The sequence below is a fragment of the Pandoraea pneumonica genome, from assembly GCF_902459645.1.
Lineage (GTDB): Bacteria > Pseudomonadota > Gammaproteobacteria > Burkholderiales > Burkholderiaceae > Pandoraea > Pandoraea pneumonica.
The window spans coordinates 1-56,913 of record NZ_CABPSK010000001.1 but is presented as its reverse complement, the minus strand read 5'-3'; the positions used below and the strand labels follow the sequence as shown (position 1 = coordinate 56,913).

The following is a 56,913-nucleotide window of genomic DNA, read 5'->3' as shown; positions in this document are numbered from 1 at the left end:
CTGCAACGCGGCAGGCACGTCCTTGTAATACACGTTGGCACGCGGCCCCGGCGGCAACTCCGCCTGCAAATCTTTCGGGAACGCCACGCGCGGCGTCTGGTGCCCGGTAAGCAAGCGAAAGGCTTTGATGTTGAATAGGAATGACGGCGGCGTGCGTTCCGTCCACAACTGCGCATTGGATCCCGAAGGCATCGCGTAGTAGCTGCTATCGACTTCCACCATCGGAAAACGACTCGCGTAGTAGCGCAGACGCGCTTCGGCCGATGAATGCCCCGGCGGATAAAAACGCTTGCACGCGATGAGCGACTTATCCGTCCACGATGCCGTGCCTACGTATACGTTGCCGCTCATACACGCCCCTTTCTCAGAACGTCACATTGCCGACCGGGTGTCGCGTTTCATGCACCGCGTAGCCGTCGATTTCACGCGCTTCGTGGGGACTGGACTAGGACGATGCTATTAGATACTAGGGTCTGTTCACATGACTTTCGGGCTCGTGTTGCCCGGCCAAAGGGGCGAGCGCAAGGAATGAGCCGAAGCGAATATCGGAAATATTCGCGAGGGTCATGACGCGGCGATCGCCCCTTTGGGTGGGCAACCCGGAGGGAACGTGCCCTACCGGCCGTCTGGCGGCGTTGCCCGTAACTTACTTGGAGCGACCAAGCGGCGCTACGGGCGCCTTGCCAGCCAGCCGGTAGAACACGTTCACGAGCCCGAAAGTCATGTGAACAGACCCTACACATCTGATCCGGCACGCGCTCCCCGCACCGTGCCGTTTATCGGCCCGCAGCTCACCCTGCGGGCCGTTTTTTCGGATGCCGCTATAACCGTTATTGCAAGCGTCGCCGCGGCACGTGCCGCGCTATCATGACCCGCTCTACCGAAGCCAAGCTGTCGAGTGCCCGCCATGACCGAAATCATCGAACGCCTGCCCGTTGAATTACCGAAAGCTTATCGCCTGCTCAATCACGGCCCGACCGTGCTTGTGGGCAGCGCCCATGGCGAACGCCGTAACGTGATGGCCGCCGCATGGTCCATGCCGCTCGACTTCTCGCCACCCAAAGTGGCCGTCGTCATCGATCGCAATACGCTCACGCGTGAGTTGGTGGAAGCCTCGGGCGAGTTCTCGCTCAACGTCCCCGCCCGCGCCATCGCTCGAGAAACGTTGGCCGTCGGCTCGGTCTCGGGACGCGATGTCGACAAATTCAGCGACGAGTCTGGTGAAGGAAACCGCGTTGAGGCGTTCGACGGCACACACATTCGGGCCCCGCTCATCGGCGGCTGCCTGGCTTGGCTCGAATGCCGTGTGATTCCCGAGCCGCACAATCAGGATCGCTACGATCTGTTTCTCGGCGAGGTCGTTGCGGCCTGGGCCGATCCGCGTGCGTTTCGCGACGGGCATTGGCAGTTCGCGCCCGGCGTGTCGCGCAGTATTCACTACATCGCCGGCGGCAACTTCTTCGAGACCGGTGAAGCCTTCGAAGTCAAGACATGACCCACAGCGCTGCCACGCCCGCCACCGACGATCCCATTCGCGCCGCCCAAGACCTCTGGCGCGAAGCCTTGCTGCTGCCGCCGAATTTGCCAAGCGACGACATGCGCGGCAGAATGAGCGCCACACCCTTCATGCAGTTGCCGTCATCCATGCTGCCGGTGACGGAGCTGTTGTCATCCACTCGCCACGCCTCACCAGCCCGTCGCGACATGACTACACCCGGAGCTCCCTCACCGCACGCCGTGCCGCAAGAGTCTCTGCAAAGCCTGCGACCGACGTCGTTCTCGCCCAACACCGGCGCGACCATCGACGAAGCGGCCCGCCTGGCGGCCCTGCGTCGTTACGATATTCTCGACACCTCACCAGAACCCGCGTTCGATCGCATCGTGCGCATCGCCTCGTACATCGTGGGCGCGCCCATCTCGCTCGTGTCGCTCATCGACGAGACGCGCCAATGGTTCAAAGCGAAACAAGGGATCGATGCCACGCAAACGCCGCGCTCGATGGCGTTCTGCGCGCATGCCATTCTGGGCGACGACGTGCTCGTGGTGCCCGACGCCCATGCCGACCGGCGCTTCGCCGACAACCCGCTCGTCACCGGCGACCCGCACATCCGCTTCTATGCCGGTGCGCCGCTGCGCACGCCTGAAGGCCATCGGCTCGGCACGCTGTGCGTTATCGACCGCCGCCCGCGCACGCTCGATCCGGAAATGCGCGCGCTACTTGCCGACCTCTCGGCGCTCGTGGTCGACGAACTCGAACTGCGCCGCGTCAATCAAGTGCTTGGCGACATGGCCATGCGCGACGGCCTGACCGGCGCGCTCAACCGCCGGGCGTTTCTCATGCAGGCCGAACAAGCGTTCGCCAACGCGCGCGCGCAGCGCCGCCGGCTCTCGGTGCTGATGATCGACATCGATCACTTCAAGGCAGTGAACGACACCTGGGGACATGCGATCGGCGATCGCGTCATTGTGGAATTGACGCTGGTCGCGCGTGCTACGTTGCGCAAGGGCACGGTCATGGGACGGCTCGGCGGCGAAGAGTTCGCCGTGCTGCTGCCCGAAGCCGATGCACAACGCGCCATGCAGGCCGCCGACCGGTTGCTCTCGGCCATCGGCAATACGAGCGTGCCGGGTGCCACTGGGCCAGTGCGCTTTACAGCGAGCATCGGCGTGGGTAGCCTTAGCGCCGACGACGCCGATTTCGGGGCCGTTTTGCAACGTGCCGATCGCGCGCTGTACACGGCAAAGCAGTCTGGCCGGAATCGCGTTGCCATCGCCTGAATCGGCGTGGCGCCTAGTTTTTCAGGAACGCCGTTGACATTGCAACGGCGTTTCGCTGTCCCCCCCCCCTCAAACCAAGAGCCAACGCCATGGGCAAAAGCCGACTGGAAGCCTTTAGCGATGGCGTGATCGCCATCATCATCACGATCATGGTGCTCGAGATGAAAGCCCCGCACGGCACCGATCTCGATGAGTTGCTGCCGATACTGCCGACCTTCCTGACGTACATCATGAGCTACATCTACGTCGGCATTTACTGGAACAACCACCACCATCTGTTTCACGTTGTGCAGCGCGTCTCGGGCGGCGTGCTCTGGGCCAACTTGCACCTGTTGTTCTGGCTCTCGCTCATTCCCTTCGTCACGCATTGGCTGGGCGAGAATCACCTCACCGCCTGGCCGACCGCCCTGTATGGCGCCGTGCTTTTCATGGCGGCCGTCGCTTACTACATTCTCACGCGCGCCCTGTTGGCCGTGCACGGCGAAGGCGCCAACGTCAAGCTGGCGACGGCGATCGGGCGAGATGCCAAGGGAAAGCTCTCCGTCGTCGGCTATGCACTGGCCATTGCATTCGCGTTCGTGATGCCGGCCGTATCGCTCGGTCTCTACGCGCTGGTGGCCATCGTCTGGCTGATTCCCGACCGGCGTATCGAACACGTCATCGAAGGCTGACGGACCCGCCCGATCACGTGTCGCACGGGCATCCCAGCCGTCAGCGCGCAACAGTCGACGCGCATCGGGTTTTTACGTAGTATCCGGTCCATCATGCAAAACGTTACTTTTGAACTCACCGGCGAATTCATCGCCTTGAACGACCTGCTCAAAGTGGCAGGTGTGGCCGACTCCGGCGGCGCCGGCAAGGCGCTTGTGGCAAGCGGCCTGGTCAGCGTCGACGGCAAGCTGGAATCGCGCAAGACCGCCAAAATCCGCGCCGGACAGACGGTTTCGCTCGACGGCATACGTATTCGCGTCGTAGCGGGCTGACGTCTTGGCAGAAGTTCGGGCTGAACACCGTCCGAAGCCCGGCGTAAGCCCGACAAACCCGGCGGCGCACGCGCACCGAACGCCCCTCCCCCAAGCGCGCACTTTTGGGTGCGCTCTCCCGGTTTCTCCCATGTCGGCCTGCCCTCGCAGGTCGCTATACTTGAAAGCGTTTTTGGTGTGTCAGCCCGCGTAACACCCAACCCAGTCCGCAGGTCGTCTGAGGAGGCCCTTGCGATGGCCGTGCCCGGTTCACCGTCCACCGCCGGCGCTTTGCCGGCGCCGGGGCCCGACGCGCTGCTTGCAGCGCTCGACCGCTCGCTCGGCATGCTCACGCTCACCCCCGAGGGTGTGATCGTCGACGTCAACGACAAACTGCTCGGCGTGGTCGGCTACACCCGCGACGAACTCGTCGGCCAACCTCAAACCACGCTTTGCGACCCAGGCGACACCGCCTGCGGCGACGCCCTGGCACACGTGGTCAGCACCGGACGCGCCCACACGGCGCAGGTCCGCCGCCGCCGTCGCGATGGCGGCACGGTCTGGTTCGAGGCCACTTACAACCCCGTTTTCGATGACGCAGGCAAACTCGCCTACGTGATCAAGCTCGCCGCCGACGTGACGCATCGCGTCGAGCGCGAGGCTCAAGACAATGCCCGCCTGCATCTGCTCTCGCTGGGCGTGGACGAGACCGATAACGCGGTGCTGATCACCGATGCGCAAGGCGTCGTCTGCTATGTGAACGCAGGCTTCACCCGCATGCTGGGCTATCGCGCCGACGAGGTGGTCGGCAAGCCGGGGCATAGCCCGTTCGGTGACGCGCCGGTCGACGAATTCGCCAGCGGCTCGGCCGCCGTCGACGTGCAGCAAGCCCTGACGGGCTGTCTCGTGTCGGCCCGCGACGGGCGCAGTTGTCACTGCGAAGTGCTCGTGCGCACGGCACAGGGGCAGCCGCTCTGGGCGTCGATCGTCACCAACCCGATTCTCGATGCGAACGGCAAACTCGTGAATGCCGTCGCGCTCTTCACCGACATCACCCAATCGAAGATTCAGGAAGTGCTGCAACACAAGGCACTGGCCGCGATGGTGCGCGACGCGCCGCTCGTGGAAGTGCTGATGCTGATTTGCCGCGAACTGGAACAGATTGCCCCGGAGGTTATGGCCTCGGTGGTGCGCGTGGATGCCGAGGGCCGGTTACGCCCGCAGGCCGGTCCGAGCTTGCCTGCGCAGTATCACCAGTTCATCGATGGCATTGCCATCGGGCCCAATGTCGGCACTTGCGGCACGGCTGCGTTTCAGGCGCGCCCGGTCATCGTCACCGACATTGCTCACGACCCGCGCTGGGCCGATTTTCGCGACATGGCCGCCACCTACGGGCTGGCCGCCTCGTGGGCCATGCCCATCATCGCCAACGACGGCCGGGTGCTGGGCGTGCTCGCGTTCTATTACCGTACCGTGCGCGGCCCCGACGCCTTGCACGAGCGGCTGGTCGACGTGTGCGTACATCTGTGCAAACTGGCGTTCGAGCGCGATGAGTCGCGCACGCGCATTCGCCAGTTGGCGTTCTCCGATAGCCTGACCGGCCTGCCCAATCGCAGCATGCTCGGGGTGCTTGCCGCGCAGGCGATTGCCAGCGCGCATGAGCTCAATACGCGCATGGCGGTGATCTTCCTCGATCTCGACCGCTTCAAGCAGGTCAACGACTCGCTCGGCCATCAGGCGGGCGACGTGCTGTTGCGCACGATTGCGCAACGTCTGCGCCGGTCGCTGCGCGGTGCGGATATCGTGGCGCGACTGTCCGGCGACGAGTTCGTGGCCGTACTCACCGAGTGCGACCCCGACCGGCTGGACGCCGCCATCGAGCGCATGCGCAGCGCGCTCACGGCGCCGTGTCAGGTCGACGGCGTGACGTTGACGCCTTCGGGCAGCTTCGGTATCAGCCTCTATCCGAATCACGGGCAAGCGTTCGACATTCTGCTCCAACGCGCCGATATGGCGATGTATCAGGCCAAGATGGCCAGCCCGGGCAGCGTGCGGTTCTATCACGAGGACATGAATATCCACGCGCAGGAGCGGCTCGAATTGGAGACCGCGATGCGTGACGCGCTACGACGCGACGCCTTGCGCCTGCACTACCAGCCGCAGATCAATCTGCTCGACGAGTCGGTATGCGGCGTGGAAGCGCTCACCCGCTGGGTGCATCCGCAATACGGCGACGTATCGCCCACGCGGTTTATCGCACTGGCCGAGGAATGCGGGCTCATCGGGGAATTGGGGGCGTGGACGCTGCGCGAATCGTGTCGGCAGCTAGCGGAGTGGCGTCGGCGCGGGGTGGCGATCGGCAGCATCTCGGTCAACCTGTCGCCGACCAATTTCCACGATCACGATCTGCCGCAAATGATCGCCGAGACGCTCGCTGCCAACGATTTGCCGCCGACGTGTCTGGCCATCGAAATTACCGAAAACGTGCTGATGGACCACAACCCGAGCACGCTGCGCATCATCGAAGCCGTGCACGCCATGGGCGTGCGGCTATCGATGGACGATTTCGGGACGGGGTATTCGAGCCTCGGCTATCTGCGCCGCCTGCCGGTCTCGGAGCTCAAGCTGGACCGCAGCTTCGTGCATGACGTGACGCGCGACGAAACTGTGCGCGCGCTGACCAATGCCATCATCAGCATTGGCCGGAGCCTGCATCTGACGGTCGTGGCGGAAGGGGTCGAGGACGTTGCCCAGCGCGATCTGCTGATCGCACAGGGCTATCAGGTGGCACAGGGCTTCTTGTTTTCGCCCGCGCTCAGCGCCGAAGATCTGGAACCGTGGCTAGCGCGATGGGATGCCCGGCGGCGCACGGAAGCCACTCACGGCGCGAGACCTAACTCCATCTGATGTAACGCGGTTTCAATGGCCTGACTCTGGCGCTCGTTGAGCGTTTCGGCAGCAACGCTCGTGTCGTGGCGGTAAATCATCTCCCCGTAGACGTCGGCCAGCACGCGGGCCGACGGACACAGCGCCCAATGGCTGTCGGCCGCCTGACGGCGGGTCCAGTAGTTGATCGCCTGCTCGATTTCGGCGATGGAGTAATTGGCTTTCATCGAATGTTCGGTCTCGCCGTTGAATGGAATACTGTGATTATATACAGTAATCGCGGAATCGGAGAATCGCCCGTCGCAGAGTTCGATTCTCAGGCCCACGTTTCGGAACTGCAACACTTGATGTGGGTTGGCGCAGCGCTGCACACCAGTCAACACTGAAATCCCCATAAAAATCATTGGCTTGCCACTTCCGGCACGATATTGGCTTATGGCAGACGAGAGGTGCCAGCGCCGCGTCGCGGGGCACCGACGATGTACGTCGATTCCATGCTCGTCCCGACGGAGCCCGCCATGCCGCCGAGCCCTGCCACACCCCGCGCACATTGCCCTGATCGCTCAGTTCGTTCATGTCACGCATGGCGGCGCGCGATCGCCCTTATGTGGCTATGTCTGTTGAGCAGCCTGGGCACGTTATTTCCCCATGGCGCGCAAGCGCAGGGCATGCCGCCCGCCGTCAATGCCCCCACCGATCCCTTTCATCAGCCTTGCGTCGAGATACGCGGCCGAACGGATCTCGGCACGCCGGAATCGGCCAAACGCGTCCGGCCGATCGTCTCGGGGCAGTCCGAGCGCGTGCTCAAGCGTTATGTCGATTTGGACGACCGGTGCGCCAATCTTCCCGAATTCGCTCCCACGCGCGATACCGACACCACCACCGTCTGGTATGTCAGCATGCCGCTCGACGCGGTGCCAGGCCCGCACGGCACCGCGCACACCCGCGTGACGTCGTCGCCCGCCACCTTGCCGTCGGTTGCCTCCTGAGCGTCGACGGTCGACGTTTGCTATGCTGCGGCTTTCCCGCGCGCGGCTGGCCCCCACCCGCACGCGTCGCCGCTTTCTCCGGAGCTTCGATGTCCACCGACACCCCACGCAAGACCCCGCCTCCCGCCTCGCCTGCTTCCGCCGTCAAACCGCCGCCGCCCGGGGCAACGCCACTGGCATGGATCGGCTTGCTCGCCGCCGCCGCTTGGGTGTTGAAGAACCCCAACCCGACGTGGGCCGTGGGCGTGCTGTGCCTTTGCGCTGGTCTGATCTCGTCGTTCGGTGCACGGCGCAAGGGCCGCGGACCGTGGCCCGCCTTCTTCACCGGCCTGCTGCCAGTCGGCGTCGCGCTGTTCTTCGCGTTGATGATGCTGCGCCCGCTCTTCCGGTAATCATCCCCCGCGCGGATATCGGAAAGTTACCCACAGCTTCTGTGGATAACCCACTGGATAACCTGCCACCACCCACCGAAAAGGCCCGTCGTTCCACGCTGTCAAGAGGATTGCCCGTTTCGGCGTCAGCCTTGAGCAAATTTTTTGCGCTTGACGATTTGCCCCGCTTCTGGGCGTCGATGTCACCGCTTTGACATGCGTTAATTCGTCACGAAAAACCCGCATCGGTGCCCTAATTTACCCATTGTGGGAGGGTTCGCAGCGTGAGGGAATCGGCCTATGATGGAGTCGAGCCGCCGCACTTTGCGCAACATTTTTGACGCGATGGCGGCGTGACGCTTCAGTAACTTCCGGGAGAACGTCTGGTATGACCCAATCCGATAAGCCGTCTGTAGCACCGTCGTCCCCCTCCCCGGCGACGGCCAGTACCGACAACACCAACGAGGCCGACCGCGTCCATTTGGACGAACTGCTCGCGCACCACTCGGTGACCGAGACGGTCGACCGTGCCTCCGTCATCGATCTGATCAAGGAACTGCGCTCGCCCGACGTGAAAACGCCTGAGGACCGTCAGCGGGTCGTCGAGCGAAGCCGACTGTGGCGGGAAGTGTCGAATAAGGACACCGCCATGTCGTTGCTCAATTCACTGGCACAAATGGCGCCGATTCTGCTCAATTCGATTCATTGGTAAGCCTGCCTCGGTCCTGGCGCGCGCCGTGACCGGCCGCGCCAGGACGCAAACGAAAAGCGCCCGCCACATCGCTGTGTGCGGGCGCTTTTCACTTGATCTGGATTAACTTTCCTGCGGGCCGGGAGGACGCGATCCGAAATTCGACGCTCGCGTGTCTTACAATGCGGGTCGCGTCAGTTTCCCTGTTACCCAAACGCTATGACCACCACGCTGGATACCCCGATCGAATTCAAGAGCTGGATCTGCCTGATTTGCGGCTGGATTTATAACGAAGCCGAAGGCGCACCGGACGACGGCCTCGCCCCCGGTACGCGCTGGGCCGATGTGCCCGCCGATTGGCGCTGCCCGGAATGCGACGTCTCGAAAGAAGACTTCGCACTCTCGGAGTTCTGATCAGCGATCCGGATCAAGCTGGCCAGACGCCAGCTTAGTGGTGCCAGCCCCAGCCGCCGCCACGGCCACCCCAGCCTCGGCCACGCCAACCGCGGTAATAACCGCCGCCATAATAGCCGCCGACGCCAACGGTCACCACTGGCGCAGGCGCCACGGCGTATCCGGGCCCATAGCCGTAGTAGTTGTAATCGTCGGTCCCGTAGTAGGCGCTGCCGTACGCTGGGCCACCATAAGGCACAGCGACGCAACCCGCCATCAGCGTCGCGATGAGCGCGCCGCCCGCCAGCATGAGTATGCGTTTCATGATGATGTCTCCCGCGTAAGTGCTTCAGGCCACGCCGCGAACTGCGGCGCGACACTTACTCGTTAGACAGGCGGGTTCCCGCAAGATGCACTATGAGTGCACCCTCTTTGGTTACCAAACGTGACATTGGTAACGCCAGCGGAATAAAGGGCGGCGCGTGGGTTCAGAACACCCAGCAGCGATCACGCCCAGCGCGCTTGGCACGGTAGAGCGCCATATCGGCGCGCTCGACCATGTTCATCGCCGAATCTTCATCCTGCCATTCGGTGATACCGAAGCTCGCCGAGAAACGCAGCGGCGGCTCGCTGCCTTCCAGCGACTCGCGCTTGCAACGCTCCCGAATCCGGTCGGCCACACGCAGCGCATCGCGCTCGCTCGCGCCCGGCAGCAGAATGGCAAACTCTTCGCCGCCGATACGCCCGATCAAGTCGTCGCCTCGCAACGTCGACGAACAGACGAGCACAAAACGGCACAAGACCTGATCGCCGATGGCGTGCCCGTAGGTGTCGTTGATCGACTTGAAGTGATCGAGATCGGCCACGATCAGACTCATCGGCTCGTTCTTGCGCTGGGCGTTCTCCAGCAACTGATCGAAGCGGTGGAAGAAGTAGCGGCGCGTGAGGCTGCCCGTGAGCTCGTCGTAACTCGCCTCGAACGCCAGTTGATTGTTCGCCGCGCGCAGTTCCTCGTTCGACTGGAGCGTCTGGCGATGCATCCTGCGCTCGCGCCAATAGATACGGCCAGCCATGATCAAGATAATCACGCCACCCAGATACAGCAAAAAGCACAACGCGAAATCTTTCGCATGCTGGCGCGTGAGGCCTTCCCACGCGTCGACGTTTTCCACCGCGTAGACCGTCAGGTCGTTACTCGAACTCGCGCGCTGCGTGATGACGAACGGCTTGTGAAATTCGTCGAACTCCGACATCTGGTCGAGCAGTTCCTGCGGCACCCAAGCGTTAGCGCGGCCCGGTGCACGCTTGAACGGGAAGATGGGCATGCGCGAGAAATCGTTGCGCTGATAGAGCGCCTGACGCTCGATGTCAGATAGCCCGCCGAGTTTGCCGTCGAGCATGAAGCGATTTTCGAAGCGCGGGTCGTTGGCCATGATGACCACGCCATTGCCATCGGTAATAAACGACTCGCCGTTGGCCACCCAGTGACGCAAACGCGCGAGCCCGATCTTGGTCATCACCACGCCAATGAGGATGCCGTCGCGATAGACCGGTGCGCTGAAATAAAGGCCGGGGGCCTGATGCTCCCAGCCGGCCGCGTAGCTCTCGAAACGTGCGCCCAGAATCGCGTTCGTGAAGTACGGCAGCCCCGCCACCGATTGACCGACGGGTGACGGCGTGTCGCGGTAATTGCTGGCAGCCACGCACACGCCGCGCGTATCGACGAGCCACACGCGGTCGACACCGAAATAGCCCTGCGCCGATTGCAGAAAGTCGTTGGCACGGGCTACGACGTCCGGCGCGTTCGCGGTGCCACTCGCCGGGCGCAGCACGTCGCGCAGCAAGTCCACTTCGGCCAGCGTCGAAGGAATGGCCCGCACCATGGCCAGATCTGTGTTGATGGCGTGAATCATGCCGTCGGCGACGCGATCCGCCACCGTCTGCTCGGCTTCGACGCTCTGCGCGAGCTTATCGCCAACCAACGAGGTGGCGGTCCGATCCGCCGCGACCCAGCAGGCGACCAGCACGCCAACCGCAACGCAGGCGGCATAAAGCCAATGCCGTATCCTCATCCGAAAATCAAACGCTCGTTCTAATATTTTTCACTTGTTACGTTGGCAAAGCGATTCGCCTGATTTGATCGCGCTTCTGTCGTTTCCCCGGACAGAAGTTCTGGTCGCGACCGGCATTCGTTGTGCCGGCAAATACCTGCCAATTCTGGTCTGCGCGTCAAACTGTTTTCCCCGTTCCCGACCCTCGGCTTGTCGCGCCCCGCGCCTTCGGATCGTTGCTGCAAACTATTCTCCACCCCGACAATTGCAGGCTGTTGACAGTCTGCCGTAATGTTCCATGTTGTCTGCTTCCGTTGCGCCGTCGGCATCCTGCCCGCGCGCACTTAATCTGGAGAAGTTTCGGTAATTCTATAGCACTCCGACGGTCCATCAGAACTCAAAACTAACAAAACACCGTCTTATTACGAAGCCCTATTTAATCTATTAACTAGAAAAACACGGCCTTTATCATTGGCCGGTCATTTATCCGCAAATACCAAATCGCGCAATTACCGAATCCATCTGTTCGATTTCCACCGGCCGGGAAAACCAGTAGCCCTGCGCAGCCAATGGTACGAAGTGGCGCAGCCACGCCAGTTGGCGTTCGTTCTCCACCCCTTCGACGATCAATTCGATGCCCAGCGAGCGCGCAATGTTCACGATGTTAGAAATCATCAGGCACGAGCGCGACGAGTCGGGAATCGATTCGACAAACGAACGGTCGACTTTGAGCGTATCGACGGCAAAGCGCGTCAGATAGGATAACGACGAATAACCGGTGCCGAAATCGTCGAGTGCGATGCGCACGCCCGTGCGTTTTAGCTGGTTGATCTTCGACTCCACCAACGCCGGGTTCTTGACCATGACCGACTCGGTAATCTCCAACTCCAGAAGGCTGGGACCAATTTCGTACTCTTTGACATAGCGCTCGACCAACTCGCAAATGTCGCCCCGCCAAAACTGTACCGACGAGACATTGACCGCCAGACGCAGCGAGGCCATGGGAGTATCGCGCCAGGCCGCCAGTTGTCGGCACGCCTGCGCCAGCGCGAACTCGCCGATGGCGACGATTTGCCCGGTGGTCTCGGCCAACGGGATGAACTCGCCCGCCGCGATCACGCCGCGCTCGGGATGGCGCCAGCGAATCAACGCCTCCATGCCACAGATGCAATCGGATTCGAGCGCGACGATCGGCTGATACGCCAGGAAGAACTCGCCATTGGCGAGCGCTTGTTCCATCTGACGCTCCCACACCACCAATTGGTGCGCCTGATACGTCATCTGCTGCGAGTACACGCGCACGACGCTCTTGCCCGCCTCTTTCGCCGAATACATCGCCAGATCGGCCTTCTTGATCAGGTCGGCCTCGGTCTCCTCCGGTTTGGACCAGAACGTGACACCGATACTCGCGTGCAGCGCGAACGAGGTGCTATCGGCCACCATCGGTGCCTTGAGCGCCGCGAGGAGGGTTTCGGCGAGCGGCTCGGCGTGCGCCACGGCATCGTCGCCGCGTAACACCACCATGAACTCGTCGCCTGCAAAGCGCGCAAGCAAGGCTTCGGGCGGCACGCGCGTGGCAAACCGTTCCGAAACTTGCCGGATGATTTCGTCGCCCTGTGCGTGCCCCAGCGTATCGTTCACGCTCTTAAAGTTGTCCAGATCGATATGCAGCAATGCCACCTTGCCCACGCTGCCGGTGTCGGACAGGTCGTTTCGCAGCGACTCCATCAAGGCGTAGCGATTCGGCAAACCGGTCAGGGCGTCATACGAGATAAGGCGAGTGAGCTGCTGGTCGCGGCCGATCAGGCGCTGCATCAGGTACGCGATGAGCCCGAAGAACACCACCAGCGCGACGGACACGAACGTCGCCATCGTGAGATAGACGCGCTCGACGTGCCGATACTCGGCCAGTTCCTCGTCCATCGACAGTCCCACCTGCACGGCGAGCGGATAGTCACCCAGGTGCCGGTAAGCCACGACGCGCTCGACGCCATCGATCGGGTCGCGTTGCACGCCGGAGATACGCTGCGCGGCAGGGAACGGCGGCAACTCGCCCGAACCGGTCACGGCGACACTGGCCCCCGTGCTGCGCGCGAGCAACGTTCCATCGTCGGCGATGACGGCAATCTGGCCGTACTGACCGAGGACGGCGTTAGTGTAAAAGTCTGCGGTGAAGTAACTGGGTTCTTGCGAAACGACGACCACGCCAGCGAAGCTGCCGTCCGGATTATTCAGCCGTCGGCTAAATTGCAGCACCCACTTGTGCGATACCCGGCCGAAGACCGGGTGACTGATGAACAGACTCTCGTTCGTGTCGTCGACGTGCACGCGGAAATGTTCGCGATCAGCAATGCTCACCCCGGATGTACTGCGCTCAGGAATCGTTGCCGCCGTGATGTTGCCTTTGGCATCGGCCAAACTCACCAGCACCATATGACGGTCGGCGACGATGCCCGCATCCATCGTCGCGTTCAGGTTGAACTCGCTGCGATGATGTTCGAACTCGTATTTGACGAAGCGGGTGATCTGGTCGACCTGACGGATAGCTCGCAAGGTCTGCTGTTCGAGCGCGTTGGCGACGGTCGATGCCGATGCGGCAGCGTCGCGCAAGATCGCTTTGTGTTCGATGGAGATGCGCCAAAGCACCGCTGTCCAGACAAGGACAAGGATCAGGAAACCGAAAATCAGAATCGCGACGATCGAGCGATAGGACGTCGTCCAACGCCCTCGCCGCGCGCCCGTCGTGCTCGGTTCCACCATAGGTCGAGATCCTTTGAGCCACCTCGCCCCCGCGAGATGGTCGGTGTTGGCCCGGAGTATGCAGAGGATCCAACGAGCGGTGCATCGAATGACCGCCATGTTTTCCGGCAAGTGTATGACAATCGGCGCGGCGCCGGAAGCGGTTGCACGTCACTCAATCGGAGGATGCCGTTGGTGTACGCAAACGCGTCTCATGACGATCTGGCGACCGGCGAGCACCGCCCCGCCGCAACGGCGTCTCTTATCTCGGATTACGGATATTTCGGCGTTCGCCGCATCGGGAGAATCCCGAATCAGGACTTCAGGAAGTCGATGACTGCTTCGAGCCGGTGGCGAAGTTCGTCGATGTCGAACCCGGCATCGGTGTTACCTGCGCCAGCGTCGGCAGCGGCACGTGCGGCCGCCACACCACCAGCACTGCGCGCGCCCCGCGGGGTATCGGCTTCAAGCCGGTTGCGGGCACCGTTGATGGTGAAGCCCTGCTCATAGAGCAGTTCCCGGATACGCCGGATCAGCAGAACTTCATGATGTTGGTAGTACCGTCGATTGCCGCGGCGCTTGACCGGGCGCAGTTGTGTGAACTCCTGCTCCCAGTAGCGCAGCACGTGTGGCTTGACGCCACACAACTCGCTCACTTCACCGATGGTGAAGTAACGCTTGGCGGGAATCGGCGGCAAGGCAACGTGATCCATCGCGGCGTCAGCGGTGTTGAACGACAGTTAGGATGCGGCCGCCACAGAAAGCGGCGGCCGGGGACTTACTTGCTCAGTACGCCAGACTCCACCATCGACTTGAGCTTCTGACTGGCGTGAAAGGTCACGACACGACGGGCGGCGATCGGGATGGCCTCCCCCGTCTTCGGGTTGCGGCCCGGACGCTGCGGCTTATCGCGCAACTGGAAGTTGCCGAAGCCGGAGAGCTTGACGCTGTCACCCGATTCGAGGGCATCACGGATCGATTCGAAAAACGCTTCGACCATATCTTTGGCCTCGCGCTTGTTCAGACCCACGTGCTCGAACAACAACTCGGCCAGTTCGGCCTTGGTCAGCGTCGGGGCTTCGCTTCCGACTTCGTTCACTTCGCTACGACCCAGCGCGATACGCTGCGCCGCGAGCATGGCTTCAAATTCACCAGGATTCATTTCGTTCATACGTCCCACGCGATGGCGATGACAGTGCGATAAACCACTCGCAACCAGACTCTACAATGCTTTACGCGCGCAAACGTGCGCCGAACGCGTCTCCAACCCGTTGTACCAACGCAGCGACAGCGCGCTCGACGGTCTCGTCCTGGAGGGTACCCGAGGGGTCTTGCAGAGTAACACGAAACGCTAGGCTTTTGTCTTGCGCGCCGAGCGATCCCGAGGCTGTGCCAGCCTTCGGTCGGAACTCGTCGAACAGCTGCACAGACTGCACCACGCTGCATGCCGGATCGTCGTTGCGAGCCGCCAACATCGCGTCGATCAGCGGTTGCACGGGCTGCGCTTGCGACACCACGAGTGCGAGATCTCGCGTGACCGGCGGGAACTTCGAGATTTCCTCGTAGCTCGCCACGTCGCGCGCGAACAGCGCTTCGGCTTCAATCTCGAAGAGCACCGGCGCATGCGGCAGGTCGTACTTCTGCTGCCAACGCGGATGCAGTTCGCCAAGGAATCCGACACGCTTACCATCGACTTCGATGGCAGCGCTGCGTCCCGGATGCAACGCCGGGTGCTCAGCCTTCACGAAGCGCGCAGTGCGCGGTGCGAGCAGTGCTTCGAGATCGCCCTTCACATCGAAGAAATCGACCTGACGCGATGCGGCACCCCATTGCTCGTCGAGTACCGGGCCATAAGCCAAGGCCGCTACCGTCACCGGCTGGCGATAGCCGCCAACCGTCAGCTCGCCCGATGCCACCGTGTTGTCGCGATGGTACGTGCGGCCGATTTCGAACACGCGAACGCGCGATGCCTTGCGGTTCAGGTTGTAGCGCGTCGTGGCGATCAGGCTGCCGATGAGCGTCGAGCGCATCACGGCGAGGTGACTCGCGATCGGGTTGAGCAGCTTGATCGGGTTGTCGTTGCCTGCGAAATCGGCTTCCCACTCGACGTCGACAAAGCTGAAACCCACCGTCTCGTGATAATCGCGCGCCGCAATCTCGTGACGCACCGCGTGTTGCGAGCGGCGGCCTTCCTGCGTCGGGCGCATCGCGCTAGCGGCCACCGGCGGGTTGGCCGGAATGCGGTCGAAGCCGTAGATGCGTGCGATTTCTTCGATCAGATCTTCTTCGATCTCGATGTCGAAGCGATACGACGGCGGCGTGACTTCAAAGACGCCATTGCTCAGCGTGAACGGTAAGCCCAGACGCGTGAAGATTTCACCCATCTCCTGCTCGCTCACCGGCACGCCCAGAATCTTGACGGCACGGGCAACGCGCATCGTCACCGGCTTGCGCTCCGGCAAACGGGCGACCTGATCTTCCAGCGGGCCAGCTTGCCCGCCGCAAATTTCGAGCACGAGTTGCGTGGCACGCTCCAGCGCGCGCACGTTACCGGCGAAGTCGACGCCACGCTCGAAACGGTGCGACGCATCGCTCGTGAAGTTGTACTTGCGTGCGCGGCCTTGAATGGCTTGCGGGAAGAAGAACGCGCCTTCGAGGAAGATGTTCTGCGTTTCCAGACCGGCCTTGGTCGAGTCGCCGCCCATGATGCCAGCCAGACCAATCGGGCCGCTCGCATCGGTAATGGCCAGCACGCTCTCATCGAGCGTCACGGTTTGTTCGTTGAGCAGCTTGAGCGTTTCGCCAGCACGGCCGAAGCGCACGTCGATGCCGCCTTGCAGACGGTTCAGGTCATAAACGTGCAGCGGCTGACCGAGTTCGAGCATCACGTAGTTGGTGATGTCGACCAGTGCCGAGATGCTGCGTTGACCGGCACGCTCCAGGCGCTCGACCATCCAGCGCGGCGACGGTGCGGCTGCATTCACGTTGCGGATGATGCGGCCGCCGAAACGTCCGCAGCCTTCGGGCGAGCTGATGCGCACAGGGAACGTGTCGGCGATCGACGCCGCTTGCGCGCCCTGCCCCGGCAGATCCTTGAGCGGTGCGCCGGTGATCGCGGCCACTTCGCGTGCGATACCGAGCAACGACAGGCAATCGGCTTTGTTCGGCGTGAGCTTCACGACGAAGACGGTATCGTCCAGGTCCAGATACTCGCGGATGTTCATGCCGACCGGTGCATCGTCGGGCAGGATCATCAGACCGGCGTGGTCTTCCGAGAGCTTGAGCTCACGGGCCGAGCACAGCATGCCGAAACTTTGCACACCACGCAGTTTGCCAATCTTGATCTGGAACGGTGCTGCGCCAGGTTCTGCCGGCGGCAGTGCGGCGCCCACGGTGGCGCAAGGCACCTTGATACCGGGGGCAACGTTCGGCGCACCGCACACGATGGTGAGCGTCTCGCCGGTGCCGGCATCGACCTGGCACACGTTCAGACGGTCAGCATCCGGGTGACGGGCCACTTCGAGCACCTTCGCCACCACGACACCGGTAAACGGCGGGGCGACAGCGTCGGTTTCCTCGACTTCGAGCCCGGACATCGTCAGGGCGTGCGCCAACGCGTCGGTCGACAGATCTGGGTCGACCAGGGTACGCAGCCACGATTCAGAGAATTGCATGGATCAGTTCGCTCGCAGTTAAGTCTTCACATCCGAGAGCCCGGCGGCAGCGGCTTGGCGCGCCTGCACAGGGCCGTCGACATCAATTACATGAATTGGCGCAGGAAGCGCAGGTCGTTCTCGTAGAACAGGCGCAAGTCTTGCACGCCGTAACGCAGCATCGTCAGACGCTCGAGACCCGAACCGAACGCGAAGCCGATGTAGCGCTCCGGATCGAGACCCATGTTGCGCACCACGCTCGGATGCACCTGGCCCGAACCCGAAATCTCCAGCCACTTACCGGCGTTCTTGCCGGTCTCGAACTGCATGTCGATCTCGGCGGACGGTTCCGTGAATGGGAAGTACGACGGGCGGAAGCGCACTTGAATGTCGTCGCGCTCGAAGAACTTGCGCAAGAAATCGGTGTACACGCCCTTCAGGTCGGCAAAGCTGATGTCTTCAGCGATCCACAGGCCTTCAACCTGATGGAACATCGGCGAGTGCGTGGCATCGGAGTCGACGCGATAGGTGCGCCCCGGGGCAATCACCTTGATCGGCGGCTTGTTCATGCGCGCGTAACGCACCTGCATCGGGCTGGTGTGCGTGCGCAGCAGCAACGGCTTGCCGGCGTCGTCATTGCCTTCGACATAGAAGGTGTCCTGCATCGAACGCGCCGGGTGGTTCTCCGGGCTGTTCAGGGCAGTGAAGTTGAACCAGTCGGTTTCGATCTCGGGGCCGTCGGCCACGTCGAATCCGATGGAACGGAAAATTTGTTCAACGCGTTCCCACGTATTGAGCACGGGGTGCAGGCTGCCGGCACCCAGGCCGCGCCCGGGCAGCGTCACGTCGATGGCTTCGGCGGACAAGCGCGCATCGAGCAGCGCATCGGCCATGGCCTGACGGCGCGCCTGCAAGGCGCCTTCGATCTGTTGCTTGGCCGCGTTGATCCGTGCGCCTTCGCTCTTGCGGGCTTCAGGATCGAGCTTGCCGAGGCCCTTGAGCAACTCGGTCAGTTGGCCGGTCTTGCCAAGAAAGCGAGCTTTCTCGTTTTCCAGCGCGGCGGCGTCGGGAGCGGCGGCGAACGCACGCTGCGCTTCGCTGACGATAAGTTCCAGATCCATATGCTACAGGCTCAAGTTAGGCGGTCGGAATGGCCGCATTACATGCAAAAAAGCAGTCGAAAAACAAAAGGGGGCTCCGATGAGAGCCCCCTCCTGGCGAATGGCGCGCGGTAAAACGCGCTATACGCTAACTACAGCTTCAGGCTGCGACGGCGGCTTTCACCTGGGCGACAATCGCGGCAAATGCCGGCTTGTCGTTGATGGCCATGTCGGACAGCACCTTACGGTCGAGTTCGATCGAGGCCTTCTTCAGACCAGCGATGAACACGCTGTAGGTCATACCGTGCTGACGCACACCTGCATTGATACGCGCAATCCACAAGGCGCGGAACACGCGCTTCTTGTTACGGCGATCGCGGTAGGCGTATTGCCCAGCGCGCATGACCGCTTGCTTAGCGATGCGGAAGACGTTATTGCGGCGGCCGCGGAAACCCTTGGCAGCTGCGATGACTTTCTTATGGCGGGCCCGTGCAGTGACCCCACGTTTGACTCGAGGCATATTTCTCTCCTATCTAAGTCGGGGTTTAAGCGAAGGGCAGCATTGCGCGTACGGAGTTCAGATCGGAATCATGAACGCCGACGGCACCGCGCAGGTGACGCTTATTCTTGGTGGACTTCTTCGTCAAAATGTGACGCTTGAAAGCCTGACCACGCTTAACGGTACCGCCCGGACGCACGCGAAAGCGCTTCTTGGCACCGCTCTTGGTTTTCATCTTAGGCATGAAAAACTCCGAGGTTTTTAACATGATCACAGGTGTGACGCCAAAATCGCGCCCCTTGTAGAACCCGGGATCACTTATTTTCAGGGCCTAACTGCACCCTGCATCGCTGCGGCAGCCCTCTCGGGCCACTGCGGCAATTCTTGACAACCCGGCGGTGTCACTCGACACCGCCACGGCTTATTTCTTCTTCGGCGCGATGACCATGATCATCTGACGGCCTTCCATCTTCGGCATCTGTTCCGGCTGACCGAACTCTTCGAGATCGGACTTCAGACGTTCCAGCATACGAGCGCCGATTTCCTGGTGAGCCATCTCACGGCCGCGGAAACGCAGCGTGATCTTGGTCTTGTCGCCGTCTTCGAGGAACCGCTTCAGATTGCGCAACTTGACGTTGTAGTCGCCGTCGTCGGTGCCAGGTCGGAATTTGACTTCCTTGATCTGGACGACTTTCTGCTTCAGCTTGTTCTCGTGCGCTTTCTTCTGTTCCGAATACTTGAACTTGCCGTAGTCCATCAGACGGCACACCGGCGGCTGAGCCTGCGGTGCGATTTCCACCAGATCGACATCGGCCTCTTCTGACATACGAAACGCTTCGGCCAGCTTTACGATGCCGATCGGCTCATTGTCGACCCCAACTAGACGCACTTCGGGCGCAGTAATTTCGCCGTTAATGCGATGCGACTTATCGGTAGCGATGTTGCTTATCCTCGAAAAAAGTCAAAAATTTAGCCGCGCTGTCCGACAGGCGTTATTGGAACGATGCGCATTCTTGCGCAAGGCGTTCGATGAGCGCGTCAACGGGCATCACACCCAGATCCACGCCGCCACGGGCACGCACGGCTACCGTATTCCCCTCTTGCTCTTTGTCCCCCACTACCACGAGATAGGGAACTTTCTGCAACGAGTGCTCGCGTATTTTATAGCTAATTTTCTCGTTGCGCAAATCGCTCCGAGCCCTAAGCCCTTGTTCTTTCAACTTTTTCGTCACTTCCTGCGCGTAATCGGCCGTTTTTTCGGAGACATTCAGCACAATCACCTGTTCCGGCGCGAGCCACGTCGGCATTGCACCAGCATGGTGCTCGATCAAAATACCGATGAAACGCTCTAACGAACCCAAAATCGCACGGTGCAGCATGACCGGACGCTTGCGGCTGTTGTCTTCCGCGACGTACTCGGCGTCCAGACGCTCAGGCATCGAGAAATCGACCTGCATCGTGCCACATTGCCACTGACGGCCAAGCGCATCCTTGAGCGTGTACTCAATCTTCGGACCGTAGAACGCGCCGTCGCCTTCGGCGATCACGAATTCGCAGCCCGAGCGGCGCAGCGACTCCATCAAGGCAAATTCGGCTTTATCCCAATTCTCGTCGGAACCGACACGATGCTCAGGGCGCGTCGCGACCTTGTAAATCATGTCCGAGAATCCGAAATGCTTGTACACCTTGTGCAGCAACGCCGTGTAGTTCACGCACTCGTCGAGGATCTGATCTTCCGTGCAGAAGATGTGACCGTCGTCCTGCGTGAAGCCGCGCACGCGCATCAGGCCATGCAAACCGCCTGACGGCTCGTTGCGGTGGCACTGACCGAATTCGCCGTAGCGCAGCGGCAGATCGCGATAGCTATGCAGCGACGAATTGAAAATCAACACATGACCAGGACAGTTCATCGGCTTGAGCGCGTACGAGCGGCTCTCCGATTCCGTCGTGAACATGTTGTCTTTGTAGTTCTGCCAGTGGCCCGACTTCTCCCACAGCGAACGGTCCAGAATCTGCGGACCCTTCACTTCCTGGTAACCGTTATCGCGATAGACGCCGCGCATGTACTGCTCGATTTGCTGCCAGAGCGTCCAGCCCTTCGGATGCCAGAAGACGAGACCCGGCGCCTCTTCCTGCATGTGATAGAGGTCCAGCGCTTTACCGAGCTTGCGGTGATCGCGCTTCTCCGCCTCTTCGAGCATGTGCAGATAAGCGTCCTGGTCTTCCTTCTTCGTCCAGGCCGTACCGTAGATACGCTGCAACTGCTCATTCTTCGCGTCGCCACGCCAGTAGGCGCCGGCCACCTTCATCAGCTTGAAGACCTTGAGCTTGCCCGTCGACGGGACGTGCGGACCACGGCAAAGGTCAACGAATTTGCCTTCGCGATACAGACCAATCTCATCCGTGGCCGGAATCGACTCGATGATCTCAGCCTTGTACTTTTCGCCCATCGACATGAACAGACGCACCGCGTCGTCACGCGAGAGCACTTCACGCGTGACCGGCTCGTCCTTCTTGGCGAGCTCGTGCATCTTCTTCTCGATGGCTTCGAGATCTTCCGGCGTGAAGGGGCGGTGGAACGAGAAGTCGTAGTAGAAACCGTTCTCGATGACCGGGCCGATGGTGACCTGCGCCTCGGGGAACAGCTCCTTGACGGCATAGGCCAGCAAGTGAGCCGTCGAGTGACGGATGACGTCCAGACCGTCGGCGTCCTTGTCCGTGACGATCGCGAGGTTCACATCGTGATCGATCAGAAAGGACGTATCGACCAGCTTGCCGTCGACGCGGCCGGCCAGCGCCGCCTTTGCCAGACCCGAGCCGATCGAACCGGCGACCTGAGCCACCGTCAGCGGGGCTTCGTACTGGCGTTGCGAACCGTCAGGCAAACGTACCGAAATCATGTCGCACTCCCATGCGCTAAAACGTCACACGCGGCCCACGCCACGCGGCAAAACCACGAAAAAAAACGGCCTCGACTGTCGTCGAGGCCGTCTCTTCATTCCTTGCATCCAGACGAAAAACACCCTCGACTAACGTCGTACCTTCACCACTGTGAAAGTTCGGGCCGTCTTCAACATGAGTGTTTTCTTCCAGCGTCTGTGTCTGCGGGGTCTCGCGGACTGTAATGCATCAAAATTCGTTGGTAGGCTCGATTGGACTCGAACCAACGACCCCCACCATGTCAAGGTGGTGCTCTAACCAGCTGAGCTACGAGCCTATTGCAAGAGAACGAGATTCTAGCAAGGTTTCCGCACATCGCCAAGCGATTATTGTGCCCGGTCGCGAAAAACCGCGTCGGGCGGCGATTCCGGGCGACTTCCCTGCGCAGAAACCGCGCCGCCCGGGCCTCCCTTTGCGGTCATTTCCCCCGCCACCGAACACTCGCCTGAACGCCAGGCCTCAGCCCCCCCCTCCCCTTTTATCGCCGACGCGACGACACCACCCCAGTCACGCCTGAGAGCTGTGCCAGCGCCCGCTGCAACTGACCGCCATCGCGCACTTCGACGGTGAACTGCATGAACGCCTGCGGCCCTCGCGATTGCGTACTCACACCAGTGACGTTGAGCTTCTCCCGCGAGAACACTTCCGAAATATCGCGCAGCAGCCCCTGACGGTCCGTCGCTTCGATCTGAATATCGACCGGGTAAGCGGCAACGCCTCGGCCCTCGAGCACATCGCCCGACCAAGCCGTCTGGATCACGCGCTCGGGAGCGCGCGACTTCATCGCCTGAAAGCTGGTGCAATCTTGCCGGTGAATCGACACGCCCTTGCCGCGCGTGACAAACCCGACAATCGGGTCCGGCGGCGCCGGTCGGCAGCACTTGGCCAGTTGCGTGAGCAACGCGCCCACGCCGACAACCAGCACCCCGCTCTTGGCGCCCTGCGCGACGCTGGTATCCAGGCTCTTCTTGGCGACCAGCGTATCTTCGTCGCGCGGCTCCGGCCCCGGCAAATTGCCCGAGAGCGCCTGCTCCACATGCCGCAGACTAAACTCGTCCTTCGCTACCGACGCGTACAAGTCGTCCGGCGTCTTGAAACCCAGCCGAGCGGCCAGTTCTTCGAGATTGACCGACGTCTTGCCTTCGCGCTGCAAGGTCTTGTCGATGAGCGTGCGACCATGCGCGATCGTCTCTTCGAGATCGATCGTGTTGAACCACTGACGCACCTTCTGCCGCGCCCGATGGCTTTGCAGATACCCCAGTTGCGGGTTGAGCCAATCACGCGACGGCCCGCCCTGCTTGACCGTGACGATTTCAACCGTCTGCCCGTTCTGCAACCCCGTGTTGAGCGGCACCATCGCGCCATCCACCCGCGCGCCACGGCAGCGATGCCCCAGCTCGGAATGCAGGTGATACGCGAAATCGATCGGCGTTGCACCCTGCGGCAGCGAAATCACACGCGCCTGCGGCGTCAGCACATAAATGTGATCGTCGATGGTCGCGCGCTTGAGTTGCTCCCACGGCTGCGCGGCACCTTCTGCGCCCACCGTGTCCGCCACGTCGTCCTTCCACGCCAGCAACTGACGCAGCCACGCGATCTTCTCGTCGTAAGCATCGCCCGCCGAAAACGCGCCGCCGTAGCCGCGCTGCCCCGCTTCCTTATAGCGCCAGTGCGCGGCAATGCCGTACTCGGCGAAGTGGTGCATCTCGTGCGTACGAATCTGCACCTCGAACGCACGACCGTCATCCCCGATGACCACCGTATGCAGCGACTTGTAGCCGTTCGGCTTGGGCCGCGAGATGTAATCGTCGAACTCTTTCGGAATCGGCTGCCACAGGTTGTGGACAATGCCCAGCACCGTGTAGCAATCCTTGATGTCGTCCACGATCACGCGAAACGCGCGCACGTCGTAGAGCTCGGCGAAGTCGACCGCCTTGCCACGCATCTTCTTCCAGATGCTGTAGATGTGCTTCGGCCGACCGGATACTTCGGCCTTCACCCCTGCGCGCGCCAGTTCGTCCTGCAACCGCTCGATCGCGCCTTCGATAAAGGTCTGCCGCTCGACCCGCTTCTCTTCGAGCAGCTTAGCGATCTGCTTGTACGTCACCGGCTCGAGGAAGCGAAACGCAAGGTCTTCGAGCTCCCACTTCAGTTGCCAAATCCCGAGGCGGTTCGCGAGCGGCGCGTAGATTTCCAGCACCTCGTGCGGCATGTCCTCAGGCGGCGGCTTCTTCTCGGCGGCATACCAGCGAAGCGATTGCAACCGCGAGGCCAGCCGAATCATCACGACCCGGATGTCCTGCGCGAACGCCAGCAGCATCTTGCGCAACGCTTCGACTTGCGACTTGCGCTCTTCCGAGGCATCGCGGTCGCGGCCATCGGCGGGCATCGCGTGCGCGGCCAGCGAGCCAGCGCCCGAAAGACGCTGCAACTTACGAACGTCGATGACGAGTGCCGAGACTTCCGCGCCGAACTTCTGCGTCAGCGTGGTTTGGGTATCGGGGAGAAATTCGCCGGCGCAAAACAGTGCGGCGGCTTGATGTGTGGCCTCGTCCACACGCAGCGTGTCGAGGATGGCAAGCATGCCGCGGGCATGCGCCATAACGGGTTCGCCTGACGAGAGCACGTTCTCGCCGCACAGCGCTGCGGCGAACGCGAGCGCGTCGTCGAGCGTGGCGGGCAGCGAAGCGTCGCCCACACCTGCCGTGGAATTCGTCACAGACTTCGAATTCGACGGGTTCGTTGCCTTGGCAGCAGCGGGTGTCGGCGCTTGATGTTGGGTCATGTCGTTACACGGGGCGGCCAGCGCCCCTCAGGGTACGGATCGTGCGCTCAGCTTTCGCGCTGGGCGGCAACGACCACAATTTCAACGAGCATTGCGGGGTCGGCGAGGGCTGCCTCGACAGTGGCACGCGGCGGCGCATTGCCCGCCGGCACCCATTCGTCCCACACCTGATTCATCTCACCGAAGTACTTCATGTCGGAGACGAATATCTGACACGACAGAATGAGCGACTTGTCGCTGTTCGCTTCCGCGAGCAGGCGGTCGATGTGGGCGAGTACCTGACGCGTCTGACCGGCCATATCCTGCGAGCGGTCGTCGGGGGTCTGGCCGGCGAGATAAACGGTGCCATTGTGAATGGCCATGTCCGACCAGCGCTTTTCGACGTAGAAACGTTGTACTGCCATGATGTAAGACTCCTCGTATTCTTTTGGAACTTCGGACCAGCCGCCTACCGGCCCATATCAGTGAATATCAGTGGATATGGGCACCAATATCAGTCGGCGTATCCGTCAAAAAACCGGCGTGCAATCTGAATCTGATCGTCGTGCACAAAAGTGGGCGCGTGGCCCACACCGGGGATTTCTACGGCACGCGCATGTTGTGCGTGTGCCAGCATTTGTTCAAGCGTGGTGCGAGAGAGCAAATCGGATTGCTCGCCGCGCACGATCAACGTCCGCCCGGGGAACGCCGCGAGCGATGCCCACAGCACGGCCTCACCGGCCGCAATGGCCTCCGCCGGCACCGCCGAAAACGCCGCACCGATGGCCGGATCGTAGCGCAGCACATACCCTTCGCCATCTGCCTTGAGCAGCGGTTCGCTCAACGCGCGCCACTCCTCTCGCGTGTGCGGCCCGAACGACGACGAGATCGACCACAAATAATCGACGGCTTCATCGATCGACGCGAATCGCTTCGGAATACCGACGTACTGCCCAATGCGCGTGAGCGACGCCGCGTCGATATGCGGGCCCACGTCGTTGAGCACCATATTGCGAATGGGCGAGTCGGGCAACCCGGCCAGCCCCATACCGATCAAGCCGCCCATCGACGTGCCGAACCAATCGACCGTCGCAACGCCCAACCGCGCAATCAGCGTGACCATGTCGGATGCGTATTGCGGCACCACATAGCCTGCCGCGTTACGCAGCCAGTCCGACTGACCGCGCCCGACCACATCGGGGCATACGACACGATAGTCGTCGGCGAAGGCGCGCGCCATCGCGTCAAAATCGCGGCCGCAGCGCGTGAGGCCATGCACACACACCAGCACGCGCGGGTTCTCGGGGTCACCCCACTCCGCGTAGGCCATCCGATGCAGACCGGAAGGGCTCAGACATTGAACGCTCGACAGACGTGGCACGTGGTTCGACATGGCAGACTCATCGGATCGGTATACAGCCCGAATTCTACCGCGCTTGTCGCAAACCGTAAGCTAGAATGGGTCGACTCATGGGCCGCATTGCGCATTGGTGCTTGTGGCTCGCAGCAAGATTCACACGCAATATGCCAACGGAGACGACGTAATGCTGAAAGGAAAAATCGCCCTCGTGACCGGCTCGACCAGCGGCATCGGACTGGGGCTGGCGCAGGCGCTCGCGGCACAGGGTGCCACCCTGATCGCGAACGGGTTCGGCGATGCCGACGCCGCGCGCAAAGCCATTGCCGAAGCCGCCGCCAACGCGGGACACGGCGAGAGCCGCGTCGGTTATCACGGTGCCGACATGAGCCGCGCGAGCGAAATCGAAGCGATGATGCAGTACGCCGACACCGAATTCGGCGGTGTCGACATTCTCGTGAACAACGCGGGCATCCAGCACGTCGCTGAAGTTCAGGATTTTCCGACGGACAAATGGGACGCGATCATCGCGATCAATCTCACGTCGGCGTTTCACACCACGCGACTTGCCTTGCCGAAAATGCGCGAGCGTAACTGGGGCCGCATCGTCAACATCGCCTCCGTGCATGGCCTCGTCGGCTCGGCTGGCAAGTCGGCCTACGTTGCCGCCAAACACGGCATCATTGGTCTGACCAAGGTAACGGCACTCGAAAACGCGCAAAACGGCGTAACGGCCAACGCCATTTGCCCGGGCTTCGTATTGACGCCCCTCGTGCAAAAGCAAGTTGACGCTCGCGCTGCGCGCGACAACCTGTCCGGCGATGACGCCAAGCGCTCGCTGCTTGGCGAAAAACAACCGTCGGGCGAGTTCGTCACCCCCGAACAACTCGGCGCGCTCGCCGTGTTTCTTTGCAGCGACGCCGCCTCGCAGGTGCGTGGCGTGGCGTGGAATATGGACGGCGGCTGGGTCGCCCAATAAAACAAAACGGGCGGGGATATCCCCGCCCGTTTCGCCTTCCATCGACAACGGGGTTCAACGGCCCCGATGCCCTCAGCAAGGTGACGCGTCAGCGTGACCGACGCGAAGCCCAGTCCTCAGACAGCGCTCGTATCGAGCGGTGCCCCGGTCTTCTGCGCAATCTCTTCCTTGGTCACACCCGAAGCCAGTTCGATGACCTTGAGGCCGTCCGGCGTCACGTCGATCACACCCAAGTCGGTGATGATGCGATTGACCACGCCCACGCCCGTGAGCGGCAGATCGCACGCTTTCAGAATCTTGTGGGCGTCGCCCTTGGCCACGTGCTCCATGAGCACGACCACACGGCCGACACCGGCCACGAGGTCCATCGCGCCGCCCATGCCCTTGATCATCTTGCCCGGGATCATCCAGTTCGCCAGATCGCCCTTCTCGCTGACCTGCATCGCACCGAGGATAGCCAGATTGATGTGACCGCCGCGAATCATCGCGAACGAGTCGGCCGACGAGAAGATCGACGACCCTGCTAGCGTCGTCACCGTCTGCTTACCGGCGTTGATCATGTCGGCGTCGACTTCGTCTTCGGTCGGGAACGGACCAATGCCGAGCAGACCGTTTTCCGATTGCAGCCAGACTTCCATCCCGTCCGGCACATGGTTGGCCACCAACGTGGGCAAACCGATGCCGAGGTTCACGTAGAAGCCGTCCTCCAGCTCACGCGCGGCGCGCGCAGCCATTTCATCACGATTCCATGCCATGGTTATCTCCTTGATCTCGGCGCTTACTTGGCACGTACCGTGCGCTGTTCGATGCGTTTTTCCGGCGTCCTGTTCAGCACGATGCGCTGAACGAAGATGCCCGGCAGATGCACGTCGTCCGGATCGATGGCACCGGTCTCGACCAGTTCTTCGACTTCCACGATCGTGACCTTCCCGGCCATGGCGGCCATCGGGTTGAAGTTGCGAGCGGTGCGATGGAACACGAGGTTACCGGCGCGGTCGGCCTTGGCAGCCTTGATAAGGGCGACGTCGGCGCGCAGCGAGCGCTCCATCACGTACACATCGCCGTCGAATTCGCGCGTTTCCTTGCCTTCGGCGACCACGGTACCGACACCGGTCTTCGTGAAGAATGCGGGGATACCGGCGCCGCCAGCGCGCAGCTTTTCCGCGAGGGTGCCTTGCGGCGTGAATTCCAACTCGAGTTCACCGGCCAGATACTGGCGCTCGAATTCCTTGTTCTCACCGACGTACGACGAGATCATTTTCTCGATCTGACGCGTCTCGAGCAGCAGGCCCAGGCCGAAGCCGTCGACGCCCGCGTTGTTGCTGATGCAAGTGAGCCCTTTGACGCCCGAGTCGCGCAATGCTGCGATCAGGGCCTCCGGAATGCCACACAGGCCGAAGCCGCCGACGGCGAGCGTTTGCCCGTCTGCGACGACACCGGCGAGCGCCTCCTTGGCGCTGGCGAATACCTTGTTCATCGTTTGTCCCTTTCCCTCGGTTGAGAATTGAAATTATGCCGCGCGCTAGCGCGTTGCGTCGCTCACGCGGCCCGATCTCACCGGGTAGCCACGCGTCTCATGCAATCATAGAGCTTACGGTGCCGTGCAAATGGGGCACAATACGTGAAATTACATATCTTCCCGCGTGCCGGGCCGCCGCACGCGGCGCTCCAGCGCAAGGACCGACCCGATCAGCCCCCGCTCCGCCCTGCCCTCATGCCGACGTTCGACTACCAGACAGCTTTTCACATCGCCCCGGTCGGACTGGTCATTTCTCGCCAGCGCATCATCGAGGACTGCAATCGCCAACTCGGCAAAATCTTCGGCTGCGACCACACCACGCTCATCGGCCAGTCGTTTCAGGTGCTGTACCCCTCGCCCAAAGAGTTCGAACGCATTGGCGAGCGCATTCCGCCGATCATGAGTTCGCAGGGTGTGTATTCCGACGAACGCATCATGCGCCGAGGCAACGGCGAGCTGTTCTGGTGCCATGTCACGGGCCGCTCGCTCGACGTGAACGACCCGCACGCGGCTGGCCTCTGGACATTCGAAGACATCTCCGCGACACGACGCGTTGCCGTCGCCCTGACCGCCCGTGAGCGCGAGATTGCTGCGCAACTCGTACAGGGCAAGACGAGCAAGCAAATCGGCAAGATTCTCGAAATCAGCCCGCGTACCGTCGATATTTACCGTGCACGTCTAATGCAGAAATACGGTGCGGGCACCGCGACGGAACTCGTGCAGCGACTGCTGGGCAACTAAACGTCGCGGACTCGCGTCACCAGATCACTCCACCAGTTCGCGGATCGACGCCGGCAGCGGCACCGACTTCTCTTCCTGATAGTTCACCCACACGATCTTTGCGCCGCCCTCAGCGACGATCACGTCGGGGGTGTCTGCTCGACGCAGCTCGAAACGCGTATCGATGCTCGAACGCCCCGGCGCGCCGATGAACATGCGGCAATCGATATCACCCGGGTAACGCAGTTGCTTCAGGAACGTCATGTTCGCGTTGATGATGACCGGACCCTCGCCCGCGGAGCGCTCCTCCGATTCGACATCCAGCGTCTCCAGCCACGAGATACGCACCTGCTCCATATAGCGGAAGTAGACCGTGTTGTTGACGTGACCGAACGCGTCCATATCGCCCCAGCGAATGGGCATGCTCATGCGAAAGACTTCCTTGTATTGCGACGACACTGCGAATTCTCCATGTGAAAAGACAACGCCCTGCCGAGCGGTGGCAGGGCGTTATGGAGACAAAGTGTAGCGCGTTGGCCTGCTGGGCGTGCAGCAGCGGCGTAGTGGCCGGCCTCGATGGCCAGGTTTTCGGAATGACGAGAGATACGCGACCGGAAGCGTCCGATCGATTGACGGCCCCGGCCGCCTCGCAGGCGGACATCTGCCCTATTTCAGCGCACTGACTGCCGGGCGGGTCTTGTTGCTCACGACGTCGTCGCCTTTCACGGCGGCTTCGGCCTTCTCCACCAAATCGCGCCCGACGAGCACTTTCCACTTTTGATAGACCGGCCGGGTCGCATCGATGAAGCGTTGACGCTGGTCGGGTGTGAGGCGCACAACTTTGACGCCGCGCGAATCCAAGTCTTCCCACATCGCGCGCCCGGAACTGAGCAAGTCCTCGCGCGCGAGCGTCACTTCGAAGCGTGCGGCTTCCACCGCCGCGTCGCGCACGATGTCGCGATCTTGCGCCGACCAGCTATCCCAGACTTGCCGGTTGACGACAAAAACGATCGGGTCGGCCACGTAATCCCACACGGTGACGTAACGCTGCCCAACGGTATCGAGTCGGACGTTGTTATAGATCGTCATCGGATTTTCTTGCCCGTCGATCTTGCGGCTGCGCAGCGCACGAATCGCATCGTTCCACGTCATCTGGGTCGGATACGCGCCCAGCGCCGTGAAAATATCGTTGAACAGCAGCGAGCCGACCACACGGAAGCGCAAGCCGCGCATGTCGTCTGGCGAGCGGATCGGGCGGCGGGAATTGGTCAGTTGCCGGAAGCCGTTTTCCCCCCAGGCGAGCGGCACCACGCCCTGCTCCTCAACGCGCCGGAACAGTTCCCGGCCAACGTCGCCATGCGTGAGCGCATCGAGCGAGCGATAGCCCTTGAGCAGAAACGGCAGAGAAAAGACATTGAATTCAGGGATCGCCGACGACCAGTTGATCGTCGAGCCGACGGCCATGTCGATCACTCCCTGACGCAGCGCGGAGAATTCGCGCGTCTGGTCGCCGCCGACCAGCGCCGCCCCCGGATGCAACTTGATATTGATGCGTCCGTGCGTGCGCTCCCGGACCATATCGGCCCAGAGCTGCGTGCCTTTGCCCCAGGGCGTGCCCGCATCGGGCACGATCGACAGTGTGTACTCGGCTTTGTAAGTTTGAGCGGCAACGGGCAACGCCGTTGCGGCGAGGGCAAGCGCGACTCCGATGAGCCCCCGCCAGCCTGGATTACGCATGGTGTCCTCGAGATGATTCGGGGTCCTTGTGCGACCCCGTGAGCATCGGAGAATTATGCGCCCGCCCCCATCACGCTGACTGCCTCGGACAATCCCCGATTGCCGCATTGCAGCGAGCCTGCGCAATCGGGGCGAAACCATACGGCGTCGGGCGAAGCGACGCGCGACCCACGTGTCCGTACGCGCCCCTCGCCCCCATCCTCGATCAATGTCAACCGACGGCCAAACCGTCGTCGATGGTCATGATCGAGCCGTTGATAAAACGAGAATCGTCCGACGCCAGAAGCAGAATCAGCCCGTCGAGATCGCTCGGTTCGCCAACCCGTTGGCGCGGCAGCATCTGAATGAGCTTGCGCCCCGCCTCCGTTTGCCAGTGGTCGTGATTAATCTCGGTGTCGATGTAGCCCGGGCACAGTGCGTTCACATTGATGTTGAACTTGCCCCATTCGAGTGCCATCGCGCGCGTCATGTGAATGACGGCGGCCTTGCTCACGCAATACACCCCGAGCATCGAAATCGCGCGCTGACCGGCCACCGACGCCACGTTGATAATCCGATGCTGGCGCTGCGGATCGCCCTTGGCGCGGCGGAGCATGCGTTTGGCCACCTCTTGCGCCACGAAAAACGCACCGCGCGTGTTCGTGTCGAGCACGTAGTCGTACTCCTGCGGTGTGACATCGACCAACTTCTGCTGCGTGGAAACGCCGGAGTTGTTGATGAGAATGTCGATCGCCCCCGCTTCGGTCTCGGCGTGCGCCACACCCGCACGGATGCTGTCGTAGTCGGTCACGTCGAGCGGCACCACGTGCGCCGCCCCGCCCATCGCCTCGATTTCCGCGCGCAATTCCTTGAGCCGTTCCACACGGCGACTGGCCAATACGACCTTGGCACCGGCTTGTGCCAGCACCTTGGCGAACTGCATGCCAAGCCCGCTCGACGCACCAGTAACCAGTGCCACCTTCCCTTCCAGATTCAGTGAACGCCCCATCCTCATCTCCCTCGCGCCCGGACGCGCATTGAATATCGACAGTGCCGCATGGCCCGCCGCTAGAGCTTCTTACCTAGCAAACCGAACGATCGTGCTATTAATATGCGGTTGCGAGGTGTTCCCCATTCCCGGAAAATGGCCGCACCCACGAATTCTAACGTTTATAACAGGAGCATCAATGGATCCCAAGCTGCTCGAGCAGTACGGCCCGAGGGAATCGATGGAGTACGACGTCGTCATTGTTGGCGGCGGTCCGGCCGGTCTGTCCACAGCCATCCGTCTGAAGCAGCGCGCGCAGGAAGCCGGTAAAGAGATTTCCGTTTGCGTGCTGGAAAAAGGCTCGGAAATCGGTGCCCACATCCTGTCCGGCGCCGTCATGGATCCGCAGGCGCTTACCGAACTCATCCCCGACTGGAAGGAACGCGGCGCTCCGCTCGATACCCCCGTGAGCGAAGACCGTTTCCTGTTTCTGACGGAAACCGGCGCGACCTCCACGCCGTTGTGGCTGTTGCCCGCGTGCTTCCAGAACCACGGCAACTATGTGATCAGTCTCGGCAATGTGGTGCGCTGGCTCGGCCAGCAGGCCGAAGCGCTCGGCGTCGAAATTTTCCCCGGCTTCCCCGCCGCCGAAGTGCTGTACGACGAGAACGGCGCGGTGATGGGCGTTGCCACCGGCAACATGGGCGTGGGCAAGGACGGCGAGCCGACGGAGAATTTCCAGCTCGGCATGGAGTTGCATGCCAAGTACACGATCTTCTCGGAAGGTGCGCGCGGCAGCCTCGGCCGTCAGTTGATGCGCAAGTTCAACCTGGACGAAGGCCGCGACCCGCAGGCTTACGGTCTGGGCATCAAGGAATTGTGGGAGATCGATCCGGCCAAGCATAAGGAAGGGCTTGTCGTGCACACGGCCGGCTGGCCGCTCAACTCGCAGACCTACGGCGGCTCGTTCCTCTATCACCTGCCGAACAATCAAGTGGCTGTCGGCTTCATCGTCGGCCTCGACTACAGCAACCCGTATCTGTCGCCGTTCGAAGAATTCCAGCGCTACAAGACGCACCCGTCGATTCGCCACTTCCTCGAAGGCGGCAAGCGCGTGTCGTATGGCGCGCGGGCGATCACCGCCGGTGGCCTGCTCTCGCTGCCAAAGCTCGTCTTCAAGGGCGGCGCACTCGTCGGCTGCGAAGCCGGTTTCTTGAACGCCAGCCGCATCAAGGGCAGTCACGCCGCGATCAAGACCGGCATGATGGCCGCCGATGCAGCGTTCGATGCACTCGTCGCCGATCGTCAACGCGATGAACTGAGCGCCTATCCGGTGGCGTTCGAGCAATCGTGGCTGCACGAGGAACTGAACAAGGCGCGCAACTTCAAGCAGTGGTTCAAGAAGGGGCTGACGGTTGCCACGCTGATGACCGGTATCGAGCAAAAGCTGCTGGGCGGCAAGATGCCGTGGACGATCCACCGCAAGAAGGCCGATCACGAGTGTCTGCTGCCGGCCTCGCAGTGCCAACCGATCGTCTACCCGAAGCCGGACGGCAAGCTCACGTTCGACCGTCTGTCCTCGGTGTTCATCTCCAACACCAACCACGAAGAGAACCAGCCGGCTCACCTCACGCTCAAGGATCCGAGCGTGCCGGTCGGCATCAATCTTTCGGAATACGCCGGCCCAGAACAGCGTTACTGCCCGGCCGGGGTGTATGAGTTCGTGAAGAACGACGACGATTCGGAACGTCTGCAAATCAATGCGCAGAACTGCGTGCATTGCAAGACGTGCGATATCAAAGACCCGACGCAGAACATCGTGTGGGTCACGCCGGAAGGTGGCGGCGGGCCGAACTACCCGAACATGTAATTCACGACAGCCGCCGGTTCGCCCGGCGGTTTGTCATTTCGCGAGTCATTACGTGAGTCATCTCGCGGATCATGACGCGAGTCATGCCACCGGCAATTTCGTGACGGCTCGCATCTTCAACGCCAAAGGCAAGGAGGCTTCATGCTGCGGATTTCCTCAACATCCCGGTTCTCCACGTTTTCTCTCGGCACCGCTGCGCTCACCGGGGCGTTACTACTGGCAAGCGTCGGCGCGCAGGCAAAGACAGTGAGCTATCTTTGCGAAAACGGACACGTCGCGGTCGTGGTCTACGACGATCAAAATCTGGGCGGCGACGTCACGCTCTATTGGATGGGCAAGCGCGAAGTGCTCAAGCCGACGCGCGCGGCGAGTGGCGAGAAGCATGTGGGACGCACACTGATCTGGTGGAGCAAGGGGCCTGAAGGAACCCTTTATCGCGCAAAGGGTGAGCAGCCGATTACGCAATGCAAAGAATAGGTCGTGAACCCTTCAGCACAATAAAAAACGCCAGACATCGTCTGGCGTTTTTCTTTACGGCGGTCCGCTAACGTCGCTAGCGACGACGACTACAGAACGCTTATTCCGGCGCGTGCGGTGCAATGATCGGCGTATCGACATGCACATCGCCGCATTGCGCACGATGGCGCAGTGCGTGGTCGATCAACACCAATGCCAGCAGCGCTTCGGCAATCGGCGTCGCGCGAATACCGACGCACGGATCGTGACGGCCGAACGTTTCGACCGTCGACGCATCGCCTGCCTTGTCGATCGAACGGCGCGGCGTACGGATGCTCGACGTCGGCTTAATCGCGATCGACACATCAATGTCTTGCCCGGTCGAAATGCCGCCGAGTACGCCACCGGCGTTGTTGCCGACAAAGCCTTCCGGCGTCAGTTCGTCACCGTGCTCCGAACCCTTTTGCGTCACGCTACGGAAGCCCGCACCGATCTCGACACCCTTCACCGCATTGAGCCCCATCATCGCGTGGGCGATATCGGCGTCAAGGCGGTCGAACAACGGTTCGCCCAAGCCCACCGGCACGCCCGACGCAACGACGCGCAACTTCGCACCGACGGAGTCCCCTGCCTTACGCAGGTCGTCCATATACGTCTCGAGCTGAGGCACGACGTCCGCATTAGCTGCGAAGAAAGGGTTTTGTGAGACTTGCGACCAGTCGGTCTGCGGGATCTCGACTTCACCCAATTGCGTCATGCAGCCGTGAATTTGCACGCCATACCGCTCGGACAGCCACTTCTTAGCCACCGCGCCTGCCGCCACCACCGGTGCCGTCAGACGTGCCGACGACCGGCCGCCGCCGCGATAGTCGCGCACGCCGTATTTCTGCCAGTAGGTGTAGTCGGCATGCCCCGGGCGGAACGTCTCGACGATATTGCCGTAATCCTTGCTGCGCTGATCGGTGTTGCGGATGAGCAAAGCGATCGGCGTGCCCGTCGTCACGCCCTCGAAGACACCGGAGAGAATCTCGACGGCATCGGGCTCGTTACGCTGCGTGACATGGCGCGACGTGCCGGGGCGGCGGCGATCCAGCTCGACCTGGATATCGGCTTCCGTGAGCGCCATTCCCGGCGGGCAGCCGTCGATGACGCAGCCGATGGCCGGGCCATGCGATTCGCCGAAAGTGGTGACGGTAAACAGGGTTCCAAGCGTATTGCCAGACATACGGGGATCAGGTTCGGGTGAGACGGGAAGGCCCTATTATGCCAGCGATCCCGCCCCGCCGCGCTCAGACAGGCCAAGGGCCGCGCAATTCGAGCACGCGCTCGCGCAGCACCTCGGGCGTAGCCTGGGTTGCGGTGACCGGCTCGCCAATCACGAGCTCCAGTCGGTTGAGGATGCCGCGCTTGAACGGCCGCGTCATCGCCGCGCCACCATGGCGCGAGAAGAAGCTGCCCCACAGCCCGCGAAGCGCCATGGGCACCACGGGCACCGGCGAGCGGTCGAGAATGCGTCGCACGCCTTGCTTGAAGGCCTGCAATTCGCCCGACGCCGTGAGCTTCCCCTCGGGAAAGATACACACGACCTCGCCCGCATCGAGCGCTTTCGCAATGGCTTCATACGCACGCGAAAGCGCTTCTGCGTCCTCATGCGCGGGGGCAATCGGAATCGCTTTCACGGTACGGAAGAACCACGACAGCACCGGGATGCGGAAGATTCTGTGATCCATCACGAAGCGCACCGGCCGACGAATCGACGCGCCGATCACGACGGCATCCGCGAAGCTCACGTGATTGCACACCAGCACGCACGGCCCCTCGTCGGGAATCCTGTCGGCGCCCCGCACATCGATGCGGTACACGGTGTGCAGAAGCAACCACATGACAAAGCGAATGAGGAACTCAGGCAGCAGCGTATAGAGATACACCGCCACCAGCGCATTCAGAATGCCCGTGACGAGATACAACTGGTCGATGGTGAATCCGGCACGCGTAAGTGCCATGGCCATCAGCGCCGACACCACCATGAACAGGGCATTCAGAATGTTGTTTGCAGCGATGATGCGCGCACGATGCGAGGGAGCGCTCCGGCTTTGAATCAATGCGTAAAGCGGCACGCTGTAGAAGCCGCCGAACATTGCCAGCAGGAACAGATCGGCCAGGATGCGCCAGTGGCCCGGTTGTGCAAGAAACTGGCCGACAGTCTGCAACGTTGCCCCGGGTGCACCGCCACGGCTTGCAAAATACAGATCCACGGCAAAGACCGTCATACCGACCGAGCCGAACGGCACGAGACCGATCTCGACCTTGCCGCCCGATAGGCGCTCGCAGAGCATCGAGCCGACACCGATACCGATCGAGAACATCGCCAGCAGCAACGTCACGACGTTCGGGTTGGCACCCAGCACATCACGGGAGAAATTGAAGAACGACGCGAGGAACGTCGCCCCGAGAAACCACAGCCAAGAGATGCCCAGCAGACTGAGAAACACCGCCCGCTCGGTACGCGCGATGCGCAGGTTTCGCCACGTCTCGGTGAACGGATTCCAGTTGATTTTCAGGTCCGGCTGTGCCGCCGGTGTCGATGGCACCCACGAGGAAACGAATCGTCCCACGACGGCCAGCGTGACACACACACCGCCCAGCCACGGCAACGCCGATGCCCCGATCCCGGCAATTTCGCCGCCGATGATGGTGCCGATCAGAATGGCGACAAACGTCCCCATTTCCACCAGTCCGTTGCCCCCCACCAGCTCGTGGTCACCGAGATGTTGCGGCAGATAGGCGTACTTCGCCGGCCCGAACAGCGTCGAGTGCAGCCCCATCAGGAACGTACAAACGTAGAGCAGCGGCGCACTCGCCCAGAGAAAGCCGGCCGCACCGACGGCCATGATGGCGATCTCCAACGTCTTGACGAAGCGGATCAGGCGCGCCTTGTCGAACTTGTCGGCAATCTGCCCGCTGGTGGCAGAAAACAGCAGGAACGGCGCAATGAAGATCGCGGAAATCAGGAACGCGGCCGTCTTGCCGTCGACGTCTTGGAAGAGCGATGCGTGGTACGTGACAAGCGACGTGAACGCGATCTTGAACACGTTGTCGTTCATCGCGCCCAGGAACTGTGTCCAGAAAAACGGCGCGAAACGACGCTCTTTCAATAATCGGGATTGGTGGCCCTCGCCGCGTGCCCCGCGCTGGCTGGGCTGGCTCACTTGGTGCTTTCCGCTTCCTCGGCCGGCCAGTCGCGAATGTAGGCCTTGAGCATACGATTCTCGAACGACTGCTCTTCGACGACCGCACGCGCCACGTCATAGAACGAAATCACGCCCATCAACGTACGGCTGTCCATCACCGGCAGATAACGCGCGTGGCGCTCGAGCATCATGCGGCGCACTTCGTTGACATCCGTCTCGGGCGTGCAGGTGAGCGGGTGATCGTCCATCACTTTGCGAATGGTGGACGTGCCGACCGTCCCGCCGTTCTTGCTGATCGTATTGATGATTTCGCGGAACGTGAGCATGCCCACGAGATCGCCGTACTCCATCACGACGAGTGAGCCGATGTCGTGCTCCGCCATCGTGTCGACGGCTTCGGCCAGCGACGTTTCCGGGGTCACGGTGAAAAGGGTGTTGCCCTTTACCTTCAGGATGTCAGACACACGCATGGCACACACTCCTCTTGGTATGACTCGGGCGCAGGCTGCACAACGCTACCGCAGATCCTGCCGCCGGACTTCATGAGCGACGCGAAGCACCGGCGTGTCTGCCAGCGTCTCCGCACTGAATTGTAATTAGTTGAAGTGATGCTATCGGAAAGCATCTCAAAAGGAAAGGCGCGACAACGCGTCCATCGCCGCGTGGCGCGGGTTTTCGGCCGATTCTCCCCTCCCGCTCGGACAACACGCTATGCAATGTCTCGTACGACACCGCAATTTCCACGACACCTTCACGAAACCTTGTCGGCGCGCCCGAAGGTGGTGCTAGCATTGCCGTATACGTCAAGTAACACCGCCGCCGCTTCTCTCGCAGACATTCACGACGCAGCGGCCGACGCTCCCGCTGGATCTCCCGCTGTTCTCTTTTGTGCTACGAGGCCTTCACCGACATGTCCGTACCGCATTTCGACACGCTTGCCCTGCATGCCGGGGCCGCCCCCGATCCCACAACGGGCGCGCGCGCCACCCCGATCTACCAGACCACTTCCTTCGTTTTCACCGATTCGGATCAGGCCGCCGCGCTGTTCAACATGGAACGCGCCGGGCATGTCTACTCGCGCATTTCCAATCCGACCAACGCTGTGTTTGAAGAACGCATGGCCGCGCTCGAAAACGGCGTGGGCGCGATTGCCACGGCGAGTGGTCAGGCGGCCTTGCATCTGGCCATCGCCACATTGATGGGGGCGGGCTCGCACATCGTGGCGTCGAGCGCGTTGTACGGCGGATCGCACAACCTGCTGCATTACACGTTGCGCCGCTTTGGCATCGAAACCACCTTCGTGCGACCGGGCGACATTGCCGGATGGCGAGCCGCCGTGCGGCCGGAGACGCGTCTGTTTTTCGGCGAAACCCTCGGCAACCCTGGGCTCGACGTGCTCGACATCCCGAGCGTCGCGCAAATCGCACATGACGCCGGTGTGCCGTTGATGGTCGATAGCACGTTCACTACGCCATGGCTCATCAAGCCGTTCGAGCATGGTGCCGACCTCGTTTATCACTCGGCCACCAAATTTCTCGGCGGACACGGCACGACGATTGGCGGCGTATTGATCGACGGCGGCACGTTCGACTTCGAGGCCAGCGGCAAATTTCCCGAACTGACCGAGCCTTACGACGGCTTTCACGGCATGGTGTTTGCCGAAGAAAGCTCCGTCGCACCGTTCCTGCTTCGTGCGCGCCGCGAAGGCTTGCGTGACTTCGGTGCGTGCCTTCACCCGCAGGCAGCATGGCAACTATTGCAAGGTATCGAAACGCTGCCGCTGCGCATGGCACGACATGTGGAGAACGCGCGCCGCGTCGTCGAGTTTCTGGCGGGGCACGAAGCGGTCGCGTCAGTCGCCTACCCCGAACTGCCCTCGCACCCGGATTACGCGCTGGCCAAGCGCTTGTTGCCGCGCGGTGCTGGCGCGGTCTTCAGCTTCAATCTGAACGGCAACCGCGAAGCCGGGCGCCGATTCATCGAATCGTTGCAGTTGTTCTCGCATCTGGCCAACGTCGGCGATGCCCGCTCGCTCGTCATCCATCCGGCCTCGACGACGCACTTCCGCATGGACGCAGCAGCGTTGGCTGCCGCGGGTATCGGCGAGGGGACGGTGCGCCTGTCGATCGGACTGGAAGATCCGGACGATCTGATTCAAGACCTCAAACGCGGCCTGAAGGCATCGACAAAACGATAAAGGGGACACGATTCATGAACTTCGACGTCGCGGGCAACACCGTCTACGCCTATACCGCTGGCAAACCGATTCTGCCGTCGCAGCCGACGGTCGTCTTTCTGCACGGCGCGCAGCACGACCACAGCGTGTGGGGACTGCAAAGCCGATATCTCGCGAATCACGGCATGAACGTGCTCGCGCTCGACTTGCCGGGCCACCATCGCAGCGCAGGCACCCCCCTCAAGACGATCGGCGCGCTGGCCGACTGGGTGGTTGCCGTGCTCGACGCGGCGGGCGTCAAGTCCGCCGCGCTGATCGGTCACAGCATGGGCTCGCTGATTGCGTTGGATGCGGCGGCCCGTCACCCAACGCGCGTGTCGCGCATCGCGCTCGTCGGCACCGCGTATCCGATGAAAGTCTCCGACGCATTGCTTGAAGCCGCTGCGCAGCGCGAACCGGAAGCGATTGCGCTCGTCAACGAGTGGTCGCACAGCACGCTTGCCGCAAAACCCTCGGCACCCGGCCCCGGTTTCTGGACGTGGGGCGGTAACCAGCGGCTGATGGAGCGCGTCGCAAAACGCAACCCCGGAGAGAAAGTGTTTCTGACCGATTTCGAAGCCTGCAATAGCTACGATCAGGGCTGGGAGGCGGCGGCACGGGTGAAATGCCCCGTGCTGGCGGTGCTTGGACAACGCGATCTGATGACACCGCCACGCTCGGCGAAAGCACTGCTGGACGCACTGCGGGCGGGTGATGCGAGCGCCTCGTGTGGCACCGAAGGCGCGAGTGGTGTGGGTGGTGTGGGCGGTACAGGCAATCCAGGCGGTGTCCCGGTCACGGTCAAAACCGTCAACGCGGGGCACGCCATCATGACGGAACAGCCCGACGCGTTGCTCGATGCGCTAATTCAATTCATGCGACACTAAGTGCGTCGCTAAATAGGTCACTAGACGCATTACTAGATGCGCGACTAGGCACGCTACTCATTGCGCCACTAAGTGCGCGACTGAGTGTGCGGTTGAATGCGCGAATTGCCGCGACATCCAGCGCGCCAACTCGCAAAGGAGGCTTGCCATGCGAGATTCCCACGACGCCGCGCCCGCGTTCACGCGGTTTGCGGATTTCTACCCGTTTTATCTGGGCGAACACAGAAATACCACGTGCCGCCGTCTGCACTTTGTCGGCTCGTGGGGCGTGATTGCGTGTGTGCTGGTGTTTGCGGTGACGGGTAATGTCTGGTGGCTACCGGCGGCCGTCGTGTGCGGGTATGCGTTTGCGTGGGTCGGCCATTTCTTTTTCGAGAAGAACCGGCCTGCCACGTTTCGCCATCCGTTCTACAGCCTGCTGGGTGACTGGGTGATGTTTCGCGACATCTGCCTCGGGCGCATCAAGCTCTAGCGCTTCCCTGCCCCCTAGCGCTTTCGGTGCCGTCATGCCCGTCGTGCCCCTCGCGCCCATCGGGCGCAGGCTCAGACGTGGCATCGTCCTCATCAGCGACTTCACGAGGCAGCGCATCGATGAGCGGCACATCCCATTTGCCTTCGCGCAGAATCTCGGCCACGTGCGCGCCGTCGAGTGCGTGGCGCTCCATCTGACGGGCGAGTTCGTCCACGTTCAGCGCGAGTTGCCCGACGAGCGGTGCGAGCGTCGCGGTATGCGGGTTCGCCAGCAGCAACCAACGCTCGGCAGGCGGCTGCATCATCATGCGGCCAACCCACCCCATGCGCTCCAGCCGCAGCAGTAATGCGTTGGCATGATCGAGACTCGTGTGCATGGCGCGCGCAAGTTCGATCGTCGTACGGCCCCGTCCGCCGGTTTCGCGGTCCTGATTGAGCAGGTGAATCAGCGTCAGACCATCGAGCAAATCGCTCCCCGGAAACTGCGGGTACTGAAAGTGCCCCAAACGCAGCGCAGGCAGTACTGAGGCGATCGTCGCGCCCACCAGTGCCACCAGCCACGAGAGATAAATCCACAACAGGAAAATCGGCACCGCCGCAAACGCGCCGTAGACCGCCGTGTACGTCGGAAACTGCCGAATGTACAAACCGAATCCCCGTTTGGTCAGATCGAGGGCCAGCGCCGCCACGACACCCCCGGCGAGCGCGTCGCGCCAATCGACCTTGCAGTTCGGCATGTAGAGATACATCAGCATGAACGCCACGCTCGTGAGCGCCGGGGGAATCAAGCTCAGCAGCGACGCGGCGGCCGGCGGCATTGTGCTCACCAGCGACATCGATTGCGTGAAGATGTACGAACTGATCGACAGACTCACGCCGAACAGCAAAGGCCCCAGCGTGAGCAGGCTCCAATAGATCAACAACCGCTGAGCCAGCGGGCGCGGGCGCGGCACGCGCCAAATCACATTGAACGCCGATTCCACCGTCATCAACGTGAGCACCGACGTGACCAGCAAACCGATCAGGCCGAACGCCGTGAGACTCGTCGCCTTCGCCGCGAACTGATTGAGATAGCCGAAGATTTGCGCGTTGACGCTCTCCGGCATCAGATGCTCGATGAGAAAGCCTTGCAGCGAATCGCGAAACGATTTGAAGATCGGAAACGCCGTGAACAGCGCGAATGTGACCGCGAACAGCGGCACGATCGAGAGGATCGAAGTGAACGTGAGGCTACCCGCCACCTGGGGAATCCGATCGTCCTGAGCACGCGAGAGCGCGTACTTCAGCAGTTGGCGAACGTTGTTCCAGTTGATGCGGGACAGCTTGATCAAATCGGGCTCCTTGAGAAAGGCCTTACGGGGACATGCGAGAACATGCAAGGATGGGCAAGAACACGCAAGCGCACGGCCAAGGTTACTCGCTTAGGAACGCCCTATAATACCCGCACTTTTTGCCCCGTTTTCACTCGACACCCAAGGTTCCGGGCCGTTTGCCGCCTCGGGTCGCGCGATCTCACTCCGATTTCATGACCGAAATTCTCGTCCTGTATTACAGCCGGCACGGCACCACCGCCCAACTCGCTCAGTGCATCGCCGCCGGCATCGACAGCGTGCGCGGCGCACAAGCCCGCGTGCGCACGGTGCCCGCCGTCTCGACGGTGTGTGAAGCCAGCGCCTCCGACATTCCCGACAGCGGCCCGCCCTACGTCGAACTTCGCGATCTCGAAGAGTGCACCGGGCTGGCACTCGGCTCGCCCACCCGGTTCGGCAATATGGCCGCCGCGCTCAAATACTTCCTCGACGGCACCACGCCGCAGTGGCTCTCGGGCGCGCTCGCAGGCAAACCCGCCTGCGTGTTCACGTCTTCCGCGAGCTTGCACGGCGGGCAGGAAAGCACGTTGCTCTCGATGATGATTCCTCTACTGCATCACGGCATGCTGCTGATGGGTTTGCCGTACACGGAGCCCGCGTTGTCGAGCACCCGCACGGGCGGCTCGCCTTACGGCGCGACGCACTTTGCGCATGACGGCAATCCGCTGTCGGCCGACGAGCGTCAGTTGGCGTCGGCACTCGGCGCACGCCTCGCACGCGCGGCACTCAAGCTGGCAGAATGACGTTTTTTGCGTGATTGCCTAGCGAATGCGCACGAAGAGGCGACGCGCTAGGCATATCGCTCCACGCAGCAGTAGTTAAGGCAACCGAGACAGCCCATGACTGCAACACCGCCCGAGACGCCCGAGTCGCAAAAATCCGCCGATCAGCGTGACCAACCGGCAAGCGCCAGCACGCTGCGGCGCATCAGCATCGCCAGCCTGCTGGCGTTAATTGCGCTATCGGTCGCTTGGGAGTTGTGGCTCGCACCGCTGCGTCCGGGCGGCTCGTGGCTGGTACTCAAGGCGCTGTTGCTTCTGTTGCCGTTGCGCGGCGTGTTGCGCGGCAATCTGTACACGCTGCAATGGTCGAGCATGTTCATCCTGCTGTTTCTTGCAGAAGGCGTGGTACGCGGCATGACGGACACCGGCCCCTCCGCCACGCTCGCGTGGATTGAGACGGCCTTATCGGCCATCTTCTTTTTCGCCACCGTTTTCTACCTGCGCCCGTTCAAACGCGCGGCGAAGGCCCGCAGTCGGCAAACAGCAGCCACGCATTAGTTCCGATGAACGACACCGCCTTTCTCACCGCCTGTCGCGACCTCCTCGGCGGCGACCATGTGCTGCGCGACGACGCGGACATCGCCCCCTATCTGATCGATCAACGCAAGCGCTACGTCGGACGCGCCCTCGCCGTGCTGCGCCCCGCCGACGCCGCGCAGACCGCGGCCCTGGTGCGCCTGTGCGTCGCGCATGGCGTGTCGATGGTGCCGCAAGGCGGCAATACCGGTTTGGCCGGGGGTGCCACCCCCGACACAAGCGGGCAGCAGGTCGTCATTAGCCTGCGACGGCTGGATCGCATCCGGCAGGTGGACGCCGAGAACATGACGCTCACCGCAGAAGCCGGGGTTCTGCTCGCTAACGTGCAGACCGCGGCGGCGGCAGAACAGCGTTTGTTCCCGTTGAGTCTCGCGGCAGAAGGCAGTTGCACCATTGGCGGCAATCTCGCAACGAACGCGGGGGGCACAGCGGTACTGCGTTACGGCAACGCCCGTGAGCTGTGTTTGGGGCTGGAAGTCGTCACCCCGCAAGGCGAGTTGTGGGATGGCCTGCGAGGGCTTCGCAAGGACAACACCGGCTACGACCTGCGCGACCTCTTCATCGGCGCGGAAGGCACGCTGGGGCTGATTACCGCAGCCACACTAAAGCTGTTCGCTCAACCCGCCGCCCGCATGACGGCGCTCGCCGCCCTCGATAGTCCGGCGCAAGCACTGGCCTTGCTCAATCTTGCGCAATCGATGGCTGGCCCGCTGCTCACCGGCTTCGAGTTGATGTCGGACTTCTGTCTGCAACTCGTTGCCCAAGTGTTCCCGCAGCAGCGTTATCCGTTTGGCGAACCCCATGCGCAGGCGGTGCTGCTCGAACTCTCCGACAACGAAAGCGAAACCCACGCCCGCGAATTATTGGAGCGACTGCTCACCACGGCCGTCGAGCGTGGCATCGTGCGCGACGCCATCGTCGCGGCCAGCCTCGCACAATCGAACGCCCTCTGGCACCTGCGCGAGAGCATTCCGCTCGCACAATCGGCCACCGGTTTGAACATCAAGCACGACATCGCCGTGCCGGTATCGCAAGTCCCCGCCTTTCTCGCAGCTACCGATCCGATCGTGCAGCAGATCGCGCCCGGCGCCCGCATGGTGACGTTCGGGCACCTTGGCGACGGCAATCTCCACTACAACGTGATGGCCCCGGCGGGGGCCGACCCGGAAGCGTTTCTGCGCGATTACCAAGCACCGGTCACGTCGGCGGTGCACGACAGCGTGCATGCCCATCGCGGCACGATCAGCGCGGAACATGGGCTGGGGCAATTCAAGCGCGACGCGTCTGCCCACTACAAATCCCCCGTCGAACTCGCGTTGATGCGCCAGATCAAAGCCGCCCTCGATCCGCTCGGCCTGATGAACCCCGGGAAAGTGCTGCCGGACTGACGTGCACCCAGGTATCAGCGCCTTTTCACTCGAAAACCTGCCGAACTCCGTAAAAATATCGTCAATTTCGCGACAAAACGCCGCGAAATCGGGCCGTTTTCTTTACAGAAGCGGCATAAAACCCTAAAATCACGTCTTTCCAATTACGACGGAGTTTTCCGTGGGCAGTTGCTCTAGTAGCACGCAAGCGTCGGCAATGACCGACGAGGCGTTGGCCCGGTAACCCGCAGTCGCCTCTCGACTGCCGCTGCCGGCCCCAATGTCGCAGCGGTAGTGCATCGATCGCACCAATATCATCAGCCTCAAGGCTGGCTCTGATTTTCGGCAGCGATCAACGTTTTCCAGCACCTCCAACCGCAGTTCAGCTATGACCGAATGCGCTCGCGCGTTCGGGAACGACACGCTTGATGCGCGTGTTTGCTCGCCACCGCACTGGCAGCAAGCCCTGCCCGCATAGCCTGTCGACGCTTGCGTAACCTTCGCGCGTTTGCACCAACCGCAGCACCGTCACGTGCGCCGGCGATCCGCCTGCACGCGTGCGCTGCCAACGTGACACGCGCCGCCATGCCCCGGCATCCACCGTCTCAGGCCCATCGATTCGGGCCCTCGATTCAGGAGGTCAACATGACGCTGCAAATGCTCATCCCAACGCTGTTCGGCCGCCAGCGCGCCCGCACGTCCGCCGCGCCGGCCACCGTCACGACGTCGCCGCAATACCGGCTGGTCGTGCTCACGCTCGCTTCAAAAGCCAGCGCGATCGACGTCAAGGTGCGCACCGCCCTTCAATCGCAGCAACTCAAGCTGGAAACCGCCGCACGTACCCAACGTTCAGGCGGCTACCTGCTCGAACTCGACTACGTACTGCGCTGCGAACGCGGACAACGCGCCGCGCTCGTGCATCTGGTCTCATCCCTTGGCGATACCCCAGGGGTACGCGCGATTCGCTGGGAAACCGCGCCGAACGAATCCGCTCGCTAAATTTGCGGCGCCTTCGGGCGCCCGCCCCCTGTCTTCCTTCTTTCACCCAAACCTGTACGTTCACGTACATGTTGTGCTAATATGCTGCCCATCATTTGATCGGAGGCAGCCCCATGCCCACAGATCCCACCGACACGGCGTCGTCTGCCCCACGCCACGATGCCGCTGACAGCGACCTACTCACCGTCAGTCAGGCGGCCACCGCGCTTGGCGTCACCGCGCGCACGTTGAAGTATTACGAGGAACTCAATCTCGTCGTGCCCGCCCGCAGCGAAGGCCGCTACCGCATGTACACGCAGGCCGATCTCGCCACCTTCGGCCGCATTCTGCGCATGCGCTCGCTCGGCTTCTCCATCGCCGCCATCACGGAGATGCTCAAACGCCCCATGCGACTCGTCGAAGCAGGCAAGTCGCGGATGAACGACGAAGATCTGCAAGTCGTGCGTGACGCCCTCCACTCGCAGCTCGAAACGCTGCGCGAACGCACCGCCCAAGTGCGGCGCGAGTTGCGCGAAGCCGAAAAAATGGAAGCGCAAATGACCCACGACCTCGAATATATCGACCAGCGACTGCGCGGCGTGCCCGCCGACGACCTGCTGGCCGAGCGCGCCGCCAAACGGCGCAAATCGTAATTCCCCACCGCCTGATATGACCTCCGCCGCCCCGCCCACCGGCCCCACGCCCACACCGCCTGCGATGCCCGCACAGGGCGGCTCGGGCAGCGCAGGCGGCGGCTCGCTGCGGCCGATGCGCGCCGAAGCCTATCGCTATGCGCTCGGCCTCATCCCCGGGCTGGAATTCTTCGAAAACGCGCTGCTGGTCTACTTCGCCGTCTATGTCTCGGGCGGCGTCGATGCTTCCCCCAAAGAATTCGTCTGGATGACGACCGCCTACGGCATCGCGTCGGTCCTCGCCATCCTCAAACAGCAGTGGTTCGTCGAGCGCATCGGTTACCGGCGATACCTCACCGCCTCCCTGCTTCTCTACGCTTGCGGCGCAGTACTCGCGGGCACCAGCGAAAGCGTTACGCAACTGGTGATCGCGCGCGCCTGCCAAGGGTTTTGCGCCGGTAGCTGGATGAGTTCGTGCCGCATCCTCGCGCAAGTCAGCGTGCCCGCCGAGCGGCGCGGCAAGACAGTGCAGACGTTTGCCCTGCTGCTCTTTACCGGCTCGGCAGCCGCCCCGCTCATCGGCGGCATGCTCGTCTCGGCTTACACGTGGCGCACGCTTTTCCTATGCACCGCGCCACCCGCCGTGCTGCTCGCGGCCCTCGCCTGGTTCGCCATTCCCGACGTCGGACGCCTGCGCGATCGCGCCACTGGCGGCAGCTACCCGTTTGCACCGTTCATGGCCTTCGCCCTCGCGATGGGCGCATTTCAGGTCGTGCTTCAGGAAATGCGCTACACCCTCTGGCTGCAAACCCCTTGGCTGCCGCTACTCACCGTGGCTGGCGTAGGAGCGCTGGTGTGGTTCGGCTATCACCAGTGGCAACACCCAGCCCCCTTCATTCGCCTGCAATCGCTGCGTCGGCGCGAATTTCAGGTCGGTCTGCTGCTCTACGCCGCTTACTACTATCTGGCGAACACGCAGAGCTATTTGATGCCGCGCCTGCTCGAACAAGGGCTAGGCTTCACGGTCGAGCGTACCGGCCAGTTGCTCGGCTATTCGGCGCTGCTCACCGTCATCCTGCTGATGCTGTACTTCCGGGTCGCGAAGTTCATCACCCGCAAGAAATATCTGATCGTCAGCGGCTTCGTGATGACCATCGCCACGAGTCTCTGGCTCGGTGCGATGCCGCCCAATGCCGGGCAAAGCCAGCTCTATGGGGTGCTCGCGCTCAAGGCAGTCTTCGGCATCTTCACCGTGCTGCCAGTCGCCAATCTGACGTTCCGCACGTTCGATCACGAGAGTTTCGTGCACGGCTACCGGCTCAAAAACATCCTGCGTCAGCTCTCCGGCTCGTTTGCCGTCTCGACCATCGTGGCGTTCGACCAGCATCGTGAAGCGCTGCACCGCACACGCCTCACGGAGATTGCCAACCCCTACAACCCCGTTTTCACGCAGACGCTCGACACACTCGCCAATGCCCTCGCGCACGCTGGCGTTGCTGTGTCGCAAACGCACGGCGCGGCGCTCGCCCAGATTGCGCAAATGATCGAGCGGCAGGCCGCTTTTCTGTCGTTCATCGATGGCTTCCATTTCATCGCCATCGTGGCCCTGTGCGGCGCGATATTTGCAGCGTTCCAGAAGCAGCTAAATTAGAATCGTGACGTGCCCGCCGGAGGGCGCGCCACGACATCGGGGCGCACCGGCGCTCCTGCTCTCGCTGCCTCGGCCGTCATGCTCAAAGCTCTGCTCTCACGCTTCATGCCATCGCACGCGCCAAGCCCCGCCATCGACGATGATCTGTGGCGCGAAGTCGTCGATGCACTGCCCTTTCTCGCCTCTCGTAGCGCTGCCGATCTCGACAAGCTGCGCGCATTGGCCACCGACTTTCTGGGCGGCAAACAGTTCTCCACCGCACACGATCTACCGCTCACGCAAGCGATGCAGGTGTCGGTGGCCGCGCAAGCCTGCCTGCCCATTCTCCAGTTGCCGCCCGCGCTCTATCGCGGGTGGACAGGCATCGTGCTGTATCCGGGCGAGTTTCTGATTCGCAAGACGGTGGAAGACGAAGACGGTGTCGTGCACGACGTGGCACAGGAAGCCAGCGGCGAAGCCTGGGACGGCGGCCCCGTGATGCTTTCGTGGCAAGACGTGCAAACGAGTGACGTGCTCGCCTACAACGTAGTGATTCATGAGTTCGTCCATAAGCTCGATATGGAGAACGGTGAAGCCAACGGCGTGCCGCCGCTCATCCGGCGCTTGCACGGCGACCTGACCGAACAGGCGTGGTGCGAGGTCTTCGATCCGGCTTACGAAGACTTCTGCCATCACGTGTCGAACGTACCCGACACCCGCTGGGAAGCCTTCGCCTCGACATCGCTGCTGGACCCCTACGCCACGGAGCACGAATCGGAGTTCTTTGCGATCTGCGCAGAAGCGTTTTTCGTCGCACCAGTTGCGTTTCGCAACGAATATCCGGCGCTTTACACGTTGTTTTCTCGGTATTTTTTGCAGGATCCGGCCGCAACGCAGACAGCAGGCGGTGAAACCGCGCCACCCAAGGCCCCGCCAGTGGCCCCAAGCCCATGAAATCGTTGCGAAATTCGCGATTCTCGTGGCATAATGCGCGTTTTGCTCACCCGGAAAGTGGTTGACGCCTTTTCAGTCGCAGACGTTCACACGTGCGCGACGGCGTTAGCGGGGAGGTCCCCCGCGCAGACTGGCTACCGACTTAACCATAGGTACATCATGAAAGAAGGCATTCACCCGAATTACCGCGAAGTCGTGTTCAAGGACATGACCCCGGGCATCGACTTCCAATTCATCAGCCGCTCGACGATCCAGACGAAGGAAACGATCGACGTTGATGGCACGACCTACCCGCTCGTGAAGCTGGATACGTCGTCGGCATCGCACAACTTCTACACCGGCGAAACGCGCATCATGGATGCCGAAGGCCGCGTCGACAAGTTCAAGAAGAAGTTCGGCAACCGCGCCGGCGGCAAGGTCGCCTAAGTTTTACAGGCGACGCGCCGCACAACGCGAAGTCTCGCCCTCGGCAAGTCCGACGGGCCGACATCTCGGGGTTGAATCCCCAGCGTTGGAAAGCATCGGAAAGGGGCAGCTCAGGCTGCCCCTTTTTGTTGGGTGTGCCCAGCGTTACGCCCCGGGTTACTGTCATACTGTCGGCTTTTCTGGTTTTCCCTGTATTTTCTCCTGAGCCATCTCTGGCTCGCGCCCTGTTTTTCCGCGAACCGGCCTAGTGGCCGGTAACGTCGTCCGGCCTATGAAACGAGTTCGCATCACTGCCTCCGCTACCAGCGCGCTTCCTCGCTCGCTGCTTTTTGCCATTTGTGTCATCTATGTGCTGGCGGGGTTGTTCGGTCGCGATCCGTGGAAGAACGAAGATGCTGCCGGGTTCGGCATCATGTGGACAATGGCGCACGGCCAAGTGGCCGACTGGCTGCTGCCTAACATCGCCGGCAAGCCCATCTACGATAACGGCCCGCTGGTGTCCTGGCTGGGCGCTCTCGCGATTCGCACCTTCTCGTGGCTCGACGCGCCGGACGCCGCGCGCATCGTCACCGGCCTGTGCTTCTACGCAACCTGCACGTTCATCTGGTACGGCACCTATTTGCTGGGCCGCCGCCCGGAAGTGCAACCGTTCAAATATGCCTTCGGCGGCGAACCGGAACCGCGCGACTACGGCCGCACGCTCGCCGATGGCGCACTGCTCATTTTGCTGGCCTGCTTCGGTCTGGCCGAACGCGGCCACGAAACCACCGCCACGGTCGGACAACTGACGCTCATCTCCATGGCGATCTACGGCCTGGTGCGCAGCCTCGACAAGCCGCGTCAGGGTGCCGTGTGGTTCGGCCTCGCACTGGGCGGCATGGCGCTCGCGTCGTCGCCGCTCATGACGCTTGCGCTGTGGGTGGCTGGCATCGCCGTCGGCGTACTCTGCCGCGCTGTGCCGCTGCGCATGCTGTTGATCGTGTCGACGCCCGTCGCCGTGATCATCGCCTGCGCCTGGCCGCTCGCCGCGCTTAAATTTGCCGATGGCGCGCAGCGCTGGCTGCGGGAGTGGGCGCATATCGGGATCGACGCATTCAGCGGCCCGACACTCGACTCGCTGAGCTACATCACCAAGAATCTGGCGCTGTTTGCGTGGCCGGCATGGCCGTTGGCGGCGTGGTCGCTGTATTCGTGGCGCGGCATGCGCCGGGCACCGCACATCGCCATTCCGCTGGCGCTCGCCGTGCCGATTCTGGTGCTGATCGTGTTGCAAGCCCATCAGGGCAACCAGCTCTTCATGCTCGCGTTGCCCGCGCTTTCGATCATTGCCGCGTTCGGCCTGCCAACGCTCAAGCGCGGCACGGTGAACGCGATCGACTGGTTTGCCGTGTTGTCGTTCACCGTGCTGGCGTGCTTCGTGTGGATTGTGTGGCTGGCGGGCATCACCGGTTTTCCGGCATCGACGGCGCGCAATCTGCGCCGCCTCGTGCCCGGCTTCAATCCCGAATTCAGTTGGGTGACGCTCATCAGCGCGCTGGCCGTCACTGGCGCATGGGTGGCACTCGTGGCGTGGCGCGTGTCGCGCAGCCCGAAGGTCATGTGGCGCAGCGTCGTGCTCTCGTCGGGCGGTACTACCCTGATGTGGGTGCTGCTCATGACGCTCTGGCTGCCGGTGGTGAACTACGGCCGCACGTATCGCGACGTGGCCGCACAGATTGCCGCGCACCTGCCCGCGGACTACACCTGCATTCGCACCGCACGCGTGGGCGATGCGCAGCTCGCCTCGTTCGCTTACTTCGGCAAGATGCGTTTTGGCTCGGCAAACGACGACTGCGACGTGCTGCTGCGCCAAGATTCGCAAGACTACAGCGAGCCGCTTTCGCTCGCCCCGTACGAGTGGCGTCAGCTCTGGGAAGGTCGGCGCGCCGCCGACCGCGACGAGCGATTCCGTCTTTACGTCTTGCAAGAACGTCCGTGGCGCCGCTCGGCGCGTCCGCGTTGATCGGTCGCCGCCATGTGGCATGACATCAAGCGCATCGCCAGCCTCGCCTGGCCGGTGCTGATCGGGCAACTCGCCGTCATCGCCTTCGGTGTGATGGATACGGCCATGGTCGGGCGCGCGTCGGCCTTCGATCTCGCCTCGCTCGCCCTCGGCGGTTCGATCTACATCACCGTGTACGTCGGCTTGATGGGCATTCTCGTCGCGCTTTCACCGATCGCCGCGCAACTCTTTGGCGCGGGCGAGCGGTCGGCGATCGGCGAGGAAGTGCGCCAAGCTATCTGGCTCGCCCTCTTTCTCGCGATCCCCGGCTTTCTGCTGCTCACGCATCCGCAGTTCATCCTGCGCTTGTCGGAAGCGAACCCCGAACTGGAAGCGCGCGCGAGCGCCTATCTGCAAGTGCTCGCGCTCGGTTTGCCCGCAGCGTTGCTGTTTCGCGTGTACTCGTCGCTCTCGACGGCCGTCGCGCAGCCGCGCATCGTCATGGCGATTCAGCTCACCGGGCTGGCACTGAAGGTGCCGCTCAATCTCGCGCTGATCTACGGCGTGGAGAGTCTGGGCATTCCGCCGCTCGGCAGCACCGGCTGCGCCATCGCGACGACAGCAATCAACTGGGTTTCGTGCGCGCTGGGGCTCACGCTCATGGTGCGGCACGCGAAGCTGCGCGAGTTCGGCATCTTCTCGCAGTTCTGCTGGCCGCAATGGACCGCCATCCGCGCACTGCTCAAACTCGGCGTACCGATGGGGCTGAGCTATCTGATCGAAGTGACGGCCTTCTCGTTCATGGCGATCTTCATCACGCGCATGGGCGACATCACGCTCGCCGGGCATCAGATCGCGGCCAACCTCGGTGCGCTGGTGTACATGCTACCGATGTCGATTGCCATTGCGACGGCCACGCTCACCGCGCAAGCGATCGGCGCCCGCGACTTCAAGGCCGCGCATCTCGTCGGACGGCACGGCATCGCGTTTGCCGCGATGCTCAGCGCAGGTCTGGCTACGCTCGTCTGGCTCGGCCGCCCGCTGATCGTCGAAGCCTATACGACGGACCCGATGGTGGCCGCCGTAGCCACCCCGCTGCTGGCGTTCGTCGCGTTCTATCACCTCTTCGACGCGCTGCAAGTGAGCGCCGTCTTCGTGTTGCGCGCTTGGAAAGTCGCCGTCATTCCGACCGTCATCTACGCCATTTCGTTGTGGGGCGTGGGGCTGGGCGGTGGTTACGTGCTGGGCTTCGACAGCTGGGGCCTCTCGCCGGTATGGCTGCACGGCGCTAAGGGCTTCTGGTTCGCCAACAGCGCGAGCCTTGCCGTCGCAGCGTTCGGGCTGCTGGGCTATTTGCGCTGGGTGGCGCGCGCCAAAGGGTAGTGAAAACTGCCGGACGCCGCGGCTCTTTCGGCTCATTCGGCTAATTTGCGCGCACGGCCACCTCCAGCGCCCCGAAAAATCCGTCGTAGACGTCCTTCTGAATCACGGTCTCCGTCCGGGCATCGCCATTGCTGTCCCAGACTGTGCGGTCGAATCGCACACGCACCAGCAACTCTTGTTTGCCATCGACGGTGCGCACCGTAATGATTGCCGCCATCCGCTCGTGATCGGGCCGCCCCGGCAGCCCGCCGATACGCGCCTTCAGAACGCCCCGCGCGATCTGACGCCACTTGGGCACCAGCACCGTATTGCGCTCGGCTTCGACCACGCCCGTGTCTGCATCGACGGAGATCGGCGCATAACCCTGCTGAGCGAGCGTTTTGGAGATGGCATCGAGTATGCGCGCCTGCTGCGTCCCGGCATTCCCAACATTCCCGACGAAACGTCGATCCCGCAATTGCCGCAGCGTCTCTCGCTGCTCGTCGGTGAGGTCGACACTGACTTGCCGCGAACTGTAGCGCACCAAGTCGCCTCCGCTCCCCGTCTCCCTTTCATTCGCCGGTGGGCTGGCGCACGCGGCGAGTCCCACGAGAAGCCCAACACCCACCACGGGCAGGACAAAAATTTGCGGTAGTTTGATCGAATTCATGCATTTAGGAGGACGAGAGAGCGCCCCTATAATAGGAACCCGCATTGCCCGCCACAAATGACATTTTCTTGCCAACGCATTAGCCGTTCTACAAGGTTTTGCCATGCGCCCCCTGCGCCCCTCGCGCCACATGCGCCGCCTTCCGCCCCTAAACGCACTGCGCAGTTTCGAGGCCGCCGGGCGTCTGAATAGCCTGACGCTCGCCGCCGATGCGCTGAACGTCACGCAAAGTGCCGTCGCCCAGCAAATTCGCGCTCTCGAGTCTTTTCTCGGTCAGAAATTATTTGAGCGCGATGGTCGCTCAGTGCGGTTGACGGTGCGTGGCCGCCACTACTGGACCGACGTCACCGCCTGCCTCGGCCGCCTTGCCGAAGCGACCGAGCAGATGCTGGACAGCACCACCCACCTGCCGATTCGCGTGAATGCGTCCACGTCGTTCACCCATGCGTGGCTGCTGCCGCAACTCGCCGATTTCCGCACGCATCATCCAGACATCGATGTCGAACTCATCGCGACGCCAGATCAGCACGTGGCGCACATCGACGAAACCAGCGACGTCGTCATTCGCCGATACACACCTGAGCTACGTCGACAGGGCTTCACGTCGAAACCGTGGCTACGCAGCGAAGCGGTCGCCGTCTGTGCGCCCGACCATCCTGGGCTTGCTGACGTCCGTACTCCCGCGGACCTGCTTCGCGCCCCATTGCTGCACTACGCAGGCCTTCCGCAAGGCTGGCAGTACTGGTTCCACTGCGCTCAGGTGAGCGTGGGCGAAACGCTGCGCGGAACGATCTTCGATGAGTTTCTGCTGGTGCTAAGAGCCGCGTCGAGCGGTCATGGCATCTGTCTCGCCCCACGCGCAGTCATTCAGGACGATCTGGACCGTGGGCGGCTGGTGGCCCTCTTCGACGACACGGTACGCCTCGAAGGCCCGCCCTATCACTGCCTGTATCGAACCGACGACGACGCCCGCCTGACCACGTTCATCGACTGGCTCATGAACCGGCCGCATGCGATGCATCGGCCCGCAGAAAGCGCTTGATCCAGCGGATAACGTAATGCCCGCTGCCGGGCCCCGCCGAGACAGAACTGAACATTGACGGCGGCGGACTTGGCAGCCGCTCGCGACATCACGTTGTACGATAACAATTTCGTCGTGAACGACATGACGGGCAGACGGAATCATCCGCTCGCCGCACCTCGCAAATGACGACGCAGGCCCGCCACGTGGCGCTACAAATCAAAGGATGTAGCCCGCGAACACGCCGAATTTCGCGTGCAAAAGGGTATACCCGAAAAGGCATTCGAAAGAACTTTCCATAAAATGTTGTCTGACAACATACAACGGCGTTGAATCTCCCCCGTATCTCCCATCCATTCTTTCGTCAGACAAGGTCTCACTCGCCATGCCCCGTACCCCCATCGTTACTGCGTTGCGCGTCGTTCCGGTTGCCGGACGCGACAGCATGCTGCTGAATCTGAGCGGCGCCCACGGCCCGTTCTTCACGCGCAATCTGGTGATCTTGCAAGACAGCGCCGGACACACCGGCGTTGGTGAAGTCCCCGGCGGCGAGTCGATTCGCAAGACCCTCGAGGATGCACGCCCGTATGTCGTCGGCCAATCCGTCGCCAACGTGCAAGCGATTCTCGGTCAGACACGCCGCGCGTTTGCCGATCGCGACGCCGGCGGCCGGGGCCTGCAAACCTTCGACCTGCGCACGACGATTCATGCCGTCACGGCGCTCGAAGCAGCGCTGCTCGACCTGCTGGGCCAACATCTGGAAGTGCCGGTCGCTGCGCTGCTTGGCGAAGGTCAGCAACGCAGCGAGGTCGCGATGCTGGGCTATCTCTTCTTCATTGGCGATCGTCATGCGACGGACCTGCCTTACGACGACAACCGCCACGCGCGCGACGATTGGGAGCGCGTACGCACGGAAGTCGCGATGACGCCCGAGGCTGTGGTTCGACTGGCGGAAGCGGCACACGCGCGGTATGGCTTTCAGGACTTCAAGCTCAAAGGCGGCGTACTCGAGGGCGACGCCGAAATCGAGGCGGTCACCGCACTGGCCAAGCGCTTTCCGCAGGCGCGCGTCACGCTCGATCCGAACGGCGCGTGGTCGCTCGCAGAAGCGGTTCGCCTGTGCCGCGACAAACACGATGTGCTGGCCTACGCAGAGGATCCCTGCGGTGCAGAAAACGGCTATTCGGGCCGCGAAGTGATGACCGAGTTCCGGCGCGCCACCGGCCTGCCGACAGCCACCAACATGATCGCGACGGACTGGCGTCAGATGGGCCATGCGATTCAATTGCAGTCGGTCGACATTCCGCTCGCCGACCCGCATTTCTGGACGATGCAGGGTTCGGTACGCGTTGCGCAAATGTGTAACGACTGGGGGCTGACGTGGGGCTCGCATTCGAACAATCACTTCGACGTGTCGTTGGCGATGTTCACGCATGTGGCTGCTGCTGCCCCCGGCAATATCACGGCCATCGATACGCATTGGATCTGGCAAGACGGTCAGTATCTGACGCAAAAACCGCTGCAAATCGTGAATGGCAAGGTGCAGGTGCCGACAACTCCGGGGCTGGGTGTCACGCTCGATATGGATGCCGTGGAAGCCGCCCACGCGCAATATCTCGAACACGGATTGGGCGCGCGCGACGACAGCGTGGCGATGCAGTATCTGATTTCCGACTGGAAATTCGATCCGAAGCGGCCTTGTCTGGTGCGCTAAACGAGAGGTTTGCCGAAAAATTGCGCAGCGCCTGTCATGGCGCTGTCGCAATGCGAGCGAATTGCGTGATATCGAAAAATCACGCGAAACATCCGCAAGGGGATTTTTGAGCAGAGATAGCGAGAATTAACGCTGCAAAAGAGTGAGGAAACGCAGCGAGAGATTCACCAAATGGCGTCCAGAAATGAAAAAAGCCTGTCCAACTTTCGTTGAACAGGCTTTCTTACTTGGCGGAGCGGACGGGGCTCGAACCCGCGACCCCCGGCGTGACAGGCCGGTATTCTAACCAACTGAACTACCGCTC

The 56,913-nt window shown here is 62.2% G+C and carries 53 protein-coding genes, 1 tRNA gene and 1 pseudogene (1 of these 55 only partly in view); 28 read left to right on the top strand and 27 right to left on the bottom strand.

Annotation, left to right across the window (positions count from 1 at the left end):
* Positions 1-351: the 5' portion of a DUF72 domain-containing protein gene (locus tag PPN31114_RS00275; RefSeq protein ID WP_150677539.1), read on the bottom strand. Its footprint begins 612 nt before the window's first position; the window shows 351 of its 963 coding nt (coding positions 1-351); it begins with the start codon at positions 349-351; its stop codon lies beyond the left edge, outside the window.
* Positions 352-907: 556 nt separating this feature from the next.
* Between PPN31114_RS00275 and PPN31114_RS00270 the strand changes: the two genes are divergently transcribed.
* From PPN31114_RS00270 to PPN31114_RS00250, 5 genes are all read left to right on the top strand, one after another.
* Entirely contained in the window at positions 908-1,495 is a 588-nt protein-coding gene (locus PPN31114_RS00270) for a flavin reductase family protein (RefSeq protein ID WP_174987465.1), read from the top strand.
* Positions 1,492-2,778, top strand: coding sequence for a GGDEF domain-containing protein (locus PPN31114_RS00265; RefSeq protein ID WP_217426902.1), 1,287 nt, complete (start codon positions 1,492-1,494; stop codon positions 2,776-2,778). Before PPN31114_RS00270 ends, PPN31114_RS00265 begins: the two co-directional genes overlap by 4 nt.
* Positions 2,779-2,867: 89 nt before the next feature.
* The gene (locus tag PPN31114_RS00260) at positions 2,868-3,449 is read left to right on the top strand and encodes a TMEM175 family protein (RefSeq protein ID WP_150677538.1); all 582 of its coding nucleotides are present in this window, start codon (positions 2,868-2,870) and stop codon (positions 3,447-3,449) included.
* A 93-nt stretch (positions 3,450-3,542) separates the two neighbouring features.
* On the top strand, positions 3,543-3,761 hold the full coding sequence (locus tag PPN31114_RS00255) for an RNA-binding S4 domain-containing protein (RefSeq protein ID WP_150677537.1): 219 nt from the start codon (positions 3,543-3,545) through the stop codon (positions 3,759-3,761).
* A 234-nt stretch (positions 3,762-3,995) separates the two neighbouring features.
* The gene (locus PPN31114_RS00250; RefSeq protein ID WP_150677536.1) at positions 3,996-6,647 is read left to right on the top strand and encodes a sensor domain-containing protein; all 2,652 of its coding nucleotides are present in this window, start codon (positions 3,996-3,998) and stop codon (positions 6,645-6,647) included.
* Here PPN31114_RS00250 and PPN31114_RS00245 read toward each other — a convergent pair.
* Positions 6,620-6,853: a DUF3717 domain-containing protein gene (locus PPN31114_RS00245; RefSeq protein ID WP_150677535.1), complete on the bottom strand. Its 234-nt coding sequence runs from the start codon at positions 6,851-6,853 to the stop codon at positions 6,620-6,622. The two genes, PPN31114_RS00250 and PPN31114_RS00245, sit on opposite strands and share 28 nt — an antisense overlap.
* Positions 6,854-7,105: 252 nt before the next feature.
* On the opposite strand from PPN31114_RS00245, the gene PPN31114_RS00240 reads away from it, so the two are divergent.
* The 4 genes and pseudogenes from PPN31114_RS00240 to PPN31114_RS00225 all read left to right on the top strand — a co-directional run.
* A complete protein-coding gene (locus PPN31114_RS00240; RefSeq protein WP_150677534.1) occupies positions 7,106-7,615 on the top strand; it encodes a hypothetical protein in 510 nt (169 codons plus the stop codon).
* 89 nt (positions 7,616-7,704) lie between these two features.
* Positions 7,705-8,007, top strand: coding sequence for a hypothetical protein (locus tag PPN31114_RS00235; protein ID WP_150677533.1), 303 nt, complete (start codon positions 7,705-7,707; stop codon positions 8,005-8,007).
* A 367-nt stretch (positions 8,008-8,374) separates the two neighbouring features.
* A complete protein-coding gene (locus PPN31114_RS00230) occupies positions 8,375-8,698 on the top strand; it encodes a hypothetical protein (protein WP_150677532.1) in 324 nt (107 codons plus the stop codon).
* A gap of 225 nt (positions 8,699-8,923) precedes the next feature.
* Positions 8,924-9,091 (top strand): annotated as a pseudogene (locus PPN31114_RS00225) (rubredoxin); the annotation flags it as partial.
* Between the two features lie 34 nt (positions 9,092-9,125).
* On the opposite strand, the gene PPN31114_RS00220 reads toward PPN31114_RS00225, so the two are convergent.
* The 15 genes from PPN31114_RS00220 to PPN31114_RS00150 all read right to left on the bottom strand — a co-directional run bounded on the left by PPN31114_RS00220 (position 9,126) and on the right by PPN31114_RS00150 (position 26,209).
* On the bottom strand, positions 9,126-9,395 hold the full coding sequence (locus PPN31114_RS00220) for a hypothetical protein (RefSeq protein WP_174987462.1): 270 nt from the start codon (positions 9,393-9,395) through the stop codon (positions 9,126-9,128).
* A gap of 163 nt (positions 9,396-9,558) precedes the next feature.
* A complete protein-coding gene (locus PPN31114_RS00215) occupies positions 9,559-11,142 on the bottom strand; it encodes a sensor domain-containing diguanylate cyclase (protein ID WP_150677531.1) in 1,584 nt (527 codons plus the stop codon).
* 462 nt (positions 11,143-11,604) lie between these two features.
* On the bottom strand, positions 11,605-13,881 hold the full coding sequence (locus PPN31114_RS00210; RefSeq protein ID WP_150677530.1) for a bifunctional diguanylate cyclase/phosphodiesterase: 2,277 nt from the start codon (positions 13,879-13,881) through the stop codon (positions 11,605-11,607).
* Between the two features lie 293 nt (positions 13,882-14,174).
* Entirely contained in the window at positions 14,175-14,573 is a 399-nt protein-coding gene (locus PPN31114_RS00205) for a MerR family transcriptional regulator (RefSeq protein ID WP_150677529.1), read from the bottom strand.
* Between the two features lie 65 nt (positions 14,574-14,638).
* Positions 14,639-15,031 carry an integration host factor subunit alpha gene (locus tag PPN31114_RS00200; RefSeq protein WP_150677528.1) on the bottom strand — a complete coding sequence of 131 codons (393 nt, stop codon included), beginning with the start codon at positions 15,029-15,031 and terminating at the stop codon, positions 14,639-14,641.
* A gap of 61 nt (positions 15,032-15,092) precedes the next feature.
* Complete coding sequence (pheT, locus tag PPN31114_RS00195; protein ID WP_150677527.1) at positions 15,093-17,534, bottom strand: phenylalanine--tRNA ligase subunit beta; 2,442 nt, start codon at positions 17,532-17,534, stop codon at positions 15,093-15,095.
* A gap of 86 nt (positions 17,535-17,620) precedes the next feature.
* Positions 17,621-18,634, bottom strand: a complete 1,014-nt coding sequence (pheS, locus tag PPN31114_RS00190; RefSeq protein ID WP_058378173.1) for a phenylalanine--tRNA ligase subunit alpha — start codon at positions 18,632-18,634, stop codon at positions 17,621-17,623.
* 139 nt (positions 18,635-18,773) lie between these two features.
* The gene (gene rplT / locus PPN31114_RS00185; RefSeq protein WP_010806048.1) at positions 18,774-19,133 is read right to left on the bottom strand and encodes a 50S ribosomal protein L20; all 360 of its coding nucleotides are present in this window, start codon (positions 19,131-19,133) and stop codon (positions 18,774-18,776) included.
* Positions 19,134-19,158: 25 nt separating this feature from the next.
* Entirely contained in the window at positions 19,159-19,356 is a 198-nt protein-coding gene (gene rpmI, locus PPN31114_RS00180; protein WP_150677526.1) for a 50S ribosomal protein L35, read from the bottom strand.
* Positions 19,357-19,533: 177 nt separating this feature from the next.
* On the bottom strand, positions 19,534-20,052 hold the full coding sequence (gene infC / locus PPN31114_RS00175) for a translation initiation factor IF-3 (RefSeq protein ID WP_174987819.1): 519 nt from the start codon (positions 20,050-20,052) through the stop codon (positions 19,534-19,536).
* Between the two features lie 52 nt (positions 20,053-20,104).
* On the bottom strand, positions 20,105-22,012 hold the full coding sequence (gene thrS, locus PPN31114_RS00170; RefSeq protein WP_150677524.1) for a threonine--tRNA ligase: 1,908 nt from the start codon (positions 22,010-22,012) through the stop codon (positions 20,105-20,107).
* Between the two features lie 240 nt (positions 22,013-22,252).
* Positions 22,253-22,329, bottom strand: a tRNA-Val gene (locus tag PPN31114_RS00165).
* 201 nt (positions 22,330-22,530) lie between these two features.
* Positions 22,531-24,771 carry a RelA/SpoT family protein gene (locus tag PPN31114_RS00160; protein ID WP_370865847.1) on the bottom strand — a complete coding sequence of 747 codons (2,241 nt, stop codon included), beginning with the start codon at positions 24,769-24,771 and terminating at the stop codon, positions 22,531-22,533.
* A gap of 113 nt (positions 24,772-24,884) precedes the next feature.
* Positions 24,885-25,241, bottom strand: coding sequence for a RidA family protein (locus PPN31114_RS00155; protein WP_150677523.1), 357 nt, complete (start codon positions 25,239-25,241; stop codon positions 24,885-24,887).
* Positions 25,242-25,330: 89 nt separating this feature from the next.
* On the bottom strand, positions 25,331-26,209 hold the full coding sequence (locus tag PPN31114_RS00150; RefSeq protein WP_150677522.1) for an alpha/beta fold hydrolase: 879 nt from the start codon (positions 26,207-26,209) through the stop codon (positions 25,331-25,333).
* 151 nt (positions 26,210-26,360) lie between these two features.
* On the opposite strand from PPN31114_RS00150, the gene PPN31114_RS00145 reads away from it, so the two are divergent.
* Positions 26,361-27,152 (top strand): 3-hydroxybutyrate dehydrogenase, encoded by a 792-nt coding sequence (locus tag PPN31114_RS00145; protein ID WP_150677521.1) that lies wholly within the window; start codon positions 26,361-26,363, stop codon positions 27,150-27,152.
* Between the two features lie 116 nt (positions 27,153-27,268).
* On the opposite strand, the gene PPN31114_RS00140 is transcribed toward PPN31114_RS00145, so the two are convergent.
* Positions 27,269-27,907 carry a CoA transferase subunit B gene (locus tag PPN31114_RS00140; protein ID WP_150677520.1) on the bottom strand — a complete coding sequence of 213 codons (639 nt, stop codon included), beginning with the start codon at positions 27,905-27,907 and terminating at the stop codon, positions 27,269-27,271.
* A gap of 23 nt (positions 27,908-27,930) precedes the next feature.
* Positions 27,931-28,629 carry a CoA transferase subunit A gene (locus tag PPN31114_RS00135; protein WP_150677519.1) on the bottom strand — a complete coding sequence of 233 codons (699 nt, stop codon included), beginning with the start codon at positions 28,627-28,629 and terminating at the stop codon, positions 27,931-27,933.
* 237 nt (positions 28,630-28,866) lie between these two features.
* Here PPN31114_RS00135 and PPN31114_RS00130 point away from each other — a divergent pair, with 237 nt between their 5' ends.
* On the top strand, positions 28,867-29,412 hold the full coding sequence (locus PPN31114_RS00130; RefSeq protein WP_150679067.1) for a PAS and helix-turn-helix domain-containing protein: 546 nt from the start codon (positions 28,867-28,869) through the stop codon (positions 29,410-29,412).
* A gap of 24 nt (positions 29,413-29,436) precedes the next feature.
* On the opposite strand, the gene PPN31114_RS00125 is transcribed toward PPN31114_RS00130, so the two are convergent.
* From PPN31114_RS00125 to PPN31114_RS00115, 3 genes are all read right to left on the bottom strand, one after another.
* The gene (locus PPN31114_RS00125) at positions 29,437-29,850 is read right to left on the bottom strand and encodes an acyl-CoA thioesterase (protein WP_150677518.1); all 414 of its coding nucleotides are present in this window, start codon (positions 29,848-29,850) and stop codon (positions 29,437-29,439) included.
* A 207-nt stretch (positions 29,851-30,057) separates the two neighbouring features.
* The gene (locus PPN31114_RS00120; protein WP_150677517.1) at positions 30,058-31,128 is read right to left on the bottom strand and encodes a DctP family TRAP transporter solute-binding subunit; all 1,071 of its coding nucleotides are present in this window, start codon (positions 31,126-31,128) and stop codon (positions 30,058-30,060) included.
* 211 nt (positions 31,129-31,339) lie between these two features.
* A complete protein-coding gene (locus PPN31114_RS00115) occupies positions 31,340-32,116 on the bottom strand; it encodes an SDR family oxidoreductase (protein ID WP_150677516.1) in 777 nt (258 codons plus the stop codon).
* A 178-nt stretch (positions 32,117-32,294) separates the two neighbouring features.
* Here PPN31114_RS00115 and PPN31114_RS00110 point away from each other — a divergent pair, with 178 nt between their 5' ends.
* Together PPN31114_RS00110 and PPN31114_RS00105 are read left to right on the top strand one after the other, a co-directional pair.
* On the top strand, positions 32,295-33,965 hold the full coding sequence (locus tag PPN31114_RS00110; protein WP_150677515.1) for an electron transfer flavoprotein-ubiquinone oxidoreductase: 1,671 nt from the start codon (positions 32,295-32,297) through the stop codon (positions 33,963-33,965).
* A gap of 141 nt (positions 33,966-34,106) precedes the next feature.
* Positions 34,107-34,442, top strand: a complete 336-nt coding sequence (locus PPN31114_RS00105) for an MliC family protein (RefSeq protein ID WP_150677514.1) — start codon at positions 34,107-34,109, stop codon at positions 34,440-34,442.
* Positions 34,443-34,542: 100 nt separating this feature from the next.
* Here PPN31114_RS00105 and aroC read toward each other — a convergent pair whose 3' ends face one another.
* The 3 genes from aroC to PPN31114_RS00090 all read right to left on the bottom strand — a co-directional run bounded on the left by aroC (position 34,543) and on the right by PPN31114_RS00090 (position 38,082).
* On the bottom strand, positions 34,543-35,646 hold the full coding sequence (aroC, locus tag PPN31114_RS00100; RefSeq protein ID WP_150677513.1) for a chorismate synthase: 1,104 nt from the start codon (positions 35,644-35,646) through the stop codon (positions 34,543-34,545).
* Between the two features lie 64 nt (positions 35,647-35,710).
* Positions 35,711-37,630 carry an MFS transporter gene (locus PPN31114_RS00095; protein WP_150677512.1) on the bottom strand — a complete coding sequence of 640 codons (1,920 nt, stop codon included), beginning with the start codon at positions 37,628-37,630 and terminating at the stop codon, positions 35,711-35,713.
* The gene (locus PPN31114_RS00090) at positions 37,627-38,082 is read right to left on the bottom strand and encodes a CBS domain-containing protein (RefSeq protein WP_150677511.1); all 456 of its coding nucleotides are present in this window, start codon (positions 38,080-38,082) and stop codon (positions 37,627-37,629) included. The genes PPN31114_RS00095 and PPN31114_RS00090 overlap by 4 nt, the downstream gene beginning before the upstream one ends.
* A gap of 440 nt (positions 38,083-38,522) precedes the next feature.
* Here PPN31114_RS00090 and PPN31114_RS00085 point away from each other — a divergent pair, with 440 nt between their 5' ends.
* The 3 genes from PPN31114_RS00085 (at position 38,523) to PPN31114_RS00075 (ending at position 41,186) form a co-directional block, all read left to right on the top strand.
* Positions 38,523-39,809 (top strand): O-acetylhomoserine aminocarboxypropyltransferase, encoded by a 1,287-nt coding sequence (locus tag PPN31114_RS00085; RefSeq protein ID WP_150677510.1) that lies wholly within the window; start codon positions 38,523-38,525, stop codon positions 39,807-39,809.
* A gap of 14 nt (positions 39,810-39,823) precedes the next feature.
* A complete protein-coding gene (locus PPN31114_RS00080; RefSeq protein WP_150677509.1) occupies positions 39,824-40,714 on the top strand; it encodes an alpha/beta fold hydrolase in 891 nt (296 codons plus the stop codon).
* 148 nt (positions 40,715-40,862) lie between these two features.
* Positions 40,863-41,186: an Mpo1-like protein gene (locus PPN31114_RS00075; protein ID WP_150677508.1), complete on the top strand. Its 324-nt coding sequence runs from the start codon at positions 40,863-40,865 to the stop codon at positions 41,184-41,186.
* Here PPN31114_RS00075 and PPN31114_RS00070 read toward each other — a convergent pair.
* Positions 41,176-42,516: a YihY family inner membrane protein gene (locus PPN31114_RS00070; protein ID WP_150677507.1), complete on the bottom strand. Its 1,341-nt coding sequence runs from the start codon at positions 42,514-42,516 to the stop codon at positions 41,176-41,178. The genes PPN31114_RS00075 and PPN31114_RS00070 overlap by 11 nt on opposite strands.
* Positions 42,517-42,710: 194 nt before the next feature.
* Between PPN31114_RS00070 and wrbA the strand changes: the two genes are divergently transcribed.
* The 10 genes from wrbA to PPN31114_RS00020 all read left to right on the top strand — a co-directional run bounded on the left by wrbA (position 42,711) and on the right by PPN31114_RS00020 (position 53,225).
* On the top strand, positions 42,711-43,298 hold the full coding sequence (gene wrbA, locus PPN31114_RS00065) for an NAD(P)H:quinone oxidoreductase (RefSeq protein WP_150677506.1): 588 nt from the start codon (positions 42,711-42,713) through the stop codon (positions 43,296-43,298).
* Between the two features lie 96 nt (positions 43,299-43,394).
* Positions 43,395-43,835 (top strand): DUF2069 domain-containing protein, encoded by a 441-nt coding sequence (locus PPN31114_RS00060; protein ID WP_150677505.1) that lies wholly within the window; start codon positions 43,395-43,397, stop codon positions 43,833-43,835.
* Positions 43,836-43,840: 5 nt separating this feature from the next.
* Positions 43,841-45,262, top strand: a complete 1,422-nt coding sequence (locus tag PPN31114_RS00055) for an FAD-binding oxidoreductase (RefSeq protein ID WP_150677504.1) — start codon at positions 43,841-43,843, stop codon at positions 45,260-45,262.
* A 624-nt stretch (positions 45,263-45,886) separates the two neighbouring features.
* Positions 45,887-46,240, top strand: a complete 354-nt coding sequence (locus PPN31114_RS00050; RefSeq protein ID WP_150677503.1) for a hypothetical protein — start codon at positions 45,887-45,889, stop codon at positions 46,238-46,240.
* 113 nt (positions 46,241-46,353) lie between these two features.
* The gene (locus PPN31114_RS00045; RefSeq protein ID WP_150677502.1) at positions 46,354-46,872 is read left to right on the top strand and encodes a MerR family transcriptional regulator; all 519 of its coding nucleotides are present in this window, start codon (positions 46,354-46,356) and stop codon (positions 46,870-46,872) included.
* Positions 46,873-46,888: 16 nt separating this feature from the next.
* Positions 46,889-48,502, top strand: coding sequence for an MFS transporter (locus PPN31114_RS00040; RefSeq protein WP_150677501.1), 1,614 nt, complete (start codon positions 46,889-46,891; stop codon positions 48,500-48,502).
* A gap of 78 nt (positions 48,503-48,580) precedes the next feature.
* Positions 48,581-49,435 (top strand): M90 family metallopeptidase, encoded by an 855-nt coding sequence (locus tag PPN31114_RS00035; RefSeq protein ID WP_150677500.1) that lies wholly within the window; start codon positions 48,581-48,583, stop codon positions 49,433-49,435.
* Between the two features lie 159 nt (positions 49,436-49,594).
* The gene (locus PPN31114_RS00030; RefSeq protein WP_150677499.1) at positions 49,595-49,861 is read left to right on the top strand and encodes a type B 50S ribosomal protein L31; all 267 of its coding nucleotides are present in this window, start codon (positions 49,595-49,597) and stop codon (positions 49,859-49,861) included.
* Between the two features lie 271 nt (positions 49,862-50,132).
* On the top strand, positions 50,133-51,863 hold the full coding sequence (locus tag PPN31114_RS00025) for an ArnT family glycosyltransferase (RefSeq protein ID WP_150677498.1): 1,731 nt from the start codon (positions 50,133-50,135) through the stop codon (positions 51,861-51,863).
* A 12-nt stretch (positions 51,864-51,875) separates the two neighbouring features.
* Positions 51,876-53,225 carry an MATE family efflux transporter gene (locus PPN31114_RS00020; protein ID WP_150677497.1) on the top strand — a complete coding sequence of 450 codons (1,350 nt, stop codon included), beginning with the start codon at positions 51,876-51,878 and terminating at the stop codon, positions 53,223-53,225.
* A 40-nt stretch (positions 53,226-53,265) separates the two neighbouring features.
* Here PPN31114_RS00020 and PPN31114_RS00015 read toward each other — a convergent pair whose 3' ends face one another.
* The gene (locus PPN31114_RS00015) at positions 53,266-53,748 is read right to left on the bottom strand and encodes a hypothetical protein (protein WP_246182344.1); all 483 of its coding nucleotides are present in this window, start codon (positions 53,746-53,748) and stop codon (positions 53,266-53,268) included.
* A gap of 229 nt (positions 53,749-53,977) precedes the next feature.
* On the opposite strand from PPN31114_RS00015, the gene PPN31114_RS00010 reads away from it, so the two are divergent.
* Together PPN31114_RS00010 and gudD are read left to right on the top strand one after the other, a co-directional pair.
* Complete coding sequence (locus PPN31114_RS00010) at positions 53,978-54,916, top strand: LysR substrate-binding domain-containing protein (protein WP_246182343.1); 939 nt, start codon at positions 53,978-53,980, stop codon at positions 54,914-54,916.
* A 364-nt stretch (positions 54,917-55,280) separates the two neighbouring features.
* Positions 55,281-56,609: a glucarate dehydratase gene (gene gudD, locus PPN31114_RS00005; RefSeq protein ID WP_150677496.1), complete on the top strand. Its 1,329-nt coding sequence runs from the start codon at positions 55,281-55,283 to the stop codon at positions 56,607-56,609.
* The last annotated feature ends 304 nt before the right edge of the window (positions 56,610-56,913 follow it).

Bases quoted from the DNA above. Each gene is read 5' to 3' on its own strand.
- PPN31114_RS00270 (WP_174987465.1), top strand. From the start codon at position 908: ATGACCGAAATCATCGAACGCCTGCCCGTTGAATTACCGAAAGCTTAT.
- PPN31114_RS00265 (WP_217426902.1), top strand. From the start codon at position 1,492: ATGACCCACAGCGCTGCCACGCCCGCCACCGACGATCCCATTCGCGCC.
- PPN31114_RS00260 (WP_150677538.1), top strand. From the start codon at position 2,868: ATGGGCAAAAGCCGACTGGAAGCCTTTAGCGATGGCGTGATCGCCATC.
- PPN31114_RS00255 (WP_150677537.1), top strand. From the start codon at position 3,543: ATGCAAAACGTTACTTTTGAACTCACCGGCGAATTCATCGCCTTGAAC.
- PPN31114_RS00250 (WP_150677536.1), top strand. From the start codon at position 3,996: ATGGCCGTGCCCGGTTCACCGTCCACCGCCGGCGCTTTGCCGGCGCCG.
- PPN31114_RS00245 (WP_150677535.1), bottom strand. From the start codon at position 6,853: ATGAAAGCCAATTACTCCATCGCCGAAATCGAGCAGGCGATCAACTAC.
- PPN31114_RS00240 (WP_150677534.1), top strand. From the start codon at position 7,106: ATGTACGTCGATTCCATGCTCGTCCCGACGGAGCCCGCCATGCCGCCG.
- PPN31114_RS00235 (WP_150677533.1), top strand. From the start codon at position 7,705: ATGTCCACCGACACCCCACGCAAGACCCCGCCTCCCGCCTCGCCTGCT.
- PPN31114_RS00230 (WP_150677532.1), top strand. From the start codon at position 8,375: ATGACCCAATCCGATAAGCCGTCTGTAGCACCGTCGTCCCCCTCCCCG.
- PPN31114_RS00220 (WP_174987462.1), bottom strand. From the start codon at position 9,395: ATGAAACGCATACTCATGCTGGCGGGCGGCGCGCTCATCGCGACGCTG.
- PPN31114_RS00215 (WP_150677531.1), bottom strand. From the start codon at position 11,142: ATGAGGATACGGCATTGGCTTTATGCCGCCTGCGTTGCGGTTGGCGTG.
- PPN31114_RS00210 (WP_150677530.1), bottom strand. From the start codon at position 13,881: ATGGTGGAACCGAGCACGACGGGCGCGCGGCGAGGGCGTTGGACGACG.
- PPN31114_RS00205 (WP_150677529.1), bottom strand. From the start codon at position 14,573: ATGGATCACGTTGCCTTGCCGCCGATTCCCGCCAAGCGTTACTTCACC.
- PPN31114_RS00200 (WP_150677528.1), bottom strand. From the start codon at position 15,031: ATGAACGAAATGAATCCTGGTGAATTTGAAGCCATGCTCGCGGCGCAG.
- pheT (WP_150677527.1), bottom strand. From the start codon at position 17,534: ATGCAATTCTCTGAATCGTGGCTGCGTACCCTGGTCGACCCAGATCTG.
- pheS (WP_058378173.1), bottom strand. From the start codon at position 18,634: ATGGATCTGGAACTTATCGTCAGCGAAGCGCAGCGTGCGTTCGCCGCC.
- rplT (WP_010806048.1), bottom strand. From the start codon at position 19,133: ATGCCTCGAGTCAAACGTGGGGTCACTGCACGGGCCCGCCATAAGAAA.
- rpmI (WP_150677526.1), bottom strand. From the start codon at position 19,356: ATGCCTAAGATGAAAACCAAGAGCGGTGCCAAGAAGCGCTTTCGCGTG.
- thrS (WP_150677524.1), bottom strand. From the start codon at position 22,012: ATGATTTCGGTACGTTTGCCTGACGGTTCGCAACGCCAGTACGAAGCC.
- PPN31114_RS00155 (WP_150677523.1), bottom strand. From the start codon at position 25,241: ATGGCAGTACAACGTTTCTACGTCGAAAAGCGCTGGTCGGACATGGCC.
- PPN31114_RS00150 (WP_150677522.1), bottom strand. From the start codon at position 26,209: ATGTCGAACCACGTGCCACGTCTGTCGAGCGTTCAATGTCTGAGCCCT.
- PPN31114_RS00145 (WP_150677521.1), top strand. From the start codon at position 26,361: ATGCTGAAAGGAAAAATCGCCCTCGTGACCGGCTCGACCAGCGGCATC.
- PPN31114_RS00140 (WP_150677520.1), bottom strand. From the start codon at position 27,907: ATGGCATGGAATCGTGATGAAATGGCTGCGCGCGCCGCGCGTGAGCTG.
- PPN31114_RS00135 (WP_150677519.1), bottom strand. From the start codon at position 28,629: ATGAACAAGGTATTCGCCAGCGCCAAGGAGGCGCTCGCCGGTGTCGTC.
- PPN31114_RS00130 (WP_150679067.1), top strand. From the start codon at position 28,867: ATGCCGACGTTCGACTACCAGACAGCTTTTCACATCGCCCCGGTCGGA.
- PPN31114_RS00120 (WP_150677517.1), bottom strand. From the start codon at position 31,128: ATGCGTAATCCAGGCTGGCGGGGGCTCATCGGAGTCGCGCTTGCCCTC.
- PPN31114_RS00115 (WP_150677516.1), bottom strand. From the start codon at position 32,116: ATGGGGCGTTCACTGAATCTGGAAGGGAAGGTGGCACTGGTTACTGGT.
- PPN31114_RS00110 (WP_150677515.1), top strand. From the start codon at position 32,295: ATGGATCCCAAGCTGCTCGAGCAGTACGGCCCGAGGGAATCGATGGAG.
- PPN31114_RS00105 (WP_150677514.1), top strand. From the start codon at position 34,107: ATGCTGCGGATTTCCTCAACATCCCGGTTCTCCACGTTTTCTCTCGGC.
- aroC (WP_150677513.1), bottom strand. From the start codon at position 35,646: ATGTCTGGCAATACGCTTGGAACCCTGTTTACCGTCACCACTTTCGGC.
- PPN31114_RS00090 (WP_150677511.1), bottom strand. From the start codon at position 38,082: ATGCGTGTGTCTGACATCCTGAAGGTAAAGGGCAACACCCTTTTCACC.
- PPN31114_RS00085 (WP_150677510.1), top strand. From the start codon at position 38,523: ATGTCCGTACCGCATTTCGACACGCTTGCCCTGCATGCCGGGGCCGCC.
- PPN31114_RS00080 (WP_150677509.1), top strand. From the start codon at position 39,824: ATGAACTTCGACGTCGCGGGCAACACCGTCTACGCCTATACCGCTGGC.
- PPN31114_RS00075 (WP_150677508.1), top strand. From the start codon at position 40,863: ATGCGAGATTCCCACGACGCCGCGCCCGCGTTCACGCGGTTTGCGGAT.
- wrbA (WP_150677506.1), top strand. From the start codon at position 42,711: ATGACCGAAATTCTCGTCCTGTATTACAGCCGGCACGGCACCACCGCC.
- PPN31114_RS00060 (WP_150677505.1), top strand. From the start codon at position 43,395: ATGACTGCAACACCGCCCGAGACGCCCGAGTCGCAAAAATCCGCCGAT.
- PPN31114_RS00055 (WP_150677504.1), top strand. From the start codon at position 43,841: ATGAACGACACCGCCTTTCTCACCGCCTGTCGCGACCTCCTCGGCGGC.
- PPN31114_RS00050 (WP_150677503.1), top strand. From the start codon at position 45,887: ATGACGCTGCAAATGCTCATCCCAACGCTGTTCGGCCGCCAGCGCGCC.
- PPN31114_RS00045 (WP_150677502.1), top strand. From the start codon at position 46,354: ATGCCCACAGATCCCACCGACACGGCGTCGTCTGCCCCACGCCACGAT.
- PPN31114_RS00040 (WP_150677501.1), top strand. From the start codon at position 46,889: ATGACCTCCGCCGCCCCGCCCACCGGCCCCACGCCCACACCGCCTGCG.
- PPN31114_RS00035 (WP_150677500.1), top strand. From the start codon at position 48,581: ATGCTCAAAGCTCTGCTCTCACGCTTCATGCCATCGCACGCGCCAAGC.
- PPN31114_RS00030 (WP_150677499.1), top strand. From the start codon at position 49,595: ATGAAAGAAGGCATTCACCCGAATTACCGCGAAGTCGTGTTCAAGGAC.
- PPN31114_RS00025 (WP_150677498.1), top strand. From the start codon at position 50,133: ATGAAACGAGTTCGCATCACTGCCTCCGCTACCAGCGCGCTTCCTCGC.
- PPN31114_RS00020 (WP_150677497.1), top strand. From the start codon at position 51,876: ATGTGGCATGACATCAAGCGCATCGCCAGCCTCGCCTGGCCGGTGCTG.
- PPN31114_RS00010 (WP_246182343.1), top strand. From the start codon at position 53,978: ATGCGCCCCCTGCGCCCCTCGCGCCACATGCGCCGCCTTCCGCCCCTA.
- gudD (WP_150677496.1), top strand. From the start codon at position 55,281: ATGCCCCGTACCCCCATCGTTACTGCGTTGCGCGTCGTTCCGGTTGCC.